Source organism: Pseudomonas sp. BW7P1, assembly GCF_024981055.1.
Taxonomy (GTDB): domain Bacteria; phylum Pseudomonadota; class Gammaproteobacteria; order Pseudomonadales; family Pseudomonadaceae; genus Aquipseudomonas; species Aquipseudomonas bananamidigenes.
The window spans coordinates 512530-567739 of record NZ_CP103374.1; the positions used below are offsets into that span (position 1 = coordinate 512530).

At 60.3% G+C, this 55210-nt stretch carries 55 protein-coding genes, 2 tRNA genes and 1 pseudogene (2 of these 58 running past the window's edge); 25 read left to right on the forward strand and 33 right to left on the reverse strand.

Features of this window, described 5'->3' with window-relative positions:
* The 3 genes in view from rimK to NWV16_RS02290 are tightly spaced (at most 49 nt apart) and all read right to left on the reverse strand, a layout consistent with a single transcriptional unit that may run on beyond the window.
* Window positions 1-896 carry the 5' portion of a 30S ribosomal protein S6--L-glutamate ligase gene (gene rimK, locus NWV16_RS02280; RefSeq protein ID WP_065257794.1) on the reverse strand. 10 nt of this gene lie to the left of the window's left edge, so only the first 896 of its 906 coding nucleotides appear in the window; its start codon is at window positions 894-896; the stop codon falls past the left edge of the window.
* Window positions 893-1339 carry an ATP-dependent zinc protease gene (locus tag NWV16_RS02285; RefSeq protein WP_169432582.1) on the reverse strand — a complete coding sequence of 149 codons (447 nt, stop codon included), beginning with the start codon at window positions 1337-1339 and terminating at the stop codon, window positions 893-895. The genes rimK and NWV16_RS02285 overlap by 4 nt, the downstream gene beginning before the upstream one ends.
* A 49-nt stretch (window positions 1340-1388) precedes the next feature.
* Window positions 1389-2168, reverse strand: coding sequence for an EAL domain-containing protein (locus NWV16_RS02290; protein WP_260523472.1), 780 nt, complete (start codon window positions 2166-2168; stop codon window positions 1389-1391).
* Window positions 2169-2284: 116 nt separating this feature from the next.
* Between NWV16_RS02290 and NWV16_RS02295 the strand changes: the two genes are divergently transcribed.
* The gene (locus NWV16_RS02295) at window positions 2285-2692 is read left to right on the forward strand and encodes an RNA-binding S4 domain-containing protein (protein WP_085702734.1); all 408 of its coding nucleotides are present in this window, start codon (window positions 2285-2287) and stop codon (window positions 2690-2692) included.
* A gap of 65 nt (window positions 2693-2757) precedes the next feature.
* Here the strand turns inward: NWV16_RS02295 and NWV16_RS02300 are convergent, their stop codons facing one another.
* Complete coding sequence (locus tag NWV16_RS02300) at window positions 2758-3558, reverse strand: phosphatase PAP2 family protein (RefSeq protein WP_260521815.1); 801 nt, start codon at window positions 3556-3558, stop codon at window positions 2758-2760.
* A gap of 103 nt (window positions 3559-3661) precedes the next feature.
* Here NWV16_RS02300 and hslO point away from each other — a divergent pair, with 103 nt between their 5' ends.
* Complete coding sequence (hslO, locus tag NWV16_RS02305; protein ID WP_260521816.1) at window positions 3662-4564, forward strand: Hsp33 family molecular chaperone HslO; 903 nt, start codon at window positions 3662-3664, stop codon at window positions 4562-4564.
* 181 nt (window positions 4565-4745) lie between these two features.
* Window positions 4746-6287, forward strand: coding sequence for a phosphoenolpyruvate carboxykinase (locus NWV16_RS02310; protein ID WP_260521817.1), 1542 nt, complete (start codon window positions 4746-4748; stop codon window positions 6285-6287).
* Between the two features lie 172 nt (window positions 6288-6459).
* Here NWV16_RS02310 and NWV16_RS02315 read toward each other — a convergent pair whose 3' ends face one another.
* Both NWV16_RS02315 and NWV16_RS02320 read right to left on the reverse strand, forming a co-directional pair.
* Window positions 6460-6708, reverse strand: coding sequence for a type II toxin-antitoxin system RelE/ParE family toxin (locus NWV16_RS02315; protein WP_312846928.1), 249 nt, complete (start codon window positions 6706-6708; stop codon window positions 6460-6462).
* On the reverse strand, window positions 6709-7026 hold the full coding sequence (locus NWV16_RS02320) for a hypothetical protein (RefSeq protein ID WP_260521818.1): 318 nt from the start codon (window positions 7024-7026) through the stop codon (window positions 6709-6711).
* 296 nt (window positions 7027-7322) lie between these two features.
* Here NWV16_RS02320 and NWV16_RS02325 point away from each other — a divergent pair, with 296 nt between their 5' ends.
* The 4 genes from NWV16_RS02325 (at window position 7323) to NWV16_RS02340 (ending at window position 11935) form a co-directional block, all read left to right on the forward strand.
* Window positions 7323-7826, forward strand: coding sequence for a polysaccharide deacetylase (locus NWV16_RS02325; protein WP_260521819.1), 504 nt, complete (start codon window positions 7323-7325; stop codon window positions 7824-7826).
* Between the two features lie 384 nt (window positions 7827-8210).
* Window positions 8211-10160, forward strand: a complete 1950-nt coding sequence (locus tag NWV16_RS02330) for an ATP-dependent DNA helicase RecQ (RefSeq protein ID WP_260521820.1) — start codon at window positions 8211-8213, stop codon at window positions 10158-10160.
* A gap of 88 nt (window positions 10161-10248) precedes the next feature.
* Window positions 10249-11472 carry a 3-hydroxyacyl-CoA dehydrogenase gene (locus NWV16_RS02335; RefSeq protein ID WP_260521821.1) on the forward strand — a complete coding sequence of 408 codons (1224 nt, stop codon included), beginning with the start codon at window positions 10249-10251 and terminating at the stop codon, window positions 11470-11472.
* A 31-nt stretch (window positions 11473-11503) separates the two neighbouring features.
* Window positions 11504-11935 (forward strand): acyl-CoA thioesterase, encoded by a 432-nt coding sequence (locus NWV16_RS02340; RefSeq protein WP_065257784.1) that lies wholly within the window; start codon window positions 11504-11506, stop codon window positions 11933-11935.
* Window positions 11936-11999: 64 nt separating this feature from the next.
* Here the strand turns inward: NWV16_RS02340 and NWV16_RS02345 are convergent, their stop codons facing one another.
* From NWV16_RS02345 to NWV16_RS02360, 4 genes are all read right to left on the reverse strand, one after another.
* Window positions 12000-12479, reverse strand: coding sequence for a glycine zipper domain-containing protein (locus tag NWV16_RS02345; RefSeq protein ID WP_260521822.1), 480 nt, complete (start codon window positions 12477-12479; stop codon window positions 12000-12002).
* Between the two features lie 210 nt (window positions 12480-12689).
* Window positions 12690-15038: an FdhF/YdeP family oxidoreductase gene (locus tag NWV16_RS02350; protein ID WP_260521823.1), complete on the reverse strand. Its 2349-nt coding sequence runs from the start codon at window positions 15036-15038 to the stop codon at window positions 12690-12692.
* Window positions 15035-15874 (reverse strand): formate dehydrogenase accessory sulfurtransferase FdhD, encoded by an 840-nt coding sequence (gene fdhD / locus NWV16_RS02355; RefSeq protein ID WP_260521824.1) that lies wholly within the window; start codon window positions 15872-15874, stop codon window positions 15035-15037. The genes NWV16_RS02350 and fdhD overlap by 4 nt, the downstream gene beginning before the upstream one ends.
* A 92-nt stretch (window positions 15875-15966) precedes the next feature.
* On the reverse strand, window positions 15967-16854 hold the full coding sequence (locus NWV16_RS02360; RefSeq protein ID WP_260521825.1) for a LysR family transcriptional regulator: 888 nt from the start codon (window positions 16852-16854) through the stop codon (window positions 15967-15969).
* Between the two features lie 137 nt (window positions 16855-16991).
* Between NWV16_RS02360 and lysM the strand changes: the two genes are divergently transcribed.
* The gene (gene lysM, locus NWV16_RS02365; RefSeq protein ID WP_260521826.1) at window positions 16992-17432 is read left to right on the forward strand and encodes a peptidoglycan-binding protein LysM; all 441 of its coding nucleotides are present in this window, start codon (window positions 16992-16994) and stop codon (window positions 17430-17432) included.
* Between the two features lie 93 nt (window positions 17433-17525).
* Here the strand turns inward: lysM and yrfG are convergent, their stop codons facing one another.
* Window positions 17526-18188, reverse strand: a complete 663-nt coding sequence (gene yrfG / locus NWV16_RS02370; RefSeq protein ID WP_260521827.1) for a GMP/IMP nucleotidase — start codon at window positions 18186-18188, stop codon at window positions 17526-17528.
* An 88-nt stretch (window positions 18189-18276) separates the two neighbouring features.
* Here yrfG and nudE point away from each other — a divergent pair, with 88 nt between their 5' ends.
* Both nudE and cysQ read left to right on the forward strand, forming a co-directional pair.
* Complete coding sequence (gene nudE / locus NWV16_RS02375; protein WP_065257777.1) at window positions 18277-18843, forward strand: ADP compounds hydrolase NudE; 567 nt, start codon at window positions 18277-18279, stop codon at window positions 18841-18843.
* An 11-nt stretch (window positions 18844-18854) separates the two neighbouring features.
* A complete protein-coding gene (gene cysQ, locus NWV16_RS02380; RefSeq protein ID WP_409519318.1) occupies window positions 18855-19682 on the forward strand; it encodes a 3'(2'),5'-bisphosphate nucleotidase CysQ in 828 nt (275 codons plus the stop codon).
* 15 nt (window positions 19683-19697) lie between these two features.
* On the opposite strand, the gene NWV16_RS02385 is transcribed toward cysQ, so the two are convergent.
* Genes NWV16_RS02385 through rfbC form a run of 4 tightly spaced genes read right to left on the reverse strand, consistent with a single transcriptional unit; the run spans window position 19698 to window position 23938 of the window.
* Window positions 19698-20153 carry a thioesterase domain-containing protein gene (locus tag NWV16_RS02385; RefSeq protein ID WP_260521828.1) on the reverse strand — a complete coding sequence of 152 codons (456 nt, stop codon included), beginning with the start codon at window positions 20151-20153 and terminating at the stop codon, window positions 19698-19700.
* On the reverse strand, window positions 20150-21535 hold the full coding sequence (locus tag NWV16_RS02390) for a sigma-54-dependent transcriptional regulator (RefSeq protein WP_260521829.1): 1386 nt from the start codon (window positions 21533-21535) through the stop codon (window positions 20150-20152). The genes NWV16_RS02385 and NWV16_RS02390 overlap by 4 nt, the downstream gene beginning before the upstream one ends.
* Window positions 21532-23340 carry an ATP-binding protein gene (locus tag NWV16_RS02395; RefSeq protein ID WP_260521830.1) on the reverse strand — a complete coding sequence of 603 codons (1809 nt, stop codon included), beginning with the start codon at window positions 23338-23340 and terminating at the stop codon, window positions 21532-21534. The genes NWV16_RS02390 and NWV16_RS02395 overlap by 4 nt, the downstream gene beginning before the upstream one ends.
* 52 nt (window positions 23341-23392) lie before the next feature.
* The gene (gene rfbC, locus NWV16_RS02400) at window positions 23393-23938 is read right to left on the reverse strand and encodes a dTDP-4-dehydrorhamnose 3,5-epimerase (RefSeq protein WP_260521831.1); all 546 of its coding nucleotides are present in this window, start codon (window positions 23936-23938) and stop codon (window positions 23393-23395) included.
* Window positions 23939-24117: 179 nt separating this feature from the next.
* Here rfbC and NWV16_RS02405 point away from each other — a divergent pair, with 179 nt between their 5' ends.
* The 3 genes from NWV16_RS02405 to NWV16_RS02415 all read left to right on the forward strand — a co-directional run bounded on the left by NWV16_RS02405 (window position 24118) and on the right by NWV16_RS02415 (window position 28775).
* Complete coding sequence (locus NWV16_RS02405; protein WP_260521832.1) at window positions 24118-27030, forward strand: aminotransferase; 2913 nt, start codon at window positions 24118-24120, stop codon at window positions 27028-27030.
* Between the two features lie 178 nt (window positions 27031-27208).
* Window positions 27209-28315 carry an agmatine deiminase gene (gene aguA / locus NWV16_RS02410; RefSeq protein ID WP_260521833.1) on the forward strand — a complete coding sequence of 369 codons (1107 nt, stop codon included), beginning with the start codon at window positions 27209-27211 and terminating at the stop codon, window positions 28313-28315.
* Between the two features lie 247 nt (window positions 28316-28562).
* Window positions 28563-28775, forward strand: a complete 213-nt coding sequence (locus NWV16_RS02415; protein WP_065257771.1) for a hypothetical protein — start codon at window positions 28563-28565, stop codon at window positions 28773-28775.
* A gap of 64 nt (window positions 28776-28839) precedes the next feature.
* Here NWV16_RS02415 and NWV16_RS02420 read toward each other — a convergent pair whose 3' ends face one another.
* On the reverse strand, window positions 28840-30927 hold the full coding sequence (locus NWV16_RS02420) for a TonB-dependent siderophore receptor (RefSeq protein WP_260521834.1): 2088 nt from the start codon (window positions 30925-30927) through the stop codon (window positions 28840-28842).
* A 255-nt stretch (window positions 30928-31182) separates the two neighbouring features.
* Here NWV16_RS02420 and NWV16_RS02425 point away from each other — a divergent pair, with 255 nt between their 5' ends.
* The 6 genes from NWV16_RS02425 (at window position 31183) to NWV16_RS02450 (ending at window position 35881) form a co-directional block, all read left to right on the forward strand.
* Entirely contained in the window at window positions 31183-31851 is a 669-nt protein-coding gene (locus NWV16_RS02425; protein WP_260521835.1) for a DsbA family protein, read from the forward strand.
* A 299-nt stretch (window positions 31852-32150) separates the two neighbouring features.
* Window positions 32151-33437, forward strand: a complete 1287-nt coding sequence (locus NWV16_RS02430) for an OprD family porin (RefSeq protein WP_260521836.1) — start codon at window positions 32151-32153, stop codon at window positions 33435-33437.
* A 231-nt stretch (window positions 33438-33668) separates the two neighbouring features.
* The gene (locus NWV16_RS02435; protein ID WP_065257767.1) at window positions 33669-34415 is read left to right on the forward strand and encodes a 2OG-Fe dioxygenase family protein; all 747 of its coding nucleotides are present in this window, start codon (window positions 33669-33671) and stop codon (window positions 34413-34415) included.
* Window positions 34416-34494: 79 nt separating this feature from the next.
* Entirely contained in the window at window positions 34495-34872 is a 378-nt protein-coding gene (locus tag NWV16_RS02440; protein ID WP_065257799.1) for a GNAT family N-acetyltransferase, read from the forward strand.
* Window positions 34869-35585, forward strand: a complete 717-nt coding sequence (locus NWV16_RS02445; RefSeq protein WP_260521837.1) for an AzlC family ABC transporter permease — start codon at window positions 34869-34871, stop codon at window positions 35583-35585. The genes NWV16_RS02440 and NWV16_RS02445 overlap by 4 nt, the downstream gene beginning before the upstream one ends.
* Window positions 35564-35881, forward strand: coding sequence for an AzlD domain-containing protein (locus tag NWV16_RS02450; protein WP_007952614.1), 318 nt, complete (start codon window positions 35564-35566; stop codon window positions 35879-35881). The genes NWV16_RS02445 and NWV16_RS02450 overlap by 22 nt, the downstream gene beginning before the upstream one ends.
* On the opposite strand, the gene NWV16_RS02455 is transcribed toward NWV16_RS02450, so the two are convergent.
* Entirely contained in the window at window positions 35798-36724 is a 927-nt protein-coding gene (locus NWV16_RS02455) for a LysR family transcriptional regulator (RefSeq protein ID WP_065257765.1), read from the reverse strand. The genes NWV16_RS02450 and NWV16_RS02455 overlap by 84 nt on opposite strands.
* Window positions 36725-37070: 346 nt before the next feature.
* On the opposite strand from NWV16_RS02455, the gene NWV16_RS02460 reads away from it, so the two are divergent.
* Both NWV16_RS02460 and NWV16_RS02465 read left to right on the forward strand, forming a co-directional pair.
* A complete protein-coding gene (locus NWV16_RS02460; protein WP_065257763.1) occupies window positions 37071-37289 on the forward strand; it encodes a tautomerase family protein in 219 nt (72 codons plus the stop codon).
* Between the two features lie 49 nt (window positions 37290-37338).
* A complete protein-coding gene (locus tag NWV16_RS02465; protein WP_260521838.1) occupies window positions 37339-38049 on the forward strand; it encodes an SDR family NAD(P)-dependent oxidoreductase in 711 nt (236 codons plus the stop codon).
* 99 nt (window positions 38050-38148) lie between these two features.
* On the opposite strand, the gene NWV16_RS02470 is transcribed toward NWV16_RS02465, so the two are convergent.
* From NWV16_RS02470 to NWV16_RS02500, 7 genes are all read right to left on the reverse strand, one after another.
* Window positions 38149-38224 (reverse strand) — tRNA-Thr (locus NWV16_RS02470).
* Window positions 38225-38300: 76 nt separating this feature from the next.
* Complete coding sequence (locus tag NWV16_RS02475; protein WP_260521839.1) at window positions 38301-39116, reverse strand: FkbM family methyltransferase; 816 nt, start codon at window positions 39114-39116, stop codon at window positions 38301-38303.
* A gap of 344 nt (window positions 39117-39460) precedes the next feature.
* Complete coding sequence (locus tag NWV16_RS02480) at window positions 39461-40696, reverse strand: SAM-dependent methyltransferase (protein WP_260521840.1); 1236 nt, start codon at window positions 40694-40696, stop codon at window positions 39461-39463.
* Window positions 40677-41366 carry an ABC transporter permease gene (locus NWV16_RS02485; RefSeq protein ID WP_065257724.1) on the reverse strand — a complete coding sequence of 230 codons (690 nt, stop codon included), beginning with the start codon at window positions 41364-41366 and terminating at the stop codon, window positions 40677-40679. The genes NWV16_RS02480 and NWV16_RS02485 overlap by 20 nt, the downstream gene beginning before the upstream one ends.
* Window positions 41363-42058, reverse strand: a complete 696-nt coding sequence (locus NWV16_RS02490; RefSeq protein ID WP_260521841.1) for an ABC transporter permease — start codon at window positions 42056-42058, stop codon at window positions 41363-41365. Before NWV16_RS02490 ends, NWV16_RS02485 begins: the two co-directional genes overlap by 4 nt.
* A gap of 78 nt (window positions 42059-42136) precedes the next feature.
* Window positions 42137-42886, reverse strand: coding sequence for an ABC transporter substrate-binding protein (locus NWV16_RS02495; protein WP_260521842.1), 750 nt, complete (start codon window positions 42884-42886; stop codon window positions 42137-42139).
* Between the two features lie 13 nt (window positions 42887-42899).
* On the reverse strand, window positions 42900-43673 hold the full coding sequence (locus NWV16_RS02500) for an ABC transporter ATP-binding protein (protein ID WP_065257721.1): 774 nt from the start codon (window positions 43671-43673) through the stop codon (window positions 42900-42902).
* Between the two features lie 552 nt (window positions 43674-44225).
* On the opposite strand from NWV16_RS02500, the gene gabP reads away from it, so the two are divergent.
* On the forward strand, window positions 44226-45617 hold the full coding sequence (gene gabP / locus NWV16_RS02505; RefSeq protein ID WP_065257720.1) for a GABA permease: 1392 nt from the start codon (window positions 44226-44228) through the stop codon (window positions 45615-45617).
* Window positions 45618-45687: 70 nt separating this feature from the next.
* Here the strand turns inward: gabP and NWV16_RS02510 are convergent, their stop codons facing one another.
* From NWV16_RS02510 to NWV16_RS02525, 4 genes and pseudogenes are all read right to left on the reverse strand, one after another.
* On the reverse strand, window positions 45688-46140 hold the full coding sequence (locus tag NWV16_RS02510) for a hypothetical protein (RefSeq protein WP_260521843.1): 453 nt from the start codon (window positions 46138-46140) through the stop codon (window positions 45688-45690).
* A 6-nt stretch (window positions 46141-46146) separates the two neighbouring features.
* Window positions 46147-46560: a hypothetical protein gene (locus tag NWV16_RS02515; protein ID WP_260521844.1), complete on the reverse strand. Its 414-nt coding sequence runs from the start codon at window positions 46558-46560 to the stop codon at window positions 46147-46149.
* 31 nt (window positions 46561-46591) lie between these two features.
* A complete protein-coding gene (locus NWV16_RS02520) occupies window positions 46592-47566 on the reverse strand; it encodes an alpha/beta fold hydrolase (protein ID WP_260521845.1) in 975 nt (324 codons plus the stop codon).
* Window positions 47567-47700: 134 nt separating this feature from the next.
* Window positions 47701-47928 (reverse strand): annotated as a pseudogene (locus NWV16_RS02525) (DUF1016 N-terminal domain-containing protein); the annotation flags it as partial.
* A 156-nt stretch (window positions 47929-48084) separates the two neighbouring features.
* Between NWV16_RS02525 and NWV16_RS02530 the strand changes: the two are divergent.
* Window positions 48085-48534 (forward strand): carboxypeptidase regulatory-like domain-containing protein, encoded by a 450-nt coding sequence (locus NWV16_RS02530; RefSeq protein ID WP_260521846.1) that lies wholly within the window; start codon window positions 48085-48087, stop codon window positions 48532-48534.
* A 37-nt stretch (window positions 48535-48571) separates the two neighbouring features.
* Here the strand turns inward: NWV16_RS02530 and NWV16_RS02535 are convergent, their stop codons facing one another.
* From NWV16_RS02535 to NWV16_RS02555, 5 genes are all read right to left on the reverse strand, one after another.
* Window positions 48572-48889, reverse strand: a complete 318-nt coding sequence (locus NWV16_RS02535) for a hypothetical protein (protein WP_260521847.1) — start codon at window positions 48887-48889, stop codon at window positions 48572-48574.
* Window positions 48890-49024: 135 nt separating this feature from the next.
* Window positions 49025-49100 (reverse strand) — tRNA-Phe (locus NWV16_RS02540).
* Between the two features lie 91 nt (window positions 49101-49191).
* Entirely contained in the window at window positions 49192-49464 is a 273-nt protein-coding gene (locus NWV16_RS02545; protein ID WP_085712761.1) for an oxidative damage protection protein, read from the reverse strand.
* Complete coding sequence (mutY, locus tag NWV16_RS02550) at window positions 49461-50528, reverse strand: A/G-specific adenine glycosylase (protein WP_260521848.1); 1068 nt, start codon at window positions 50526-50528, stop codon at window positions 49461-49463. Before mutY ends, NWV16_RS02545 begins: the two co-directional genes overlap by 4 nt.
* Complete coding sequence (locus NWV16_RS02555) at window positions 50525-52756, reverse strand: AsmA family protein (protein ID WP_260521849.1); 2232 nt, start codon at window positions 52754-52756, stop codon at window positions 50525-50527. The genes mutY and NWV16_RS02555 overlap by 4 nt, the downstream gene beginning before the upstream one ends.
* Before the next feature lie 353 nt (window positions 52757-53109).
* Here NWV16_RS02555 and NWV16_RS02560 point away from each other — a divergent pair, with 353 nt between their 5' ends.
* Both NWV16_RS02560 and hisB read left to right on the forward strand, forming a co-directional pair.
* Window positions 53110-54774, forward strand: coding sequence for an OFA family MFS transporter (locus tag NWV16_RS02560; RefSeq protein WP_065257711.1), 1665 nt, complete (start codon window positions 53110-53112; stop codon window positions 54772-54774).
* A gap of 291 nt (window positions 54775-55065) precedes the next feature.
* Window positions 55066-55210, forward strand: the 5' end (the start) of a protein-coding gene (gene hisB / locus NWV16_RS02565) for an imidazoleglycerol-phosphate dehydratase HisB (protein WP_039764670.1). It continues 449 nt past the right edge of the window; 145 of the gene's 594 nt are visible here — the first part of the coding sequence; the start codon lies at window positions 55066-55068; its stop codon lies off the right edge, out of view.

The window sequence follows — 55210 nt, forward strand, 5'->3', positions numbered from 1 at the left end:
CCCTTGGTGCGGGTCATGTTCGGGCCACCGTTCTTTTCGAGGTGCTCGATGATGATCCCTGCCACGTTTTTGCCGGTGGTGGTTTCGATGCCTTCCAGACCCGGCGATGAGTTCACTTCCATGACCAGCGGTCCGTGATTGGAGCGCAGGATATCCACGCCTGCCACCGTCAGGCCCATCACCTTGGCGGCGCGCAGCGCGGTCATGCGCTCTTCCGGGGTGATCTTGATCAGGCTGGCACTGCCCCCCCGGTGCAGGTTGGAGCGGAATTCCCCCGGCTTGGCCTGGCGTTTCATCGCCGCAATCACCTTGTCGCCGACCACGAAGCAGCGGATGTCCGCACCGCCCGCTTCCTTGATGTATTCCTGCACCATGATGTTCTGCTTCAGGCCCATGAACGCCTCGATCACCGACTCCGCCGCCGTCGCGGTTTCGCACAGAACCACGCCGATGCCCTGGGTACCCTCGAGCACCTTGATCACCAGCGGCGCGCCGTTGACCATGTCGATCAGGTCGGGAATGTCGTCGGGCGAGTGGGCGAAGCCGGTCACCGGCAGGCCGATCCCGCGACGTGACAACAGTTGCAGCGAACGCAGCTTGTCCCGGGAGCGGGCGATGGCCACCGATTCATTGAGGGGGAAAACCCCCATCATTTCGAACTGACGCAGCACCGCGCAGCCATAGAACGTGACCGATGCACCGATCCGCGGAATCACCGCATCGAAACCTTCCAGCGGCTTGCCGCGATAGTGGATCTGCGGCTTGTGGCTGGCAATGTTCATATAGGCGCGCAAGGTGTCGATCACCACCATTTCATGCCCGCGTTCGGTTCCGGCTTCGACCAGACGGCGGGTGGAATACAGACGCGGATTTCGCGACAGCACAGCGATCTTCATGCAACACCTGTGGAGGAGGTAGATACCGGGAACACCGGCTTGTCTTGTACATATTTGATGCCCGGATTGACCACCAGTTGGCCGTCGATCAGGGCTTTGGAACCGAGCAACAGGCGATAGCGCATGGACTTGCGGCAGGCGAGGGTGAACTCCACCGGCCATACCCGGTCACCGAGGGCCAGTGTGGTGCTGATCACGTAGCGCACCTGGGCCTGGCCGTTGGAGCTCTTGATAGTCTTGCGGGTCACCAGCGGCGCTTCGCAACGCCGGTGACGCAACTGCACCACCGTGCCCAGATGCGCGGTGAAACGCACCCACTTCTCGCCGTCCCGTTCGAACGGTTCGATGTCGGTGGCATGCAGGCTGGAGGTGCTGGCGCCGGTGTCGATTTTTGCCCGAAGGCCTGCGACTCCCAGATCCGGGAGCGCCACCCACTCGCGCAGACCGACAACGGTCAAATGGTCAAATGTCTTCAAAGGAAAAAACCAACGATTAACGCGTCCACGCTTCAGGGGACACCTGGGCCAACGCTTTGAATGCGGGCCTGGCGAACCAGAAACCCTGCATCAGAAATATTCCGCAGTCCGCCAGGAAATCCCGTTCCCCCGCACTCTCTATGCCTTCGGCGATGACTGTAACGTTCAACTCAGCACAGATTGTGACAATCCCCCGAACGATAGCCTGACGAACACGGTCACGGTCGATATCGCGGATCAGCGACATGTCGAGTTTGATCAGATCCGGTTGGAAATCGGCCAGCAGATTGAGCCCCGAATAACCGGCACCGAAATCGTCGATGGCCGTCTTGAAGCCGAATTCGCGGTATTCACGCAGAATATTGGTCAAATGGCGATAGTTATCTACGTGCTCGCTTTCCAGGGTTTCGAAAATCAGCCGGTCGATCGGGAAATTGTGTTTCCTGGCAGCCTCCAGGGTGCTGCGAATGCATAACTCTGGACGATAGACGGCGTTGGGCATGAAGTTGATCGACAAGTGTGTCTGCATATTTAGTTCGGCTGCGCCTTCGATGGCGCGAGTCCGGCAGAGTTGGTCGAAACGGTAGCGATTATCTTCCGTAACCTGATCCAGCACGGTTAAAGCGCCTTCACCGGTCACACCACGAACCAGTGCCTCGTAGGCGTACACCGACTCGTCACGCAGATCCACGATGGGCTGATAGGCGAAGGAAAAATCGAAGCCCAGCGGTTCGCTTTGCTGGCAACCCGCGCACCCGGATTTGGGTGAGGTCAATGAAGACGGAAATTTGGTCACTCGATCACTCCAAGCCGTTGAACCGGCGAAGATCACAGTTTATCTGGAGGGCCGGATTCTTGCGCCCGACAGAATCGGTAGTACAGTTCCGACTACTGGCTGAACGAGGAATTCATATGGCGCAAAAACAGGAAGAGGACGACAAGGTCCGTCTCGACAAGTGGCTGTGGGCTGCGCGTTTTTTCAAGACCCGCGCGTTGGCCAAGGCTGCCATCGAGAGCGGCAAAGTGCATTGTCGGGGAGAGCGCTGCAAACCTGGCAAAGAACCACGCATTGGCGATGAATTCGAGATTCGTACCGGCTTCGACGAGAAGACCGTTGTGGTTCAGGCCTTGTCGATCGTGCGTCGCGGCGCACCTGAGGCGCAGACGCTGTATGCCGAGACCGAGGCGAGTATTGCCAAACGTGAATCGGCTGCTGCGATGCGCAAGGCCGGCGCCCTGGGCGTGACCACTGACGGTAAACCGAGCAAGAAGCAGCGTCGGGATCTGTTTAAATTTCGTGGGAACAGTAGCGGCGAATAAAAAAACGCAGCCTGCCGGACTGGGTTCAAGACCCGCCGGCGGCTGCGTTTTTTTCAGCCATTTGATTACTGCGCGGACACTACACTCATCCGCGAAATCACCGGCAGTTTGCCCAACAGCCGGAAAACCGGCGACGTGACCTTCAACCAGAAGTTCGCCGCGTGGTACGCAAACGGTGTGTAGTAACCCCAGCCCAGTGCCCATACGGCCAGCAGCATGCCGCCGATGTAATCGTCCTGGCCCCAATGCGCACCGGCCACCAGACGCGGCAGCATGAATAGCAGCGCCAGGCCCCAGACTGTCAGGAACTGTCCGGCCGAGCGACTGAACACACCCATGAACAACGCCCAGATCAGCAACACCGAAGCATGGTCACCGGGAAAGCTCTGACTCGAGCGATCTTTCAGCTCTAAGGTCTTTTCCAGATGCGGGAAGTAGTCACTCATATGGATGGCGCCTTCGAGCACCATGGAGGGACTGTTGTGCTGCCAGCCCATGTGGTCGGCGAACTTGGAAAACAGCGCGCGAATCACCACCATCAGCAGCAGGATGGAGAAAAAGCCGAAGAAGGCGCGGCGTACGTCAATCGCCTTGAAGACCCAGTCGCCCTTGATCAGCAGCGTCAGCAGAATCAGCCCGACGACAATGTCGAACGGACGCAGACTTGCAATTGCCCATATGTGGAGCCATATGGGGTTGCTGGCCAGCGGAGTGTTGAGTGAGCGGAACAGCCACTCGTCGAAAATCACACACAGCATCTGACCTGTAGGCCATAACCAGAAAGCCAGAAGTGCCAATGGCACCGCATTGCACAGAACCAGCCGGCCGAGGTTCCACCTTGTTTGGAACAAACCCGGATTGTTCATAAAATGCCTCCCGTGGCTGAACGCAAGCATCAAAATCGACGCCGGAAGCGCGGAATTTTCATTCTTTGTAACCTTTTTGTCATTAAATTCAGAACCTAGACCTATGACCGATTTCCTCGATACCGATTACACCCAACGCTTCATCTTCGATGACAGCGACACACGCGGCGAACTGGTGTCGCTGGAGCGCAGCTATGCCGAGGTGCTCGCCAAGCACCCGTATCCCGAGCCGGTTGCGCAACTGCTGGGTGAACTGATGGCTGCCGCAGCGCTTCTGGTGGGCACCCTGAAATTCGATGGCTTGCTGATTCTCCAGGCGCGTTCCGAAGGCCCGATTCCCCTGCTGATGATCGAATGCTCCAGCGAGCGTGAAATCCGTGGCCTGGCGCGGTACGAGGCTGATCTGATCGGCCCGGATGCGACCCTGGCCGACCTGATGCCCAACGGTGTCCTGGCCCTGACGATCGACCCGGCGGTCGGCCAGCGTTATCAGGGCATCGTCGACCTGGACGGCGAAACCCTGTCCGATTGCTTCACCAACTACTTCGTCATGTCCCAGCAGGTCGGCACCCGATTCAAGCTGTGCGCCGATGGTCGTCGCGCGCGTGGCCTCATGCTGCAACAACTGCCGGCCGATCGCCTGAAAGATGAAGAAGAACGCGCCGCCAGCTGGCAGCACATCACCGCACTGGGCAATACCCTGACCGCCGATGAATTGTTGAGCCTGGACAACGAAACGATTCTGCATCGTCTCTACCATGAAGAGCAGGTACGGCTGTTCGATGCGCAGAAACTGCGCTTCCACTGCAGTTGCTCCCGTGAGCGTTCGGGCAACGCGTTGGTCAGCCTGGGTCTGGAGGATGCGCAGCAATTGGTGGCCGAGCAGGGTGGCCGTGTGGAGATCGATTGCCAGTTCTGCAACCAGCGCTACGTGTTCGATGCAGCGGATATCGCTCAATTGTTCGCGGGTGCGGGTGTCGAGACGCCGTCAGATACCCGGCACTAAAACGGTTCAGCGCAGGTAAATTCACTGCTCAACGACGGAATAACGCCGTTACGACGGGAGGGCCCTACTCTTTTTGGGCTTTTCTGGCATAATCCGGCCCACTTTTTTCGCGGTAGTAGTGCATGACTTTCTACTACAAAACGTTTGGAGCACACTCGGCCACTGGCCGACGGGGAACCTCATGACGCAAGCCAATAACGCCGTGTACACCGATCTGAGTGTTGATGATCTGGTAAAAGAAGCCCTGCAGCGCGGTGAAGGCGTGCTTGCCGATACCGGCGCTCTGGTCGTTCGCACCGGTCACCGCACCGGCCGTTCGCCAGTCGACCGTTTCATCGTTGAAGAGCCTTCCACCCAGGACGCCATCGCCTGGGGCCCGATCAACCGCAAGTTCCCGGCCGACAAGTTCGACGCGCTGTGGGCTCGTGTTGAAGCATTCAACAACGCGCAAGAGCATTTCGTTTCCCACGTGCATGTAGGCGCGGCCGAAGATCACTACCTGGCCGTGAAGATGACCACGCAGACTGCCTGGCAGAACCTGTTCGGTCGTTGCCTGTTCATCAACCCGGCCCGGTACAACCCGGCCGGTCGCGAAGAGTGGCAAGTGCTGAACGTGGCCAACTTCGAGTGCGTGCCCGAGCGTGACGGCACCAACTCCGACGGTTGCGTGATCATCAACTTCGCCCAGAAGAAAGTGCTGATCGCCGGCATGCGTTACGCCGGTGAAATGAAGAAAGCCATGTTCTCGGTGCAGAATTTCCTGCTGCCGGCCGCTGACGTGCTGCCAATGCACTGCGCTGCCAACATTGGCGAAGAAGGCGACGTGACCCTGTTCTTCGGTCTGTCGGGCACCGGCAAGACCACCCTGTCCGCCGACGAAAGCCGTTACCTGATCGGTGACGACGAACACGGCTGGGGCGAAGGTGTTGTGTTCAACATCGAGGGCGGCTGCTACGCCAAGTGCATCGACCTGTCCGAGAAGAACGAGCCGGTCATCTGGAAAGCCATCAAGCACGGCGCCGTGCTGGAAAACGTCGTGATCGACGATGCCAAGCACGCCGACTACGCCGATGTCAGCCTGACCCAGAACAGCCGCGCGGCCTACCCGCTGGAGCACGTTGCCAAGCGTTCCGCGAAGAACCTGGGCGGCGAGCCAAACGCTGTGATCTTCCTGACCTGCGACCTGACCGGCGTACTGCCGCCAGTGTCGATCCTGAACAACGAGCAGGCGGCCTACCACTTCCTGTCCGGCTACACCGCACTGGTGGGCTCGACCGAAATGGGTTCGGGCAGCGGCATCAAGTCGACTTTCTCCACCTGCTTCGGGGCACCGTTCTTCCCGCGCCCGGCTGGCGAATACGCTGAACTGCTGATCAAGCGCATCAAGGGCTTCGGCTCCAAGGTCTACCTGGTCAACACCGGCTGGACCGGTGGTGGCTACGGCGTCGGCAAACGCTTCAACATCCCGACCACCCGCGCCGTGATCGCTGCGATCCAGAGCGGTGCTCTGGTCGGTGCCGAAACCGAACACCTGGACACCATCAACCTGGACGTGCCGCTGGCCGTACCGGGCGTCGAAACCAACCTGCTCAACCCGCGCAACACCTGGGCTGACAAGGCTGCGTACGACGAAGCTGCCAAAGCTCTGGCCGGTCTGTTCATCGAGAATTTCAAGAAGTTCGACGTGAGCGACGCGATCAAGGCTGCCGGGCCCAAGTTGTAAGACCTGGTTCTGGTGAATGAAAAAGCCGCCTCTCAGGGGCGGCTTTTTTGTGGGTGACTGGTTGGACTTCGTTGTCAGATCAACTGCCATTATTCCCGCGGAGTCCGCGCTAAGCAGCCAGAATAATGCTGCTTGAGGAGCCGCGAACTCCCAAGCATTTTTTCTCCAGCCATCATGGCCATTGCCGTCTGGTATGCAGCACTCGCAGCACCTCCACACCATCAACTTTGATTGCGTAGATGATGACGTAGTTTGGGGAGACGACGATTTCGCGGGTGCCTTGCGCGATACCTTTTCGGTATATGGCTGGGGGCTTGCGGGGAACCCGGTGCAGGAAGCCACGGTGTGGTTTCGCAGATCGATTTCGGTGAGGTCGAGGTTGTTGATGTGAGTGCAGACAGAGAGATTCTGAGCATTGCAGTCATTGTTGCGAGCTTTGGGAGCTCGTCTGATGGCGCTGGTTGCCTGTCCGATGCCTGGCAACTTCCAGCAAGTCACAGCCGTCCTGAGTCAGCAGATAGAGCGCACTGACGATATTGGGGATGTCCTTTACATCGGCCTGTTTGAAACACAGGCAGTAAAGCGTTTCCAGCAGGTTGTTGGCTGCACGCAGTCGCTGATCGGCGGCATCGAGGAGATCGCGGTGGCTCGCTTCGGTATCAATGACCAGCACGGGCGTGTCGCTATAGCTGGTTGTGAGTGCGCGGTATCGGGTGTTTAGCGGTTTGAACATGTTCATGATCGGGTGTGTCCTTACGAAGTCGCGGGCCGACACAGTGTTTTCAGCCGCGCCGGCCACTATAGAAGGGCGCCCTCGACCGGGACAAGACAGCCACGATGGACAGAGTTCGTAGGGGTTTTTCCGGCGTTCGGGTATTTGCCCTACGCGTTTTTGCAGTCTTTGCACAGCAAAACCCTGAGCAGGGAAATTTCCGACGTTTTTGTCGGGCGATTCCCGTTAAACCTCTGTATGGTGCGCGCCAGAATCCGTAGGGCGTTTCCAGGCGTCCGACACACGCTTAAAGGGAATTGGGTATGCAGTGGCTACGAATGGCCTCGATCATTTTGCTGTGGGCCAGTGGTTGTCGTTTGACGATGGCCTCCGATGCGGGCAACGGATTGGCACTGGCCAATCTGGAGCGCAGTGGCTGGCCGGAGGCCCTCACCACTCAGGACAGCATCGACACAGCCTCCCGCGCGCAAGTGCTGATCTTCGGCAAGGCCCTTCTGGCCAGCGAAGCGTTGGACGAAACGGGACTCAAACAACGATTGGGCGTGCAGCAGATGCAGCTCAAGTCGATCCGGCAGGTGCGCGACGGCCTGTGGGATCGCTTGCTCAACACTTATCACGACGCCAGCCAGAGTTGCGACGAACAAGCGTTTTGCCCACGGGTACGCAGTGTCGCGGACTTGCGTCAGTTGGCGGCGGCATTCACGGGCGATATCAGCCCGGCTCATGCACAGTGGGCAAGCAAGAGCCTGAACGTGCATGAGCGGGTGCTGGATGAGCAACTGCGGGTGGCCGTGTTGCACCCATGACGCTGCGTCTGCGGGTGTCAGACCGAAGCGGTTGCACTCGCGGTCATGGCGGATGCCCAAGGCGGTGGAAAGTTGTCGGGAGAAGGCGTGCATCCGCCCAGCAACAGGGATGCAAGGATCAGGGCGAGGGGGCGTTTCAAAAGATTCGGCATGTTCATTCCTTGATAAAAGTGACAGGCATCGGCCTTCCTGGCTCGAAGCGTGACGGACATTACCCTCGGGTCGACTCACATGGCGATGAACAAAGTGTTTCATTTGTTTGATCCGGTGACAGGGCTGCCGACGCTGTATCATCCCGTATCGATTTGCCCCCGGCCTTTTCTCGACTCGCTGCGATCGCCCGCTAGGCTGTTGGCATCACAGCGGTCAACGGAGTGACAGCGCATGCACAGCACCCTGGAACAGGTTTTCGGTTATCCACAGTTTCGACCCGGTCAGGAAGCGGCGATCAGTGCCGTTCTGGCCGGGCGTTCGGCGGCGGCGATCTTTCCCACGGGCTCCGGCAAATCCCTTTGCTACCAGGTGCCGGCTCTCCTGCTGCCACACCTGACGCTGGTGGTCTCGCCGTTGCTGGCGCTGATGCAGGACCAGCTCGCATTCCTGCAACGACACGGTATTTCGGCAGGCAGCATCGACTCTGCACAGAGTCGCGAAGATGCCAATGATGTGATGGCCCGTGCCCGTTCCGGTGAGCTGAAGATCCTGATGATTTCCGTCGAGCGTTTGAAGAACGAGCGCTTCCGCAATTTTTTGCAGCAGGTGCCGATCTCGCTGCTGGTGGTGGATGAGGCGCACTGCATCTCCGAATGGGGCCACAACTTTCGGCCCGACTACCTCAAGCTGCCGGACTATCAGCGCCAGTTCTACATCCCGCAGACCCTGCTGCTGACTGCAACGGCAACGCCGAAAGTCATCGCCGACATGCAGGCGAAATTTGCCATCGCCGCCGAGGATGTGGTCACCACCGGTTTCTATCGGCCCAATCTCAATCTGCTGGTGGAACCGGTGCGCGGCGAGGACAAACGTCGACGGCTGGTGGAGTGGATGGCCGGGCGGGTAGGCCAGCCGAGCATCGTCTACGTCACCCTGCAGAAAACAGCCGAGCACATTGCCGAGCATCTGAATCGCAATGGCATTCAGGCCGAGGCTTATCATGCCGGTCTGCCCCACGAACAACGGGAAGTGATCCAGAAGCGCTTCATGGACGGGCAGTCCAATTGCATTGTCGCGACCATCGCATTCGGTATGGGCATCGACAAGAGCGACATCCGCAACGTGGTGCATTTCGATCTTCCCAAGTCCATCGAAAACTACAGCCAGGAAATCGGCCGCGCCGGGCGGGACGGGCAACCTTCCGACTGCCTGGTGCTGGCCAACCGCGACAGCCTCAATGTGCTGGAAAACTTCGTCTACGGCGACACGCCGGAGCGCGATGGCATTCGCCATGTGCTGGAGGAGTTGCAGGCCGCTGCGCCTGAAGGCCAATGGGAATTTCTGCTCGGGCCGCTGGCGGATCAGAGCAACATCCGCGCGCTGCCATTGAAGACGTTGCTGGTGCAACTGGAGCTGCGGGGGCTGATTGCCCCGCGCTACGCGTATTACGCCGAATATCGTTTCAAGTACCTGCTGGAACCCGAGGCGTTGCTTGAGCGGTTTGAGGGTGAGCGCAGGGATTTCGTCGCGGCGATCATCCAGACCTCAAGCCGCGCGCGGACCTGGGCCACGGTGAGTTTCGAGGCGATGTATACGCAGTACTCGGCTGAGCGCAATCGTGTGGTGAAGGCCCTGGATTACTTCCAGGAAAAGGGCTGGATCGAGCTGGAAAGCAAACAGATTACCGAGGTCTACAACGTCCTGGACGACTCGTTCGACAGCCATGCCCTGAGTGGCGAGTTGCATGATTATTTTGCCCGTCACGAACAGGCGGAAGTGGCGCGGATTCACGGGATGCTCGAACTTTTCGCCACCGAACGCTGCCTGGGCCATCGACTGGCGGAGTATTTCGGCGATCACAATGCCCCGGCACATTGTGGTCATTGCTCGGTGTGTCACGGGCAGGTTGCCCGGCTGCCGGCGCCTCCCGACTTGCCGGCGCTTGTGGATAAGAGTTTCCCGACACTGTGTGGCGACTTTATCCACAGGCACGAGCAACAGACCGGGTGTGTTCCTTCGGCGGAACGTCTGGCGCGGTTTCTGTGCGGGATCAGTGTGCCGCTGTTCACCAGGCTCAAGGTGCGGACCCTCTCCGGATATGCAGCGCTGGAGGACTATCCTTACGCGGATGTGCGGGCGTGGGCTCAGGCACATTTGCGAACCGGCGAATCCATCTGCTGAATGCCGGTCATCACGGTAGTGAACTTCAAAAATGCCCGATGGCTGACTATGGTGAAGGCTGTCTCCGGGTCTTCAACAAGAGAACAACATGAGCCAGACATCCTTCGAAATCCGCCAGGCCGCCGTGATCGGCGCCGGCACCATGGGTCGCGGCATTGTCATGTGCCTGGCCAACGCCGGTGTGTCAGTGCAATGGGTCGACAACAATCCGCAAATGCTCGAGCAGGCGCTGAAGGCGGTGGCTGATACCTGTGCGCACAACGTGCGTCAGGGGCGGATCGATCAGGCGGAGGCCGACAGGCGAATCGCCCGAGTCAGTACCGCAACCGATTACGTGTCGATCCGAAATGTCGATCTGGTGATTGAAGCGGTGTACGAGAATCTCGAGCTCAAGCAAAAGATCTTTCGTGAACTCGATGGTGTGTTGAAGCCAGAGGCCCTGATGGCGAGCAACACCTCGGCGCTGGACATCGATGCGATCGCCGCTGCGACGCGCCGTCCGACTCAAGTGCTGGGCCTGCATTTTTTCAGCCCGGCGCACATCATGAAACTGCTGGAAATCGTCCGTGGTGCGCAAACCTCGCCGGCCGTGCTGGAAGCTGCGCTTGAACTGGGCAAACGCATGGGCAAGGTCAGTGTGGTGTCGGGCAACTGTCACGGCTTCATCGGTAATCGCATGCTTCATCCTTATGTGCTGGAGGCGCGCAAGATGCTGCTCGAAGGGGCCTGGCCGCAGCAGATCGATGCGACGTTGCAGGGCTTCGGCTTTGCGATGGGACCGTTTCGCATGTACGACGTGGTCGGCATCGATCTGGAGTGGCGTGCCAGGGAGCTGGCCGGCAAAGGCCAGGATGCGCCGGAGGTTCAAGTGGATAACCGTCTGTGCGAGCTGGGGCGGTTCGGACAGAAATCCGGTAACGGTTACTACCACTACGAGCCGGGCAGTCGTCAGGCCGAGCACGATCCCGAGGTGGATGCACTGGTATTGAGTGTCAGCGAAGGTCTGGGGTTTCATCGCCGTGAGATCGGCTCCGAGGAAATCCTCGAACGCTGCCTTCTGGCCCTGGTCAACGAGGGGGCGAAAATCCTGCAGGAAGGGATTGCCGAATCGGCCCACGACATCGATCAGGTGTACCTGAACGGCTATGGTTTCCCGGCGCAGAGGGGCGGACCGATGGCCTGGGCGGACGACCAGGGGCTGGCAGACATTCACAAGCGGTTGCTGGCGCTGGAGACCCGCCAGGGGGATCAGTGGCGACCGGCGCAATTGATTGGCGAGCTGGCGGCGCGAGGCAAGGGTTTTTACCTTTAGACTGGGCCGATCACTCAAGGAATCGACACTGATGTCCAACCCGATGCCGCAACGCACCGATTATCCGCATTTCCAGCCGATCACCACTCGCTGGCACGACAACGATGCCTATGGCCACGTCAACAATGTCACGTACTACAGCTTTTTCGATACCGCCGTTAACACCTACCTGATCCAGGTTGGTGGACTGGATATTCACGACGGCGAAGTGGTGGGGTTTGTCGTGAGTTCGTCTTGCGATTACTTCGCCTCGATTGCATTCCCGGACTTGATCGAAGTCGGTTTGCGGGTCGGCAAACTGGGCAACAGTTCAGTGCAATATGAGTTGGCCGTGTTCAAGGCTGGCGAACATGAAGCGTGTGCGGCGGGGCGCTTCGTGCATGTGTTCGTTGATCGGGCGTCGAACCAGCCGGTGGCCATTCCGGCCGGTTTGCGTCAGGCATTGGAGCGTCTGGCAGTTTGACAGGCAAAAAAAATCGCAGCTCGGGGGAGCTGCGATCCGGCTTTGCCTGCAACGAGGTCCGGCCTCAGTCGCGGTAGTAGCGGTGATGTTTGCGATGACCGTAGGCATGGCCGCGACCCGGGTGATGGTCACGGTAGTAGCGGCGATCATCACGACCGCGATCGTAATAACGGTCTTCGCGATTGCTCTCGTTGCCCATGTAGTTGCCCAGCGCGCCGCCGGCGCCGCCACCGGCTGCGGCGCCGATCAGGCTGCCGGTGGTGCCGCCCATGCTGCGGCCGATCACGTTACCGCCGGCTGCGCCCAATGCACCGCCAATGGCGGCTTCGCCACGGCTGTGTTTGTTGGCGCCAACCGCGCTGCCACCCGCGCCGCCCAGGGCCGCGCCAATGGTTGAACCTGTGCTGCCGCCCAAGGATTGACCGACGACCGAGCCAAGAACCCCGCCCAATGCGCCGCCCACACCGGCTTCGGTGGTGCCTCCGGCAGAGGCGAAGCCACTGACCAGGCCCAGGGACAACAAGAGAATCTGGGAGAACTTCATAGAGGAGCCTCAAAGGGATGACGGCGCGATCCTGAGGCTGTGTAACAAGGCTGACAACCGAAATCCGACGAATAGCACGACTTGTATACAATTATGCAAGTTACTGATTTATGGACGGAACTTAACTGATTTTGGCCGGTCTCTAGCTACTTCACAAAGGCCGCTTTTATGCAAAAGCGGCCTTTTTTTTGGGCGCTGACAAAGTTGCCGTCAGGCCGATCTGGCCATGATCAGTCCGGCCTCACTCGCCGCTTCCAGACGGATCGCGATGAACTTCGACGTTGGCGTATGGCTGCCATCTCCGATGCTTTCCAGTGGCACCAGCGGGTTCACCTCAGGGTAATAGGCCGCTGCCTGTCCCGCCGGAATGTCGAACGCCAGCAACGTGAAGCCATTCACCCGACGCTCGCGGCCATCTTCCCACAGCGACACGATGTCGGCTTTCTGGCCAGGCTTGAAGCCGAGCCGGATGATGTCCGCTTCGTTGGCGAACAACACATCGCGCTGTCCCTTGACTCCGCGATAACGGTCGTCGAGACCGTAGATCGTGGTGTTGTACTGATCGTGGGAGCGCATCGATTGCAGGATCAGATCCGGCAGCTTGCCGGTGGCGCGGGTGCGTTCGTGGATCAGGTCCTTGGGCAGCATGTTCGGTTTGAAATTGGCCCGGCCCGATGTGGTGTTCCACTTGCGTGCGCCAGCGCTGTTGCCCAGGTAGAAACCGCCCGGGTTCTTGACCTTCTCGTTGAAATCCTTGAAACCCGGGATGGTATCGGCGATCAGTTCGCGGATGCGCCGGTAGTCGGCCACCAGCCAGTTCCAGTCCACCGGTTTGCTGCCCAGGGTCGCCGCAGCGATACCGGCGATGATCGACGGCTCCGAGCGCATCTGGTTCGACAGAGGCTGCAACTGCCCGTTGGAGGCGTGCACCATGCTGAACGAATCTTCCACGGTGACGGCCTGTGGGCCTTCGGCCTGGATGTCGATGTCGGTACGACCCAGACACGGCAGGATCAGTGCATCCTTGCCATGGGCCAGGTGGCTGCGGTTGAGCTTGGTGCTGATCTGCACCGTCAGGTCGCAGTTGCGCAGGGCCTGGAAGGTGCGCGGGCTGTCCGGTGTGGCCTGGGCGAAGTTGCCGCCCAGACCGATGAACACCTTGGCGCGGCCTTCGGCCATCGCGTGAATCGCTTCGACCACGTTGTGCCCGTTGTGGCGCGGCACCTTGAACTGGAAGCGGCGCTCAAGGGCGTCGAGGAACGCCACCGGCGGACGTTCGTTGATGCCCATGGTGCGGTCGCCCTGTACGTTACTGTGGCCGCGCACCGGGCACAGACCGGCGCCGGGTTTGCCGATGTTGCCGCGCAGCAGCATCAGGTTGGCGATTTCCTGGATGGTCGGTACCGAGTGGCGGTGCTGGGTGATGCCCATCGCCCAGCACATGATCACGTTCTTGCCTTTGGCGTACATGCGCGCCGCCTGCTCGATTTCCACCAGGGTCAGGCCGGACTGCGCGACGATCTGTTCCCACGGTGTGTCGTCGACGACACCGAGATACTCCAGCACGTTGACGCTGTGTTCATTGAGGAAGTCGTGATCGAACACGGCCGGCGCACCGGCCTTCTGCGCATCGCGTTCCCATTGCAGCAGGAACTTGGCCATGCCACGCAGCACCGCCATGTCGCCACCCAGCGCCGGGCGGAAATACGCGGTGTTGGTGGGTTTGTCACCGTTGGTGAGCATTTCGATCGGGTGCTGCGGATGCTGGAAGCGCTCCAGACCGCGTTCTTTCAACGGGTTGATGCAGACCACCTGAGCGCCGCGTTTCACCGCTTCACGCAGCGGTTCGAGCATGCGCGGGTGATTGGTGCCGGGGTTCTGACCCCAGACGAAAATCGCGTCGGCGTGTTCGAAGTCGTCAAAGGTCACCGTGCCTTTGCCGACACCGACGCTTTGCGCCAGCGCTACGCCGCTGGCCTCGTGGCACATGTTCGAGCAGTCGGGGAAATTGTTGGTGCCGAAAGCACGCACGAACAATTGATACAGATAAGCCGCTTCATTGCTGGCGCGGCCCGAGGTGTAGAACTCGGCCTGATCCGGGCTCGACAGGGCTCGCAGATGCTTGCCGATCAGGGCGTAGGCATCGTCCCAGCTGATCGGTTTGTAGCGATCGGTTTCGGCGTCGTACACCACCGGCTCGGTCAGGCGACCCTGGTACTCGAGCCAGTAGTCACTCTGTTCCAGCAAAGCGGTGACGCTGTGTTTGGCGAAGAACTTGCCGTCCACCCGGCGCTTGGTCGCCTCCCAGTTCACCGCTTTGGCGCCGTTCTCGCAGAATTTGACCATGCCGCTTTCCGGTGAATCGCCCCAGGCGCAGCCCGGGCAGTCAAAGCCACCGTTCTGGTTGGTCTTGAGCATCATGCGCAGGTTTTTCAGCGCGTTATCGCTGGTCAACCACGCCTGGGCCACGCTGATCAGTGCGCCCCAGCCACCGGCAGGGCCCTTGTAAGGCTTGTAGCGCGGGACGGGTTTCTGGTCGGCTTGATGGTGTTGGCTCACGGGTGTTTCTCCATTTCTGGGCTATACACCCGCGGCGCGTTCTTCTGCGGCAGGTGGATGAGATTGAGGTTATGGCGCCGGGCCCACTGCACGGCGAGGCCGGTAGGGGCGGACAGGCTGACGAGGGTCTGGATCCCGGCGCGCAGGACTTTCTGGATCAATTCGAGGCTGCAGCGGCTGGTGACAATCGCCAGGCCGCCGGTTGTGGATATCTTTTGCCGGACCAGGCCGCCGATCAGTTTGTCGAGAGCGTTGTGCCGGCCGATGTCTTCACGGCCCAGCAGCAATTCACCGCTGGCATTCATGAACACCGCCGCATGCACCGCACCGCAATGCTGGCCCAGTGGCTGGTAGGCGCCGATGCGCTGGCGCAGACCTTCGAGCCATTCGACCGGCGGCAAAGGGGCGCCAGGCAGGACCTTGAGATCGGGCAGCGCCTGCTCCACCGCTTCCACGCCGCACAAGCCGCAACCGCTGGTGCCGGCCAGTTGTCGACGCTGTTGCTTGAGATTCCAGAACGCGCGGTTGGCGATGGTCACCTGGGCGTATTGCGCCGAGCCCGACCCGGTCAGTTGCAGGTCGTAGATGTCGGTGGCGTCTTCGATGATGCCGCTGCCGAGGCTGAAGCCGACGATAAAGTCTTCGAGGTCGGTCGGCGTCACCAGCATCACGGCCTGGCTGATGCCGTTGTAGGCAATCGCCAATGCAACTTCCTCGGCCAGCGCAGTGCTGGCCGACTCCGCCAGAGGCAGGTCGCTGTAGCTGTAGGTCTGACTGGCGGCGGGCGCGGGCGTTTCGAGTGCAGGCGCCGCGCAGGCCGGGCGCTTGGCGTTCATGGCATCACCGACGGATTGATCAACGTTAAGACTAGGCGCGGCAACTTGTCGCGTCTAATCGCTAGTGTCGATCTATCGATAGATGCCGTCGATCAAGCGGCCGCCGGCGATTTCTGATACAGCGCGAAACAGGCCTCGGCCAGTGCCGAACGCGGGGCGCCGCGGCGCATGATCAGGCCCAGTCGGGCGAGGGTCTGGGCGTTTTCGATCGGTTGCAAACGCAGGTGATCGGTGAGGCTGTCGAGGCCGCCGTCCAGCGGCATGATCGCGCAGCAGAATCCTCCATGCACGGCTTGTAACAATTGGTGCACGGCGTCGGTCTGCAACAGCGGCCGCGGTGTCAGGCCCCGACTGTGGAAGTTGTGGTCGATGGACTGGCGAAAATGCATGCCGCTGGTGAGCATGCCCAGCGGCAGTTCGATCAGCGCCTGCCAGCTCAGGGGCGCCTCGCCGAAGCTGAAGGAGCGCTGGTCATACAACAGCCCCATGCGGGTTTCGTCGAACGCCAGTGATTCGAAACGTTCGTTGTCGAGACGATCCAGATACGACACCCCGAGGTCGATGCGGTTGTCCGCCAGTTGTTCGAGGATCTGTTCGGAACTCAGCGCCGACAGTTCAAAGCGCAGCTCCGGGTGTGCAGCGTGCAGGCGTTGCATCAGCGGCAGTGGATCGAAACTCGACAGCGGGACCACCCCCAGGCGCAAGGTGCCGATCAGGTTGCCGCGACAGGCCGCCGCTTCCGCCTGCAGGCCGTCATAGGCTGCCAGTACCGTGCGCGCCCAGGCCAGCACCCGCTCGCCCGGTGCGGTGAAACCTTCGAAGCGCTGACCACGATTGACCAGCGGCAGATCGAGCTCTTCTTCAAGGCTGCGCAGGCGCATCGACAAGGTCGGTTGGGTGATGTGGCAGCGGGCGGCGGCCTGGCCGAAATGGCGGGTTTCGTCGAGGGCGATGAGGAATTTCAGCTGCTTGATGTCCATCTTCGCTCCGGGGCGCTGGCAAGGGTGGGCGATTCTACCGCTTGCGCGGGGGCAGGGTCATTGGTCGGGCCGGAACCGGGTGGGTTCACGGTGGTCTAGGCTTGGGCGTCTGGAACTTAAATCAAGGAGTGTGCGCCATGAGTCTTTTGAGCTTTGTAAAAGAAGCAGGTGAGAAACTGATCGATCTGCTGACCCCCGGCAACGCCAATGCCAGCGAGCAGTTGAAGGAACACATCAGCAAGGTCGGGTTGGGTAACCCGAACGTCCAGGCCACTGTGGATGGCGACAAGGTGACAGTCACCGGCGAGGTGGCGAGCCAGGAAGAGAAAGAAAAGATTCTGTTGGCTGTCGGCAATATCGAGGGCGTGGGCAGTGTCGATGACCAGATCACCGTGACCGGGCCGGTCGTGGCTGCCGCACGTTTTGTGGTGGTGAAAAAGGGCGACACCCTCAGCGCGATTTCCCAGGCGGTGTACGGCAATGCCAACCAGTACAACAAGATCTTCGAGGCCAACAAGCCAATGCTCAAGGATGTGAACAAGATCTATCCGGGGCAGACGCTGCGTATTCCTGATTAATCTTCGAAACCGCAATCGCGAGCAGGCTCGCTCCCACACAGGAATGTATTTCCTTTGTGGGAGCGAGCCTGCTCGCGATGAAGTCCGCGCGGTCTAAAGCCCTTTGAGCAAATCCCGATAATCCCCGACCGCCGCGAATTCCGCCGTGTCCTTCGGCCCTTTGCGGCTGTCCGGTTCCTTCACGGCCAACAGATGCGCCACCCCGAAATCCCGCGCACTGCGCAGGATCGGCAAGGTGTCGTCGATGAACAGGCTGCGTGCCGGATCGAAACCGATGTCGGCCTGCAACGCATCCCAGAACTGCGGGTTCTCCTTGGGAAAACCGTAATCGTGAGAACTGATCAACCGCTCGAAGTACGGCGCCAGTTCAACCCGCTCCAGCTTCAGCGACAGCGAATCGCGGTGCGCGTTGGTGATCATCACCACGCGTTTGCCGGCACGCTTGATCGCCGCGAGAAAGGTGTCGGCATCGGGGCGCAGGGCAATCAGATGGGCGGTTTCCAGCTTCAGTTCACGTACTGACAGCTTCAACTCCGCGCTCCAGAAATCCAGGCAATACCACTGCAACTGACCGGCATGGCGTTCGAACAACGGCTGCAACTCCATCTCCGCCATGGCCCGGCTCACACCGTGCAGTTCGGCGTAGCGCTGTGGCAGGTGTTCCAGCCAGAAGTGGTTGTCGAAGTGCAGATCCAGCAACGTACCGTCCATGTCCAGCAGAACGGTATCGATGTCGGACCACGGTAATGAAGGCATGGCAACGTCTCGAACGGTAGAAAGATATCCGACGCAAACTATCGGAAAAGCCGCGTTATAGTAGCGCGTTCACGCCAAGGAGCTTTGCATGCGCCAGAAACCTACCGTACTCGCCCGGGAAATCGTCGCCACCAGCCGTCTGTTCTGTGTCGAAGAGCTGAAGCTGCGCTTTTCCAACGGCGTGGAGCGCACCTACGAGCGGCTGGTGGGCAAAGGCGCCGGTTATGGCGCGGTGATGATCGTGGCCATGCTCGATGCCGAACACGCGGTGCTGGTCGAGGAATACTGCGGTGGTACCGACGAATATGAACTGTCCCTGCCCAAAGGGTTGATCGAACCGGGCGAGGATGTGCTGGCGGCGGCCGAGCGTGAGCTCAAGGAAGAGGCAGGCTTTGGTGCGCGGCAACTGGAGCACCTGACAGAGTTATCGTTGTCCCCCGGCTATATGAGCCAGAAAATCCAGGTGGTGCTGGCCAGCGATCTGTACGAAGAGCGACTGGAAGGCGATGAACCGGAGCCGATGCGGGTGGACAAGGTCAACCTGCGGGATCTCTCTTCATTGGCACAAAATCCGCAATTTTCCGAAGGCCGTGCCCTGGCGGCGTTGTACCTGGCCCGCGATCTGCTGACCCAGCGCGGCTTTTTCCAGTCATGAGTGAGATATCAATGAATTTCCCCCATCCGATGATGGCACCGGTGGTTGAACTGGCGTTGCGGGCCGGCGAGGCGATCCTGCCGTTCTGGCGCGCCGATGTGGCAGTCACCGCCAAGTCCGATGATTCGCCGGTGACCGCGGCGGACATCGCCGCGCACCATGTGATTGTCGCCGGCCTGACGGCCCTGGACCCGAGCATCCCGGTGTTGTCCGAAGAGGACGCCGGCATCCCGCAAAGCGTGCGCGCCGGCTGGCAGCGCTGGTGGCTGGTGGATCCGCTGGATGGCACCAAGGAGTTCATCAGCGGTAGCGAAGAGTTCACCGTCAACATCGCCTTGATCGAAAATGGCCGCGTGGTGTTCGGGGTGGTTTCGATGCCGACCAATGGACGCTTCTACGTCGGCGGTGCCGGGCTGGGTGCCTGGCGGGGCGATACGGGCGGCACGCCGGTGGCGATTCAGGTGCGTGACGTGCCAGGCCCTGGCGAAGCATTTACTGTGGTCGCCAGCCGCCGTCATTCCAGCCCGCAACAGGAGCGCTTGCTGGCCGGCTTGAGTGCAAGCCTTGGCGAGTTGCAACTGGCCAACATCGGCAGTTCGCTGAAGTTCTGTCTGTTGGCCGAAGGCGCGGCGGATTGTTATCCGCGACTGGCGCCGACATCCCAGTGGGACACAGCCGCGGCGCAAGGCGTGCTGGAAGGCGCGGGTGGCGAGGTGCTGGGTTTGAACGGTGAAGCGTTCTGCTACCCGGCGCGGGAATCACTGCTGAACGAGTTCTTCCTGGCGCTGCCGGCAAAAGCCGCATGGCGCGCGAAACTGCTGGAACTGGCCCGTTCCTGAGCACATTTCCATACCTCAGCGGTGCAGCACGTACTGCCCGCTGAAGGTCACCGCCTCCTCATCGCTGCCCGCATTGACGATCCGTGTCTGCAGGGTCAATCGAGCCCGCCCGTAACGCTGATACATCGCCAGGAATTTCTTCCACACCGCCGCATCCGGCGCCGGGCAGATCGCGATGGCATCGCCGGTCACCGGCAGCGGATAACTGATCTGTCCTTCCTGAATGACGATGTGTCCGTCGTCGATGCCTTCTTCCTTCAAACGCAGGTGCAGCCAGCCCCAGCCGGCCAGCACCGCGCCGCAATACAGACTGCCGCCGAACATGGTGCTCTTGTGATTGACGTTGGCCTCAAGCGGCAAGTGCAGGCGCAGTTGCTGTTCCTGCCAGTCGAGCACCTTGAGGCCCATGTCCCGGGTCAGCGGGATGTCGTGATGGAGGACGGATTCAAGATATTGGCTGTCGTGCTTCATTCGGATTCGTCTCCATGGTTGCTGCTGTCGGCGAAGTTCAGACCGTGCTTGCGCAGTTTGTCGTGCAGGGTCTTGCGTGGAATGCCCAGGGCTTCGGCGAGGCTGCGCACCGAGCTGTGCGAGCGGGCCAGCTCGGCGGCGATCAAGGACTTCTCGAATTGTTCCACTTGTTCACTGAGGCCTGCGCTGGTGACTTCGACGGTCGCGCTGCCGCCGTCAGGTCGAGAGTTGTCCAGCGCCAGTTCCAGGCCGAGGGCGAAACGCTCCGCCGCGTTCTGCAATTCCCGCACATTGCCCGGCCATGAGTGACGCAGCAGCAACGCCCGTTGTGCCGGTTGCAGTTCATGGGGCGGCAAACCGTGGCGGGCACTGGCTTCGTCGGCATAGTGCTGGAACAGCACCAGAACGTCCTCACCCCGTTCGCGCAGCGGCGGAATACGCAGCGGTGCCACGTTGAGCCGGTAATACAGGTCCGCACGGAAGCGGCCTTGATCGGCGGCCTGGCGCAGGTCTTCCTTGGTCGCAGCGATGACGCGTATATCCAGCGGAATCAGCTGATTGCCGCCGAGGCGTTCGACGACCCGCTCCTGCAGCATGCGCAGCAATTTGACCTGCACGTCCATGCTCATGCTCTCGATTTCATCGAGAAACAGCGTGCCGCCATTGGCGAATTCGAACTTGCCGATCCGGCGTTTCTGCGCGCCGGTGAAGGCGCCGGGCTCGTGGCCGAACAGCTCGCTTTCCACCACCGACTCGGCCAGTGCCCCGGCATTGATCGCCACGAACGGGCCGTTACGCCGACCCGACAGGTCGTGCAGGGCGCGGGCCACGACTTCTTTGCCGGCACCGGTTTCGCCGAGGATCAGGACGTCAGCCTTGGTCGCGGCCAGCGCACCGATCTGCTCGCGCAGGCGCGCCATCGGGGCCGACTGGCCGACCAGTCGCGCGCTCAGTTCATTGCGGTCGCTCAGGGCCATGCGCAGGCTGCGGTTATCCAGCACCAGGCGCCGCAGGGCCAGTGCGCGGCGCACGCTGTCGAGCAGGGCATCGCTGGCGAAGGGCTTTTCGAGGAAATCGTAGGCGCCGGCGCGCATGGCCTGCACGGCCAACGGTACATCGCCATGTCCGGTGATCAACAGCACGGGGAGTTCGGGATCCTGAGCATGCAGTTCGCTCAATAACTCAAGACCGTCCATGCCGGGCATGCGGATGTCGCTGACCACCACCCCGGGCCAGTCACGTTCCAGTTGCGCGGCCAGCCCCTTGGCTTCGGACAGCGGAAGGATTTTCAGACCGGCCAGATCCAGCGTCTGGCCGAGGGCCTGGCGCAGATGCGGATCGTCGTCGATCAGCACCACCTGAATGCGGTTGTCGATGGTCATGCACTTCGATCCTCGGACGGTTGCAGGCTGACTCCGGGCGCGCCGGCGCGCAGCCGCAGGGTAATCAAGGCGCCGCCTTGCTTGTGGTTGGCGAACGACAGTTCACCGCCGAAGGCGCGCATCAGGGTTTCGCAAATGGCCAGGCCCAGCCCCAGGCCCTGAGTGCGGGTCTTGGTGGTGTAAAACGGCTCGCTGGCGCGGCCCAGCGCTTCCATGCAGAAGCCAGGGCCGTTGTCGCGAATGTACAGATTGACGCCTTCGCCGGTGGATTCGGCACTCAGCCACAATTTGCGCGGCGGACCTTTCTCGGTCAGGGCATCGAGGGCGTTGGCCAACAGATTGCCAAGGACCTGACGCAATCGGGTTTCTCCGGCCTCGACCCACAGCGTCGCGGCGGGCAGGTCGCGGATCAGCTCGACGTCCATGCTCCGGCGTCGTTTGGCCAGCAATGCCAGGGCATCGTCCAGCGCCGGCTGCAAGGCCACACTTTCCGGGGCATGGCGATCACGGCGGGCGAAGGCGCGCAGGTGAGCGATGATCGAGGCCATGCGCCCGGTCAGTTCGCTGATCAGTTTGAGGTTGCCGCGAGCATCATCGATGCGCTGATGATCGAGCAGCACTTCGGCGTTTTCCGCGTAACTGCGGATTGCCGCCAGCGGCTGATTGAGCTCGTGGCTGATACTCGCCGACATCGTTCCGAGCGCCGACAGTTTGCCGGCCTGTACCAGATCGTCCTGGGCACGCACCAGTTCCTGCTGGGCCTGTTCACGCTCCAGCACTTCCTGTTTCAGACGCCGGTTGAGTCCTTCCAGGTCGCTGGTGCGTTCGGCGACCCGGCCTTCGAGCTCTCGTCGCGCCTTGGCCTCGAAGGCGATCCGTTCCAGATAATGACGACGGCGTTGCATCATCAAACCCAGCAACAGCATGACCACCAGCAGCGTGGCGCCGCCGACGGCGACAACGGTGCGCACCGGACGGTCGATCAGCGTGCGCGGAGCGAGAATACTGACGCTCCAGCCGGTTTCTTCGATTTCCCGGGTCTGGGTCAGCCAGGCGGTCGGGCTGAGATTCAGCGGGCGCGGCGAACGGGTCGGATAAGGCTGTATGGCGGTGATCGCCGAGCGTTCGTCGTCGTTCAACGGGCGAGTCGAGCGGAATCGCCATTCCGGGCGCGACGTAAGGATGACCACGCCATTGTGATCGGTCACCAGCAATTGTTCCGGGGTTTTGCCCCACAGGCTTTCGGTGTGGTCCAGATCGACCTTGATGACCAGTACGCCAATGATTTTTTCGCCATTGCGCACGGCCGCCGCAAAGAAGTAGCCGCGCTTGGCGGACGTCGTGCCAAGGCCGAAAAAGCGCCCCAGCCGCCCGGCCATCGCCTCGTTGAAGTAGGGCCGGAACGAGAAGTTGCGCCCGACGAAACTGTCATGTTTGTCCCAGTTAGAGGCTGCCAGTGTCTTGCCGCTGGTATCCATCAGGTACATGACTTCGGCGCCGGTCTGGGCGGCAATGTTTTTCAGCAGGCGATTGGCGTTGCCCTGTGTGACACCATCGTCCGGTGCACCGATGACCGCCCGCAGGGCCGGCAGGTCGCCGAGGATCTGTGGCAGCACTTCGTAGCGATGCAGGGTGCCCAGCAGGTTGGCGACGTAGAGGTCGAGGGTCTGGCGATTCTGACCGATCAATTCGCTGCGGTAGTAGCGCTCGGCCAGATGCTGCAGCGGCCACAGCAACGGCGCCAGACAAAGGGCCAACAAGGCGAGACTGCGCCAGCGGGGGCGGCGGGGGACGGTTGGAGTCATGAGCATCGGGCGCCTGGGAGTACAGGCGCATTATGCCTAGGCCTGAAGCACTTCAGGAAAAGACGTCGGCATCCTTGAGCAGCGCCGCAGCCTGATCCTTGGCCGACAGTTTCGGGGCTTCGTCCAGTTGCCAGTCGATACCCAGGTCCGGGTCGTCCCAGCGAATGCTCCGCTCGGCGGATGGGGTGTAGTAATCGGTGGTCTTGTAGAGGAATTCGGCGAATTCGCTGAGGACCACGAAACCGTGTGCGAAACCTTCCGGTATCCACAGTTGGCGATGGTTTTCTGCCGACAGCCGTACCGCGACCCACTTGCCGAAATGAGGCGAGCTGCGACGGATGTCGACCGCTACGTCGAGCACTTCACCGGCCGTGACGCGGACCAGTTTGCCCTGGGTGTTTTCCAGTTGGTAATGCAAACCGCGCAGGACGCCTTTCTGCGAGCGGGAATGGTTGTCCTGGACAAACTGCGTGTCCAGACCGGTCGCTTCCTGAAAAGCCCTGGCGTTGAAGCTTTCATAAAAGAAGCCGCGCTCGTCACCAAATACCTTGGGTTCGATGATCAGAACACCGGGCAAGTCGGTGGTGATTACATTCATGAATATTTTCCGGTGGCAGGTTGGATGGGCGACATTCTTGCGCAAAGTGCCGATGGGCGCGAGTGCCGACTTGCAAATACGTCGTGCGCGCGAGGCCGAAAGGGACGGATGGCAGGGGGTTGCTTATCGCCTGAAGCGATGGCGATATAGGCGCCTAATAAAATTTCAGGGGTCGTTCCATGTCGTTCGCCACGTTGATTCATCGCGCCAGTCTTCCCGGTCCACAGGTCACCGCCGAGCAGGCGTTGCATGTGCTGGAGCAGCATTACGGGTTGAACGGCAGGCTGCAGGCGCTGGGCAGCCAGCAGGACCTCAACTATCGCGTGGACAGTGAGCGTGGGCGGTTCGTGCTGAAGATCTGCCGGGGCGACTATTCACTGGTGGAGCTGCAGGCCCAGCACGCCGGCCTGAAGTATCTGGCCGAACATTGCGATGTCCACGTTCCCCGGGTCATCCCGACCAATGACGGCCAGGACCTGTTATCGCTGGAGATCGACGGTGAAGCGGTGCATGTGCGGCTGCTCGATTACATCGAGGGTCAGCCGCTGACGGCGCTCGATCATCTCGGCCACGAAGTCGTTGCCGGATTCGGTCGGCTCTGCGGCGAAATGGACCTGGCCCTGGCCGGGTTCGACCATCCGGGACTTGAGCGCACCTTGCAGTGGGACGCACGCCACGCCGGTGCCTTGATCGAGCATCTGCTGCCGGTGATCGAGGATCAGCGCCAGCGCGCCTTGATCACCGAGGCCGCGGAAGCGGCCGGGCACCGTCTGCAGCCGTTGCTGGACAAGTTGCCGGTGCAGGCGATCCACATGGACATCACCGATGACAATGTGGTCTGGCAGCGTGATGCCCGGCGGCACTGGCAGTTGCAGGGCGTCATCGATTTCGGTGACCTGGTGCGTACATGGCGCATCACCGATCTGTCCGTCACCTGTGCCGCGCTGCTGCATCACGCCGCAGGCGATCCGTTTGTGATTCTGCCGGCGGTACAGGCTTATCACGCGGTGAATCCGCTGCGAAACGAGGAATTGCAGGCATTGTGGCCGCTGATCGTGATGCGGGCGGCGGTGCTGGTGCTCAGTGGCGAGCAGCAAGTCGCCATCGACCCGGGCAACACTTACAGCCGCGACAACCTGATCCATGAGTGGGAGATTTTTCGGGTTGCCATGTCGGTGCCATTGGCACTGATGGAAGCGGCGATTCTCTCGGCGGTCGGGCAGACGATGCCGGCCATCGACAGTGAAGGTTTCGCACCGTTGCTGCCGGATCTGGTCGGGCGCGAATTCGCATTGATCGATCTTGGTGTGTTGAGTGCGCACTTCGAGGCGGGCAATTGGGAACAACCCGGGATCGATCAGCGGTTGCTGGACGAGGCTGCCGTGGTTCATGGTCTTGCCGCCAGTCGCTATGGGCAATACCGGTTGTCCCGCACCCGGCCTGACAGCGCCGTGGAGCCCGAGACGTTCCCCTTGCACGTGGAGTTGCGAGTACCTCGGGGGACGGCTGTGCAAGCGCCGTTCGCCGGTGCGCTGCATCTTTCGGATGACGGTACGCTGCGGCTGGATGGACCGCGGTTGAGCATACGCCTGCGGGGTGTGATGCCGTCGCTGCACAGCGGCGCAGCACTGGTCAAAGGCCAGGTGCTGGGTTCGGTTGACGGTGCGTTGATCGTGCAACTGGTTCGCGATGCCCACCTCGAGGCCCCGCTGTTCTGTACACCGACGCGTGCGTTGGCGTGGCAAACACTGGCACCATCGCCGGCAGCACTGCTGGGCCTGGCCTGCGACGCTGAGCCGGAGCTGGACGCGAAAACCCTGCTGGCCCGCCGTGACGCCAGTTTCGCCCGTACTCAAAAACACTATTACGTCGACCCGCCCCGTATCGAACGCGGCTGGCGCAATCACCTGATCGACATGCAGGGCCGCTCCTACCTCGACATGCTTAATAACGTCGCGGTGCTGGGCCATGGTCATCCGCGCATGGCGGCAGTCGCGAGCCGACAGTGGTCACTGCTCAATACCAACTCGCGATTCAACTATGCGGCGGTCGCGGAGTTTTCCGAGCGCTTGCTGAAACTGGCGCCGCAAGGCATGGACCGGGTCTTTCTGGTCAACAGCGGCAGCGAAGCCAACGACCTGGCCATTCGCCTGGCGTGGGCCTACAGCGGTGGGCGCGACATGCTCAGCGTGCTCGAGGCCTATCACGGCTGGACGGTCGGCGCGGATGCGGTGTCGACTTCGATCGCCGACAACCCGCAGGCCCTGAGCAGCCGCCCGGACTGGGTGCACCCGGTGACTGCACCGAATATCTATCGGGGTGAATTCCGCGGGCTCGATTCTGCGCCGGACTATGTGCGCAGCGTCGAGCATCATCTGGCGAAAATCGACGCACAGAAACGCCAGTTGGCCGGGTTCATCTGCGAGCCGGTCTATGGCAACGCGGGCGGGATCTCGCTGCCGCCGGGCTATCTGAAGAAAGTTTATGAACTGGTGCGTGCCCGGGGCGGCGTGTGCATCGCCGACGAGGTGCAGGTCGGTTACGGGCGCATGGGCCGCTTCTTCTGGGGCTTCGAAGAGCAGGGCGTGGTGCCGGACATCATCACCATGGCCAAAGGCATGGGTAACGGCCAGCCGCTGGGCGCGGTGATCACCCGCCGGGAGATCGCCGAAGCGCTGGAGGCCGAGGGTTATTTCTTCTCGTCTGCCGGTGGCAGCCCGGTGAGCTGCCAGATCGGCATGGCGGTGCTGGATGTCATGGAAGAAGAAAAGCTCTGGGAAAACGCCCAGGTCGTCGGCGGGCACTTCAAGCAGCGACTGGAGGCGTTGATCGATAAACATCCGCTGGTCGGCGCGGTTCACGGTTCGGGGTTCTATCTGGGGGTCGAACTGATCCGCAATCGGCAGACCCTGGAGCCGGCGACCGAAGAAACCACGTTGCTGTGCGATCGTCTGAGAGAGTTGGGAATCTTCATGCAGCCGACCGGCGATGATTTGAACATTCTCAAGATCAAGCCGCCGATGGTCACTTCCCGGCAGAGCGTGGATTTCTTTGTCGACATGCTGTCGAAGGTGCTGGAAGAAGGCCTCTGAGCCTGCGAGGGCCGATTAATGCCGATTTCTATCGGTATTAATCGGTAAAAACAAAAACTGACATTTGTTTTTAGCTTTTAAAGTCGATATTTATCGTTTATAAAGTCGCCATCGTCCGTCGTCCAAACCTGTTCGGCGCATTGAACAACCTCGACCGTTCCCTGGAGTCCTGATCGACATGACCACCTTGAAAAGTACCCCACGCGCCGATGGCTTCTACATGCCGGCCGAGTGGGCGCCGCACACCCAGACCTGGATGATCTGGCCCGAGCGTCCGGACAACTGGCGTCTGGGCGGCAAGCCGGCGCAGGCCGCCCACGCTGCGGTGGCCAAGGCTATTGCACGTTTCGAACCGGTGACCGTAGCGGTGTCCGCCGGCCAGTACGAAAACGCTCGTGCACGCCTCGATGTGCCGAATATCCGCGTGGTCGAGATGTCCAGCGATGACGCCTGGGTTCGCGACAGCGGCCCGACGTTCGTGATCAACCACAGCGGCGAAGTGCGCGGTGTGAACTGGGATTTCAACGCCTGGGGCGGGTTCGACGGTGGTCTGTATTCGCCGTGGAACCGCGACTCCCAGGTTGGCGGCAAGATTCTCGAGATCGAACGCAGCCCGCGTTATCGCACCGAAGGCTTCGTGCTGGAGGGCGGTTCGATTCATGTCGATGGTGAAGGTACTGTGATCACCACCGAGGAATGCCTGCTCAACCGCAATCGCAACCCGCACCTGAACCGCGAACAAATCGAGGCGGTACTGCGTGACAACCTGTCGGTGGACAAGATCATCTGGCTGCCGGATGGCCTGTTCAACGACGAAACCGATGGTCATGTGGACAACTTCTGCTGCTACGTGCGTCCGGGTGAAGTGCTCCTGGCGTGGACCGACGATCCGCAGGATCCGAACTACCCGCGCTGCCAGGCTGCGATGAAGGTGCTGGAAAGCAGCACCGACGCCAAGGGCCGCCCGTTCATAGTGCACAAGATGCCGATTCCGGGGCCGCTGTTTGCCACCGAAGAGGAGTGCGCAGGCGTGGATCCGGTGGACGGCACTCAGGAGCGCAACCCGAACGTGCGTCTGGCCGGTTCCTACGTGAACTTTTTGATCGTCAATGGCGGCATCATCGCGCCAAGCTTCGACGACCCGATGGACGCTCCGGCCCGGGAGATCCTGCAGAAGCTGTTCCCGCAGCACGAAGTGGTGATGGTGCCAGGCCGCGAACTGTTACTGGGCGGCGGCAACATTCACTGCCTTACCCAACAGCAACCCGCTGCGCACAAAGAGTGAGTGCGGATGTAACAGCTTGAGTTGATTGGAAAAAGCGACCAGGCAGTCATTTGTTGTCCGCGCTTTGGCAGAAACCCGCAGCCCGTCAGGACTGCGGGTTTCTTTATGTCCGCTGGTCGACAATTGGCAGACATTGGCATAGCTCTTGTATCGCTCATGACGCACTAGGGAGGGGGGGAGAACTTCAACAGTTCTGTCATAAACCTTGGATAACTTAGCCGCTCACGAACGGGGAGAGAGCGCTGACATGAACGCCGAAGTGAACGTAATCAGCGAGCGGACGTTGCATCCCATGGCTGTAAATAGTGAGTCGCTCCAGATTGTCGCGCACTGGTTGAAGTCCAATGGAACGCGTCAGATCAGGGAACCTGATCCGCGCCGGATGATGATCGAGCGTTACCCCGCTGGCCTGTTCAGCGAGGCCGAACTGGACGCACTTTGGGATGTGATGGAAGGATAAGAAGAACAGACAGGGATTGTAAAAAGCGCTGCCGGGATGGCAGCGCTTTTTTTATGGGCGCGAATCAAAAGCTGTAAGTGCCCGTCATGACCAGGCTGCGCGGCGCGCCCGGCTGGATCTGAAAGGCGCTGGTGGCCGAGGCGTAATACTCGCGGTCGGTGATGTTGTTCAGCGCCGCACGCAGGTCCCAGTCCTTGTGGCGGTAACCGACCAGCGCGTCCCAGCGACCGTAACCCGGTAACACCGTGGTGTTGGCGTTGTCGGCGTAACGCTGGCCGACCAGGGTCAGGCCGGTTTCGCCGTACCAGCCCATCTCCGGTTTCCAGGTCAGGAACAGGCTGCCATTGTGCTTGGCCACGTTGTTGACGCGTTTGCCCTCCAGACCGTTGTTGTCCTTCTCGATGGTCGCGTCCTGTACGCCGACGCCACCGCGCACGTACCAGTTGCCGACGATCTTGCCGGTGCCGGTCAGTTCGATCCCGCGCGAACGTTGCAGGCCATTGAGTACGGTCAGGGTCGGGTCGTTCGGATCGGTGGTGCGACGGTTGTAAAGCTCCAGCTCGTAGATCGCCAGAGTGGTGCTCAGACGATCGTCGAGCCAGTCGCTCTTGACCCCGATTTCTTTCTGTTTGGTCAGCTCCGGGCTCAGGTCGTTGGTGTTGCCCGTCGCACCGGGGGTGATGCCGATCAGACCGCCACCGACCGGCGAGAAGGTCTTGGTCCACGACGCGTAAAACGAATGGTTCTGCAGTGGCGTCCAGACCACGCCGAAACGCGGGCTGGTGCTGTGGCTGTCACGGTCTTCGGAAATGTTGCGCAGCTTGTTGGTCGACTCGATGTCGAAGGTGTCGTAGCGCAAACCGGCCAGCAGTTGCCATTGATCATTCAGGCGCAGTTGATCCTGAACGTAGATCGCACGACTTTCGACTTCGGTGTGGCTGCTGCTCGACACCTGCATGCGCCCGGTGTGGCGCTGGCTGCGATCCGGATTGTATAGATCAAGCGACGGCACCGGCTGAGTGCCCCGGCCGGTGGCCGCGTTGTACAGCGTCGGGTCGCGGCGCTGGCTGCCGGTTTCGATCCCGGTCAGCAGACGGTGCTCAAGGCCGAAGGTGTCGAATCCGCCTTCCAGCTCGACGTTGTTGTAGACGTTACGGGTGGTCAGGTCCTGTTGCCAGTGCTGGCGGGTGACCTTGTTGGTCTTCGCGTCGAAGCCGGTGAGGTAGGTATTGTCGAAATCGCTGTCGAGCTTGAACACGCCGAGGGTGTGACGCAGCTGCCAATTGTCATTGAGTTCATAACTGAGTCGCGAGCGCAGGGATTGCGTCTTGTCGTCGATGAAGTCTTGATCGTTGCCGTAAGTCGTGTCCCGACCGACGTCGCCCGGGCGCCCGCCAATTCCGGGAATGCCGCGATCCGGGGTGCGGTTGTAGCGGCTGTATTCGTATTGCACCAGCCAGTTCAGGTCAGGGGTCAGTTGCCAGCTCATCGACGGTGCGAACAGTTTGCGGTTGCCGCTGACGCCGTCGCGGAAGCTGTTCTCGTCCATGTTGCCCATGTTCAGGCGCAGGCTGATGTTCTCGCTAGGGTCGGCGCTGAGGTCGGCGTACAGACTGCGCAGGTCTTCGCTGCCGCCCTGGGCCTCGATGGTCGAGCGGCGACCGGCCTCGGGTGCCTTGCTGACACGGTTGACGATCCCGCCCTGGCTGCCGCGGCCATACAGCACGGCCGCGGGGCCCTTGAGCACTTCTACGCGTTCGATGTTGTGCAGATCGCGCTTGTACTGGCTGTCGTCGCGAATGCCGTCCAGATAAAAGTCATTGCTGGCGTCGAAACCACGGATGCGCAGGCTGTCGAAGCGTGTGTCGCCTCCGCCGCTGACGTTGGGAATCCCGCTCAGGGCGTCTTCGATGTCATTGATGCCGTAATCCGCGACGTTGGCGGTCTTGATCGAATCAATCGCCTGGGGCACATAGCGTACCGGAGTGGAGGTGCGGGTCGCGGTGCTGCTGACCTTCACACGCGGATCATCGATCTGCGACTCGACGCTGATCGAAGTGGCGGGAAGCTCGGTCGCGGAGTAAGCGAAACCGGAGGACAAAAAGGCAGAAAGCCCAAGCGTGACGGGCGTGAGACGGAACGGGGCAGGCATTGAAAAGCGCATCCGAAAGGGTGGAAGAATTCGAGCGCGCGAATGGTAATGCTTTGCATTTGCTTCCGTTAATTGTTCTGGAAAAGTTCCGCGGTTTGATTGTGTCAATTTGTTTCTAGTCTGTTTCAAGGCTGTCACGGGACTCACAACAAACGCATTCGACCGATTGCCGAAACAGACTGAAAGCCATTCCGGCGTTTTTCCGCAACGGCCGAGGGATTAACGTGGCAGCCATCGATTTCCCGGAGTTTTCAAATGATCCTTCACTACATTTACGACCCTCTGTGCGGCTGGTGCTACGGCGCCAAACCGCTCGTTCAAGCCGCACAGCATGTGCTGCCGGTTATCACCCATGCGGGCGGCATGATGACCGGTGCCAACCGTCAGAGCGTTTCACCGCAACTGCGCAATTACGTGATGCCCCACGACCGGCGCATTGCCGAGTACACCGGACAGCCATTTGGCGAAGCCTATTTCGAAGGCCTGTTGCGTGATCACACGGCGGTATTTGATTCCGCGCCACCGACTGCCGCAGTCATGGCAGCAGAAAGCATCGATGGACGTGGCCTGGAAATGCTGGGCCGTTTGCAAACCGCACACTATTTAGAAGGCCGGCGGATTGCCGATGAGGCCGTGCTGGTGGAATGCGCGGTCGAACTTGGCTACGAGGCGGAAGTTTTCCTCAAAACACTGCAAGCGACCGACACCGATCAACACATAAAGAGCAGCCGCGCATTGCTGGCGAAACTCGGTGGCCAAGGCTTCCCGACCTTCGCGCTGGAACAGGATGGTCAGTTCACCCTGATCGATATCGGCCCGTGGCTCGGCAAACCGCAGGCGTTTGCACAATGGTTGAGCGAGTCGATCCCGTCGGCACCCGACACGCAAGCCTTGCCGGTCTGTGGCCTCGACGGTTGCGCGTGACAGGGCATCAAAATCACTTATTACTGGCGTTTCCCTGCACGAAGCCATCGGAAAATTTACTTTTATTAGACGATTTTTGCCTATTTAAAGACGATTCTTGAAATTGACACATTGTTCAGGGCGCGGCTACGATTCGGCCCAACGCCTGTGGCTAACCGCCATGACACAAAATCAGGAGCAGGCCCGCCATGACAATGTCCTGGGCGGGTCTTTTTGTTTCGGGGTGAATAAAAGAGTGCATCAAGCGCCGTTTCAGCCGTTCGACACAGCGCGTTTCAACCCGTAATAAGGAAAACAAAATGTTGAACAAGCGAATCAGTCTGATCGCATTGGGGATGTTGAGCGCCACTCAGGCCATGGCTAACGACCAGGCCGAGTCCAAGGGTTTTGTTGAAGACAGCAGCCTCAAAGTGCTGTTGCGCAATGCCTACATCAATCGTGACTACAAAGACGGCAACAAGGACAAATCCGAGTGGGGCCAGGCGGCCATCGGTACGTTCTCCTCCGGCTTCACCCAGGGCACCGTCGGTGTGGGTGTGGACGCATTCGGTCTGTACGCACTGAACCTGGAACGCAGCGAAGATCGCAGCGGTGCAGGTGGTATCGACTTTTTCAAGAAGGGCGACAGTGGCAAACCGGCGGACGACCTGTCCAAGGGCGGCGCAGCGGTCAAATTCCGTCTGTCCAGCACTACCCTGACATACGGCGACCAGATGCCGTCCCTGCCGGTGCTGAACTACGACAACTCGCGTCTGCTGCCGGAAAGCTACACCGGTACCCTGATAACTTCCAAAGAGATTAAAGGTCTGCAACTGGATGCCGGTCGTTTCACCGCCGAATCGCGCAAAAGCGCTGAAGGCCGTGACAGCGGTGGTCTGAAGTCGATCAACGTGTTGGGCGGCAGCTACCAGTTCACCGAGCAGTTCAAGGCTGCGCTGTACGCTTCCGACGTTGAAGACGTGCTGAAGAAGCAATATGTGAACGCCAATTACGTGTTCCCGATCGACAAGGATCAATCTCTGACCCTGGACTTCAACGGTTACCGCACCAAGCTGGACGACTCCTACGTCCGCGAAAACGGTGTGACCGGCGACGACAACAAGATCTGGAGCCTGGCAGCGACCTTCGCCACCGGCCCGCACTCCTTCACCGTGGCGCACCAGCGTTCCACCGGCGACAGCAACCTGGGTTATGCCTACGGCGGCTACCAGAAAGGTCAGGGTCGCGTAGGTGACGGTGGCAACACCATCTATCTGGCCAACTCCTACTGGTCGGACTTCAACGCTGAAGACGAGCGCAGCTGGCAACTGGGCTACGGCCTGGACTTCGGCGCATTCGGCGTACCGGGTCTGAGCTACAACTTCGCTTACGTGCGTGGCGACAACATCACCACGTCCACCAGCGAAGGCGGCACCGAGCGCGAGATCTTCAACCAGTTCAAGTACGTCGTGCAGAGCGGCCCGGCCAAAGACCTGAGCGTGAAACTGCGCAGCTCGATCCTGCGTGTATCGCAGAAATCCAGCGAGTACAACGTCAGCGGCAACGAACTGCGAGTATTCGTGGATTACCCGATCAACATCTTCTGATGATCGGTTGAACCCGCGAAACGCGATAAAAACCCCGACTGGTTCGGGGTTTTTTTTTGACAGTTTTTCTGAAAAAAGTATAAAAACCCGTGTTTTTGTCATTTGAAATGCACTTTCAGGCCGTTTCAAATCGCGCTTCAAACAGCGCTTTAAATGCCTGAAATTCTTTCTCATGGACGCAAATTCTCCACCTAATAGATTAGGCCGCTCAATGCAGCGGAGAATTTGGTAATGATCGTTTTAACCAGAGAAGTGGGCGAATCGCTACGGCGCGACAAGTACGCCAATGTGCAGGGTGCTGACTTCAATCTCTACGGTCATTTCGCCGACTTCGTCAGACTGACCAAAAGTTGGGAAAACATGGAGCCTGACAGCTACTACGGTCAGGCCGATGCCGGTATGCGTTACCGTCGCTACAGCGACTTCGAATACAACCCCAAGACTCGCGAACTCAAACAGCTGGAACATCGCGCGTACGTGCAGTCCAAGGCCAACAACAGCTATGTGGGCGGCGTGGTGCGGCACTTCCAGGACTTCTCGGACGAAGTCATCGGCTCGCCGGTGATGCGCAGCCTGATCGACACCGATTTCGAAGTGTACAAAAACGTGCTGCCGGAAGAGTTGCACGATGAAATCTGGCAATGCCAGATCCACCAGATCCGCATCGAGATCAAGCCCGGCAAACAACTGGAAATCACGCCGGAGGGCATTCACTGCGACGGTTACCCGTTCAGCGGTGTGCACTTCTGGGGCCGCAACAACGTCGAAGGTGCTGAAAGCCGCCTGTACGACATTCACGAGCAGCAACTGGCGTCGACCACCTACCAGGAAATCCTCGACACCACTTACTTTCTCGACCGCGACATGCGCCACTACGTGACACCGGCGCGCAACACCCATTCCCATGCCATGGCGTACCGGCAGATTCTGGCGATTTCCTTCTCGCGGCCCGGGACCGCTTTCGACATTGTTCGCTAATCAGATCACTCAAATCGACGGCGTCGAATGCTCGACGCCGGTGGTGCTGCGGCGCGCGACGGCCAAGGACGCGCAGCGCATGGAGCGTTTTTTCCGCCAGTTCGACGAAGTGTCATTCTGTGAATGGCAGGACGCCAAATGCCTGCGCGGGGTGCTCATCCAGAAAACCACCACGGCCTATCTCGCCCTCGATGTCGAAGGCGAGATCGTCGGTGCGGTACTGGGCGGCATGCTCGGCAGTCGCGGGACCATCAACCATCTGGCGGTCAGCTTGCGCTTTCGCAGTCAGGGCGTGGGTCAGCGTCTTGTGGAAGCGGCGTCGGCCGACATGAAGCGGGTCGGTGTGCTGCGGATGTTCCTGTTCGTCGATGATGCTAACCTCGCGGGCAAGCGTTTCTGGGCTGCCCAGGGTTTTTGCGAGCCTCACGGCGAACGGACATTTGAGAGGGATCTATGAATGAAACGTCCGGCAGTGCGCCGCTGATGGTCGACCGTCAGCCGTCGCGCACGTTTGCCGAAGCCAGCCCGGTGGTGGCCGGTTATTTCACCGTGTCGTTCGTGTTCGGACTGATGGCGGTCAACGCTGGGCTGCCGCTGTGGCTGCCGGTGGCCATGTGTCTGTTCGTGTATGCCGGGGCTTCGCAATTCGCCGCGCTGGCGCTGATCAGCAGCGGGGCGTCGCTGACCACCATCGTGCTGACCACGTTTCTGATCAACGCGCGGCACATGCTGATGTCCGTCTACATGGCCAAGGCCCTGCGGGCACTGGGCTTGAGCCGCATGGAGCGCTGGTGCTACGCCGGCGGCCTGACCGATGAATCGTTCGCCTTCCACAGCGTCAAGCTGGGCACTGGCGCACCGGTGAATATCCGTTATCTGATCGGCTTCAACCTGTTCTGCCACACCTCCTGGGTGATCGGCGGATTGCTCGGGGCCCTGTGTGCGCAGTACGCGTCGCACCTGATCAAATACCAGCTCGACTATGCGCTGACCGCGATGATGCTTTATGTGCTGGTCTCGCTGTGCAACACCCGCAAAAAACTCATCGCCGCCCTGGCCGCTGTGGTCTGCATGGGGGCTCTGAGCCTGGTTGGCAGCTCGCCCTTCAACGTTTTCATCGCCACGTTTGTGGGCTGCGGAGTGGGTGTATGCCTGACCAGACGTTCCTGATCCTGGTGGTCGCGCTGATGATGGCCGTGACCTTTCTGCCCCGGGCGCTGCCGCTGCAGGTCAACACCGAGCACTGGCCGCCCTTCGTCGCCCGGGCGCTGGAATACCTGCCGGTGGCGATCGTTGCTGCGATCAGCCTGACACCCTTGTTGATCAAGGATCAGCACATACAGCTCGATCGCCCGGAATTCTATGCAGCGATTCCGACGCTGTTATGTGCGTATTTCAGCAAAAACCTCTTTCTCAGTGTGGCGGTTGGGACGGCCGCGTACATTGCGCTCGGCTCGTTCATGTAACGGCAGATCGACAACGTCGTTCAGGGCCTGACCGGACAGATCCGGATTGTTCACCGCCAGGCGAACTTCGAGGAAATCCTCGAACCCGGGAAAAATCGTCAGGCCGTTCTTCTGCGCGGCTTCGCGGGAAACCATGCCGATAGCGTCCATCTGCGTGATGAGCGACAGGGTCAGTGTTTCGCTGCAGGAATAAATCGTCCGTTGACTGTTTTCGTGATTGCCCAGCCCGGCGTCGAGAAAACGCAAAAAGCTATGGGAATACGGACAATCTTCTGCCGGACGCACCTGAAACTTGTTGCCGAGCAACGTCAGCGGATCGTTCTCCTGACCACAGTGCGCGCCGACCACCTGCACCTGCACCTCCGGCAGGACAATGCTCGGCAGACCTGGACGCTGCGGACCGATCAGCACCGCGAGGTCGAAGTCTTCGTTCTTCAGCTTGCTGAGATTTTCCATCGACTCGGCGTAGCTGAATTCCATCTGGTAGTCGGGGAACACATCGATCAGGCGCCCGATCAATCGCCGGTTGAAATCCGGGTCCAGTGTGGTGTTCAACGCCACTTTCAACGTGCGCTGTCCCGGCACCTTCAACGCCTCGACTTTCTCTTCCATCTGCCGCGTGGCTATCAGCACCCGATCCATGTAAGGCGTCAGCTCTGTGCCTTGCGGCGTCAGCGTCAGGCCTTTGTTGGAACGGCGAAACAAGCGGAAACCGAACTGTTCTTCGACCTTGTTCAACTGTGCGGCCAGGGCCTGCACAGTCAGGCACGAATGCTCGGCTGCGGCCGACAACGAGCCGGTCTGCACGATGCGCATGAGGTTGCGTAAGGTTCTGCTATCCATGGGTAATGCCCTCTGAAGTGGGCTGGGTATTGTTGTGTACGTGACGGCCCGAACGGCTCCATTTGCCGGCTATATTCCTGTACCTGAGCATAGTTGTCGCGCAATTAGTAGCGAATTGATGCCCCTGCCGATGGCTGGAGGCTGACACAGAATCGGGATTTTTGGTGACGCGGGGGTGATTGGGGTCAAAAAAAGTGCACGGTTTGGGTACTTCAGCGAGCCGATTCATTACACCACCTCACAAATGAAGTACTCCTCCCCTACTTTTTCCCCGCCCGACACATACCTAAATTGAGCTCCAACACCTGACCCTCATTCCCGAGGGCAGGTCACTGGAGTAGTCGTCATGCCATTTGTCAGCGTACGCATCACCCGCGACGGTGTTACCCGTGAGCAGAAAGCTCAGGTGATCGCCGAAATCACTGAAACCCTGGAGCGCGTCCTCAACAAACGCCCGGACCTGACCCACATCGTGATCGAAGAAGTCGACACCGATAACTGGGGCTACGCCGGCATCACCACCACCGAATACCGCCGGCAGCTGGCGGAGCGAAATCAGTCCTGACCGCGCCCGCTGTCTTGTCGATCACCATCAATCTGTTGAGGATTTCATCATGAGCCACTCGAAAAAAACCGTCGTTATCACCGGTGCTTCCCAAGGTCTGGGCGAAGGCATGCTCAAGGCCTTCCGTGAATTGGGTTACAACATCGTCGCCACCTCGCGCTCGATCAAACCGTCGAACGACCCGCAGATCCTGACCATCGCCGGCGATATCGGCGACCCGGCCACCGCTCAACGTGTGATCAGCGAAGGCGTGGCGCGTTTCGGCCGCATCGACACCCTGGTCAACAACGCCGGCATCTTCGTCGCCAAACCGTTCACCGCCTACACTCCGGAAGACTACGCGGCGGTGCTGTCGGTCAACCTCAACGGCTTCTTCTACATCACCCAACTGGCCATCGCCGAGATGGAGAAACAGGGCAAGGGCCACGTGGTCAATATCACCACCAGCCTGGTCGACCACGCCATCGACGGCGTGCCCTCGGTCCTCGCTTCACTGACCAAGGGTGGCCTCAATGCCGCCACCAAATCCCTGGCCATTGAATACGCAAAACGCGGGATCCGGGTGAACGCGGTCTCGCCAGGCATCATCAAGACGCCGATGCATGGCGAAGAGACCCACGCGGCACTGGGTGCGCTGCATCCGGTCGGACATATGGGCGAGGTCGACGATATTGCGCAGGCGGTGGTGTATCTCGATCACGCGAACTTTGTGACTGGCGAGATTCTGCATGTGGATGGTGGGCAGAGTGCCGGGCACTGATTGATGCTATTGAACAGCGCTTTGCGAGATGGGGGCTCTTGAAATCGAGCCTGCAGAAACAACGAAGCCCCTGCATTTCTGCAGGGGCTTCGTCTTGTATGGTGCCGGCACCAGGAATCGAACCCGGGACCTACTGATTACAAGTCAGTTGCTCTACCATCTGAGCTATACCGGCGTGTGGGCGACGATTATAGCGACTGCGCGGGTTCTGTAAACCCCTGAATTCTGACTATTTTTGCGCCCTCTGCGAATCAGGCCCGGCGCAGGACGTTGCGCAGCTTTTGCACAGCTCGCCAGGCTCGGCTGTTTTGCATGGCGCGCAGTCGGGCTTCGGCGTCTTCGGCGCGTTGCAGGGCGGCCTCCAGTTCAGATTCTACCGGGTGCGCGAGGTTGTGGCCTTTGCACAGCCGGAAGTTGTCGAGGTTGCACGGTGGCAGGTCGAATGCGGGTTTGAGATCCATGTGCTCGCTGGCGAGGAAGAAGCTGTTGAGGCCGTCGAACAGAACGTTGGTGTAGCCGGCGTCGGTCACCAGGTGTTCCCAGGTATGGTCACGCTGCCAAGGGGTTTCGATGAGGATGATCCATGGGCGGAAGCGGCTGAAGTCCATGCCGCGCAGCACGGTTTCTTCGTGACCTTCAACGTCGATTTTCAAGAAGTGGATGGGGCGGTCGCCGGCGTGCTCCTCGCAGATCGAGGTCAGCGTGCGAGCGCTGACGGTAAGGCTTCTTACATCCATGCCGAGGTCTTTGCGTTCCCGAGCGACGACCGGGTCGGCGGTCGAAAGGCCTGTACCGGGGATGCCATAGAACGTCATTTCGCCCGGATGGTCGCTGGCCACGCATTGCAGAGTCGTGTCGCGGGGACGTTGCTGGCGCAGGGCGTCGTGGTAGTTCTGCATCGGCTCGACGTTGATGCCGCTCCAGCCGTGATCGTAGAACGCCTTGGTGACCGAATCGTGTGTCGGGTCGTTGGCGCCGACGTCGATGTAGAAGCCGTTCTCAAAGCACTTGAGGGCGCGCCACAGGCGGATATCTTCGAAATTCTGTGCATAAGAGATGAACGTCACGGTCGCTCCCTGTCGATCGGTTTCTTTTTGTTATTCCGTGCCCCGCCGGCACGGTGTGAGCCTGTATAGCAAGGGTGGAAGGCGGGTGCAATTTTCCGTTCCCTGCGTCCGCGATTCGGCGGTTATGTCCTTTTGCTTGGAGGCTTATGCACAACGGGCTTTTAAGCAGGCCGGCTCAGGCTGGATTCTGTGGACGGGTTCTCATTTGAATCGCAAATCCCTGTTTTACCGGTTCTTTATTTATGTGAACAAAAAATGACCAGCACAGCTGATGGCTTGAAACTACCGTGGATATTGGATCCATGAGAAATCCATCAACAGAGTTATCCACAGGCTGTAAAGAATCAAGCGTGTTCGGCCAGCAGCAGGAAATTACGCGGTGTGAGCGGCGCCTCGCAGAAGGTGCCGAGGCGTACGACGTATCCCTGCTCGGTGAGAAAAAGTGCCCGATCAAGATTCAGCCAAAGCTCCAGTGGTCGTCGGAACAATCCGCGCAGCAATTCCAGGTTGCGAACTTCGGCCAATCTCTTCCAACCGGCGATTTCCAGTGCCGGCCAATCCTGCCCGCCGATTGTGGATAACTCTTTCAGTGCCGCCAGATCGCGGCAGAAGTCGGCGAACGGTTTTTCCAGCCATGCACTTGGCAAGGAAGGTGTCGGCAGGTATTCGTCGATGCCGCGCACTTGCCGTTGCAACAGATCGAAAGCCAGCCGGCGGGCCATTGACGTGTCACGCTGGCGTCGGACGCGGGCACCGGCGGTGACGGTTTCGCTCATTGGCAGCGACAGATCTTCCAGCGAAAGCTGCAGGGTTGATCGCGAACCGGCGCAGGACAACGGCTGATATTCCGAGCGACTGATCCGGTTATAGCAACAGGGTGCGATGGCCAATTGTTTGCAGCCGGCGGCGCTGGCCAGTTGCATCAACCGCACATGCAAGTCACCGCAAGCGTGCAAGGCGATGGCTGTGTGTTCGCTGTTCAGTGATAAAGCCGTGTCCGCCGCAAGCACATCCTGCTCGACATGCCGCGCCTGCAGGTGATGACGCTGACTCAGCGCCTGCCCGCTGGCGACCAGCGCCGGGTCATATTCCAGACAAGTGAGTCGCTGGCCGGCGCCGAGCAGGCGTCGCCCCAGATGGCCTTTGCCCGAACACCAATCCAGCCAGTGCTTCGGTTGCGAGGCAAACGACAGGCGGCTGGCGAAAGCCTCGATCTGCTGCCATTTGCGTCCCGGCACATCGACATTCAGGCGATGGCCGGCGGCTTCCAGTGAATGTGCGGGCAATTCACCCACCGCACTCAGTTCAAGCGACAACGCCGCCAATGAAGCAAACGGCTCCGGCGCACTCAAGAGTCCGGCAGGGTTGTTGTGGGCGTTTTCCGCATCCTCCAGCGAGCGTCCACGTAGCCACGAAGCCAGCTCCGGACAGGACGTTTCCCAAGGCAAATGCAGATGAGTGAACGGACGGGGTTTCCACAGCGCCTGATGCGCTGTGAGAAATGTATCCAGCGCCGTGAAGCGGGCGAGTAAGGCCTCGCCCGTCAGCACGTCAGAAGCGTCAGCGTCCCTGGCATGCATCGACGCGCAGCCAGCGTTCCAGGAGTTTGAAAGCGCGAACCAGCACGTAGGACATCACCAGGTAGAACAAGCCGGCCGCGAAGAAGATCTCCACCGGCAGGTAAGTGCGGGCAATGATCGTGCGGGCCATGCCGGTCAGTTCCAGCAGCGTCACCGTGCTGGCCAGGGCGCTGGCCTTGAGCATCAGGATTACTTCGTTGCTGTAGGCCGGCAGGCCGATGCGCGCAGCTCTCGGCAGGATGATGTAGAACAGCGCTTTCGGTCGGGACATGCCCAGTGCTCGCGCCGCCTCGATTTCACCCGGCGGAATCGCCTGGATCGCGCCACGCAGGATCTCGGCAATATAGGCGGCGGTGTGCAGGGTCATGGTCGCGGTCGCGCACCAGAACGGATCGCGCAGGTACGGCCACAACGAGCTGTTACGCACCGCGTCGAACTGTGCCAGGCCGTAATAGACCAGGAACAGCTGAACCAGCAGCGGCGTACCACGGAAAAAGAAGATGTAGGCATAGGGCAACGCGCGCACATACCACAGCTTCGAAGAGCGGGCGATGCCCAGCGGGATAGCCAGCAGCAGACCGGCGATGACGGCGATGGCCACCAGTTCCAGGGTCAGGGTCGCGCCCTGAGCCAGCTTGGGCAGCCACTTGATGATCACTTCCCAGTTCATTGAGCGCTCCTCGCGAAACCACGTGCGGCGCGTTTTTCCAGCAAGTGCATGCCGGTCATCGCCAGCACCGTCAGGCACAGGTACATGAGGGCGGCGACCATATAAAAAGTGAACGGCTGTTTGGAGACGGTCACGCCGATCTGCGCGTGACGCATGATTTCTTCCAGGCCGATGACCGACACCAGCGCGGTGTCCTTCATCAGGATCATGAACAGGTTACCCAGACCGGGCAGGGCGATGCGCCACATCTGCGGCATGATCAGCCTGGTGAAGATCCGCCATTTCGACAGGCCCAGGGCCACGCCGGCCTCACGATGCCCTTTGGGAATGGCGAGGATCGCGCCACGGAACACTTCCGTGGCATAGGCGCCGAAGCACAGGCCCAGCGCGATGACGCCGGCGGCGAAGGCGCTGAGTTCCAGGCCGGGGTTGCCGAAGAACTCTCCGAGCGCGCGCATGGCATTGACCGTACCGAAGTAGATCAACAGTACCCAGAGCAATTCCGGGACGCCGCGTACCAGGGTCGAATACGTGCCGCCGAGCCATTGCAGAGGCTTGTACGGGGAAGTCTTGGCCAGGGCGCCGAGCAGGCCGAGCACCAGCCCGAGGCACAGAGCCGTGAGTGCCAGTTTGACGGTCATCAGCGCGCCGGCGGCGAGCGCCGGGCCGAATCCGTAGAGGTCGATAATCATGGATTTCTTTTCAAATCGCGGCAGGCAAGGCCGGGAGCCCGCGCCGTCGGATCACGGCGCAGGTCCCGCACGTCAGGATCAGTAGATGCTGAACGGGAAATACTTGTCGTTGATTTTCTTGTAGGTACCGTCGGCGACGATTTCCTTCAATGCGGCATTCAGTTTCTCGCGCAGCGGGTCACCCTTGCGCACGGCGATGCCGATCTTGTCGCTTTCCACGACCGGGTCGCCCTTGAACTCGTAGTTCTTGCCGGCGTCGGTTTTCAGCCAGTCATAGTTGGCGTACTTGTCGGCGAGGATGGCATCGACGCGACCGGAGGTCAGGTCCAGGTAGGCGTTTTCCTGGGTGTCATACAGTTTGACTTCGATATCGCTACCGTAAGTGTCTTCAAGCCAGGTGCCGGCCAGGGTCGCGCGTTGCGTACCGATGATCTTGCCTTTGAGCGCGTCCTTGTCGGTCTTGAAGTCGACGTTTTTCGGCGCGATGAACTGCAGTTTGTTCGAGTAGTACGGGTCGGTGAAGTCCACCGCGCCCTTGCGCTCCTCGGTGATCGACAGCGAGGAAATCAGGAAGTCGAACTTCTTGGCGTTCAGGGCCGGGATGATGCCGTCCCAATCGGAGGTCACGACACTGCATTCGACTTTCATCTTGGCGCACAGGGCATCGCCGATGTCTTTGTCGAACCCGACAACCTGGCCGCTGGCATCTTTGTTGTTGAACGGCGGGTAAGCCGCCTCGATACCCATCTTCAGGGTCTCGGCCATGGCACCGGCGCTGAACGCCAGGGAGACGGCGGCGGCCAGGAAGACCTTTTTGTAATTCTGCATGCGGGTAGCTCCGTTAGCGGTTGCTGGACATGAATTGTTTGCAGCGCGCCGAAAGCGGGTTTTCGAACACCTGCTGTGGCGATCCTTGCTCTTCGACCAGGCCCTGGTGGAGAAACACCACTTCACTGGACACCTGACGGGCAAACCCCATTTCGTGGGTCACGAGCAGCATGGTGCGGCCTTCTTCGGCCAATGCGCGGATGACATTAAGTACTTCCTGGACCATTTCCGGGTCAAGGGCGGAGGTGGGCTCGTCGAACAGGATCACCTTGGGCTGCATCGCCAGTGTGCGGGCAATCGCCGCACGCTGTTGCTGGCCGCCCGACAGCTCGGCCGGATAGGCGTGGCGCTTGTCGGCGATGCCGACCTTGGCCAGCAGGGCCTCGGCGACTTCGATGGCTTCGGCCTTGCTCTGGCCCAGCACGCGGCGTGGGGCTTCGATGATGTTGTCGAGCACACTCATGTGCGGCCAAAGATTAAAGTTTTGAAACACAAAACCAATCTCGGAACGCAGGCGGTTGATCTGCTTGCCATCGGCGGCAACCAGTTCGCCGTTCTTGGCGGCCTTGAGCTTGAGTTCTTCGCCGGCGACCAGGATCTGGCCCTGATGCGGGTTTTCCAAGAGATTGATGCAGCGCAGGAACGTGGACTTGCCGGAACCGGAGGAACCGAGGATCGAGATCACATCGCCGTCGCGGGCGGTCAGCGAGATGCCTTTGAGCACCTCCAGCTGTCCGTAGCGTTTGTGCAGGTTGCGGATTTCAAGCGCGGGCGTGGCCTCAGCCATGTGCGTTCCTCATATATGTTGCGCTCCAGCTGTCGGGTGGCCTTCCTGGCGAGGCGGCCAAGCTAGCATAGCGTTTCAATGGCAGCCAACAGCGCTACGGGCGGTAAACGGATGGCGTGTGGCAGGTTGTCGCATCGGCGCAGCAGACTGTCGCCCCGTCAACAACCGAACGGGTGTTTGAACGTTGATACCCGTGGGTGTCGCGTAAAAAAAGGCGCGATGTTGCCACCTTTGGCGGGGTCTTGGAAGCGCTATCCGGCCGAACGTTCCTTATTCGCCCTTTTATTGTGCGTCCGGTAATTTTTCAGTGTGTTTCTGGTGCGCTCATTCGTCTGAAAAGTGGGTCGCAGGGTAACGCTTTGGCGAAAGGCCAGTATTCTCAATGACTTGCGATGACTGTCCGGTCGCGCTGAAAACCGCAGGCCAGAAGAGTTTGAAACATTTTGGCGCAATTATTGCGTGCAGAATCCGGAACGCCCCGTTGGATTCTTTTTACGAGAAGGAACGCCAGACGGGCCGGACGCAATCGCTTTCCTTGCAAAGGTAGTTTCAATGAGCAGTACCCCAAGCTCCAATGGCCTCGAACAGGGCCTCAAATCGCGTCATGTGACCATGTTGTCGATCGCCGGGGTGATCGGTGCAGGTCTGTTCGTCGGCTCCGGCCACGCCATCGCTGCCGCCGGCCCGGCCGTGCTTCTGGCCTACGCCGCTGCAGGCATGCTGGTTGTGCTGGTCATGCGCATGCTCGGCGAAATGGCTGTCGCTTCGCCGGATACCGGCTCCTTCTCGACTTACGCCGACCGCGCCATCGGCCATTGGGCCGGCTTCACCATCGGCTGGTTGTACTGGTGGTTCTGGGTGCTGGTGATCCCGCTGGAGGCCAACGCCGCCGCGACCATCCTGCACGCCTGGTTCCCGGGTGTGGAAATCTGGGCCTTCGCCTTGGTGATCACCCTGCTGCTGACCGTGACCAACCTGTTCAGCGTGAAAAACTACGGTGAGTTCGAATTCTGGTTCGCCCTGCTCAAAGTCGTGGCGATCATCGGCTTCATCATCCTCGGCATCGCGGCCATTTTCGGTTTCCTGCCGAACAGCCAGGTCAGCGGTGTTTCGCACATCTTCGACACTCAGGGGTTCCTGCCAAACGGCTTGGGCGCCGTGCTGGGCGCGATCCTGACCACCATGTTCTCCTTCATGGGTACCGAGATCGTGACCATTGCGGCTGCGGAATCGAAGAACCCTGGCAAGCAGATTTCCAAGGCCACCAACTCGGTGATCTGGCGGATCGGTCTGTTCTACCTCGTGTCGATTTTCATCGTCGTGGCCCTGGTGCCCTGGAACGATCCTGCACTGGCCAACCTCGGTTCCTACCAGACCGTGCTGGAGCGCATGGGCATCCCTAATGCCAAGATGATCGTCGATATCGTGGTTCTTGTAGCGGTGACCAGCTGCCTGAACTCGGCGCTCTACACCTCTTCGCGCATGCTGTTCTCCCTCGGCAAGCGTGGCGATGCGCCGGCCATGTCGACCCGCACCAACAAGAGCGGCACCCCTTACTGGGCGGTGATGCTGTCCACCGGCGCGGCGTTCCTGTGCACCTTCGCCAACTACGTGGCCCCGGCTGCGGTGTTCGAGTTCCTGCTGGCCAGCTCTGGCGCCATCGCGCTGCTGGTGTACCTGGTGATCGCGATTTCGCAACTGCGCATGCGTAAGCAACGCATGGCTCGCGGCGAGAAAATCGTCTTCAGCATGTGGCTGTTCCCGGGCCTGACCTATGCGGTGATCGTTTTCATCGTGGCTGCCCTGACCATCATGCTGTTCCAGGAAGCCCATCGTGTGGAAATCCTCGCGACCGGCCTGCTGAGCCTGCTGGTTGTCGCGACCGGCCTGCTCGTGGCGCGTCGTCGAAAAGCTGAAAACCGTGGTGCCGTGGTGCTGAACTGATTCGTATCGCGTCATGCAAAACGGCCGCTGTCAGCGATGACAAGCGGCCGTTTTTGTTAATGAGCGAGGTTTATTCGCTCTTTTCTTCCTGTTCTTCTCGCGACTGGCCATAGGTGTCCAGAGCATTGCCGAAATCAGTGATGAACTGCGGCTCGCTCAGCCAGGCCTGGGCGGTCTCGCGATCCATGCCGTCGGCCCACATGCGGTAGTCGATCAGCATGTCGGCAGCCAGGTGAGTGGCGGCCATGCCTTCGTCTTCGGCGTTTTCCATGTCCAGCAGTTCTGGGTGATCAACGATGATGAACGCCAGCTCCCGCAGCAGCGTCAGCAGCATGTCGTTGCGGCTGACGGCTTCGGCGTCGCGCATCTTGCTGAACATCGCCAGGGTGTATTCCGGAATCGGTTCGGCCAGATGACCGAGATCGTCGTCCTGGGGCAGCGGTCTGCGGCCGGCGATGCGGATGTGCTTGGCCTTGGCCTTGGCGCGTTTGGCGCGTTTCTGTTGCTTGTTCAGGGATGCCATGGGAACTCAGTTTTTCTGTTGGGTTTGTGCAGCGATCGCGTCGGACGCGGCCACATAGTCTTTCTGGAAGTCAGGTGATTCGATCCACGCCAGGGCGCCGGCTTCGTCGGTTTCGGTGGACCACTGGCGGTACTCGATCAGGGCCGCGAGGATGAAATCCATGGCGCCTTCCTCGCCTTCCTGTTCGACGACCAGCTCCAGCAGCGGGTCTTCGAGGAACGCCGTGCACATGGCCTGCTGGCTGATCTTTGCGGCGTCGATCATTTTCTTGAACAGTTCGGTCAGGTCCACCGCCTCGAAATCGATGCGCTCGTCGTTCGGATCCAGCTCGACCGGTGCCTCGGCGCGTTTGGTGCGGTTCTGTTTGGCCTTGGTCTTGGCCCTTGCGGCGCGTTTTTGCTGCTTGTTGGCAGAAGCCATGGTGTGTGTTCCGTGATGCGTTGGAGGGGACTCAGCTGCGCGGTATCTGCCGCCCGGGTGTGTCGCAGGTCAGTGCGCCGGTCTGCAGCCAGGTCAGCGCGATGGGCCATAGTGTGGCTTGGTATGCGCTGCGAAAAAAGGCGAAATGTCCGACTTCCTGTTCGCCGATGTCCCGTGGTTCGAGTCGCAGATGGGTCTTTGGTGCGTTGTGGAAGTAATCGAGCAGGCGTTCGGTCGCCGGAATGGTCCCGTAGGGATCGTCACTGATGCTGATCGCCAGGGTGTCTGCACGAACGTTGGCGAAGGGCAGGTGGCCATTTTTCACCAGTAGCGCCCGACCGCTCGGACGTCGCTCATAGCTTGCGGCAGGCGTGCTCCAGTCGCGTACGACGCCGGCAGGGGTATCTTCCAGCCAGCCGAGTCGCTTGCCGGGAAAGTAACCGCAGAACAGTGTCAGCAGCGGCATCAGCAGGTGCCATTTGCCGAACATCCGCCAACGGTGTTCCGGGGCGTAATCGCGCCAGTAAGCGAACTGTGCACCGACAGTTACCAGTCGTCGGATTGCCTGCCCGGAAGCCCCCAGTCCTGCCGCACAGCCGCCGAAACTGTGGCCGATTACATCGATCGGCTGACCGGGGAACTCACGCTGTGCGCGTTTGAGCATCGCCTCGAAATCCATCGCGCCCCAGTCCGTCCATGACGCCTGCAGCCGCTTCATCGACTTGGGGCGAGACTCGCCGATGCCCCGGTAGTCATAAATCATCACGTCGAAGCCATTGGCGAACAGGTACGCCGCAAAACGTGAATAGTGACGGCAGCGCACCGAGGTAGCGGCGTTAATGACGACCACTGAACGAAGCGGGTCGGGCAATGCATGGCGCCAGCTGAAGCCGCCAAGGGGATAACCATCGGCGGCGGGCTCGTGGAACGGTTCGTCCTGAACGTCGCTTGTGAGGGCGACTCTGTTCTGAGCATTTTCCAGTGCGTGCGTCTCTTGAAAACCCATGGCTCTCGACCTTCGCGAAGTAGCTGCCAACGATAGTCTCGGCAGCTCTGGTGAACAATCCGTCGGTGTTTATTCACTCGACCGATTACGCAGGCGCTCTTCGAGCTGAAGCTGTTCACGATTCAGTTCCGCGCGATGTTGCTCGCTGCCTCTTCAAAAACTTCAGCCTTGTCTTGACTCAGCAGCAGCCGCTCGTAGTAGAGAGTGTTGATCTGTCGATCCAGAGCGCGGCTGGACCAGTTTTGCGAGGCGGAGTCGTTCATGTACCACTCGCGAGCCGTTTCGCTTTCCACCTGTATCAAGCGGCCATAATGGGGCCAGCTCAATTCGTGACGCAGTGCGTCACGAATTGGAAATGCTTGAGCGGGATCTGACCCAGGACTGCAATGATTGGCGAATACAACGCGTAGGCCTTTTCGCATTCAAGACAACTCCCAAACAATCTAAAACCTGCCCCGCATCGCAAAATCTAAACAGGAGTAACGATTGGGTTCTGCGAGAGCCCGGGAGTTCTAGTCATGAAACGCGTCACTTCATTCATGTTGCCCGTCGCCGCTGTGGCGATTCTGATATTTCCGCTCATGGCGCAGGCCAGCAGTGTCGAGCCGATCGACAGTGCCGGTGTGCAAGTCCAGCAGCAACAGCAAAACGGGATCAATTACCTCTCCGGCGGGATCGGCCTGGACGAGTCGCGGGCCATTCAGCAGTCCGCCGGTTACAACTTGCACATGACCTTCGCTGTCGGTGCGCAAAATCTGTACACCTCGGACGTCGATCTGGTTGTCCAGAAGGCGACGGGACAACCGGTGCTGAACCTGAGCCAGATCGGGCCTCTGGTTTATGCACAGTTGCCACCGGGCAAGTACACCGTGGTCGCTACCCGCAACGGCGAGGTGCGCCGGGACGTTGCCAATGTCGGCAGCGGCGGGGCCAGCAATCTGGTGTTTCACTGGGACTGGCATCAATAGCGTCGACAAGGGCGGGATTCGCCCTGAGTCCCGTCCTTCACGATGACTTGCGTACCTTCAGGTAAACCCGTAACCCGAACAGCGAAATCGCCAACAGGAACAGAGTGCCGAGGCTTTGCCATATCACTTCGAACCAGTATTTGTGCGGTTGCAGGTCCCGCAGCCAGGTTTTGCGCGGGCCTCGATTGTTCGTCGTGATCGAGCCTGTGATCAGACTCTCGACCATCATGTAGAGGGATGCGCCAATGGCGAACATCAGCAACAGGCCGACGAGAACAGTCAGCCAGAATGAAATCCAGCTCTGGCGGCGGGGTGGCGGATGGGGCAGGGGGACGCGGGTTCTTTTCTGGTTCATCGCGGGGATGACCCTCTTCCGTAAGGGCTGGGCAAAGTATCGCGAATGGCGGCCTGCGCAAAGCACGGCATCCGGCCGTGATCAAATCGCAGGCATAAAAAAACCCTGAATCTTGCGATTCAGGGTTTCGGTATTTGGTGCCCAGAGACGGAATCGAACCGCCGACACGGGGATTTTCAATCCCCTGCTCTACCGACTGAGCTATCTGGGCAACGGGGCGCATTAAAAGGGTTTTTCGGATTTACGTCAACGACTTTTTTAAAATTTCTTAAATTAATTCCGTCGCTTACGAAAACCGGGGGTTATTCGGCCGGCGGAACGTAGCCTTCGGCCTGGGCGTATTCCTCGCCGGAGAAGTACTTGTCCATTTCGCCCTGCAGATATTTGCGGTCTTCGGCGTTCATCATGTTCAAACGTTTTTCGTTGATCAGCAGGGTCTGGTGTTTCTGCCAGTCGGCCCAGGCCTTTGCCGAAACGTGTTCGAAGATGTCCTGGCCCTTGGCGCCCGGGTACGGTGGACGCTCCAGGCCTTCGAGTTGTTCTTTGTACTTGCGGCACATTACGGTGCGGGTCATGTCGACTCTCCTGCATTCAAGACGGCGGCCGCGCGTTCGAGCAATGTCTTGACCGGGGCGGCGAGGCCCAGGCGCGGCGGGGTGGCGAGGTTATACCAGAGCCAGTCGGCCTCGGCCACGTGACCGCCGGCCTCTTGCACCTGAACCAGCCAGGGTTCGATGGACAGCTGAAAGTGGCTGAAGGTGTGGACAAGGTTCGGCAGCGCCTGCTGCTCGCCCAGTTCCAGCGAGTGCTGCGCGGCGAGGTGCTGCAGGTCGTCGAGGTCGTCGAGTTCCGGCAGGCTCCACAACCCGCCCCACAATCCGCTGGATGGGCGGCGATAAAGCAGAATCGCGCCATCGTCGTTGGCCAGCAGCGGCATCAGCGTGCGTTTTTGCGGAATGGCCTTGCGCGGCTTGGGGACCGGATAGCGGGTCTCCAGGCCGAGCAGGTGCGCTTCGCAACCCTTTTTCAGCGGACACAGCAGGCAGCTTGGCTTGCTGCGGGTGCAGAGCGTGGCGCCAAGATCCATCATCGCCTGGGTGTAGGCGTTGACCCGATCCTGCGGTGTGAAACGTTCTGCAGTGGCCCACAATTGTTTGGCGACCTTCGGCTCACCGGGATAGCCCTCCTGCGCGGTAAACCGCGCCAGCACCCGTTTGACGTTGCCGTCGAGGATCGGCGCCCGCAGGCCCATGCTGATGCTGGCAATCGCGCCGGCGGTGGAGAGGCCGATGCCCGGCAAGTCCGTTAGCTTCTCGACATCGCGGGGAAACTCGCCGCCGTACTGGCTGACGATGATCTTCGCAGTCTTCTGCAAATTGCGCGCGCGGGTGTAATAACCCAGGCCCGTCCACAGGTGCAGCACTTCGTCCTCGGGTGCTGCGGCCAGGGCCTCGACCGTCGGCAACGCGGCCATGAAGCGGTCGAAGTAATTGAGCACGGTGCTGACCTGGGTCTGCTGCAGCATGATTTCAGAGACCCATACCCGGTACGGATTGATGTTCTGTTGCCAGGGCAAATCATGGCGGCCGTGGCGGTCGAACCATTCCAGCACCGCCGTGGAAAACTGCTCCGCTCTCATCGCTTGAACAGCCCCTTCAATGCGTTTTTCAGTTCCGGGCTGACTTTGTCGCCCAGTTTCTCGTCGATTTTTTCGCTGAGCCTGTCGCCGGCCATTTTGGTCGCGACCTGGCCCAGGCGCTCGTTGTCCACGCGGCAGGCCTTGGCGCCGAGTTCCAGAGGGCCGCGGCAGCGCAGCGGCCATTCGATGCCGACGAATTTCTCACCGACCTGACAGGCCGGGTCCGGCATGGCGCTGGTGTCGCCTTCGACGATGATGCCGACGCGATAGTCCATGCCCAGCACTTTCAGGTCGATGTCGCCGTCGCCGTTGACGGTCATGCCCGGGATGCGCACTTTCAGGTCCGGGTTGTTGGCCACGCCGTTGTGAAACGTCAGGTTGCCCTTGAGTTCCTGGAACGGCGTGTCCTTGCCCCGCGGCTCGCCGTTCAGGGTTTTGCGGTTGAGGGTGGCGATGCCCTTGCACAACTGCTGTTCGAGGTTGGCATTGAGCAACACGCCGTTGTTGATCACTAAACTGGCGTTGCCGTTGAGGGTGTCGATCAGCGCCTGCTGGCTGTTGCCGCTACCGGTGACGGTGCTGGTGAGGTTCACCAGGCCCTTGACCGGTGGATTCTTGCCCTGGCTTTCGAGGATTTTTTCCACCGGCACGCGGTTGATCCGGGTTTGCAGATTCAACAGCGGTGCACTCGGGCGCACATCGAGGGTGCCCTTGGCTTCGAAGTCGCCGTTGTAGAGTTCGCCGCGCAGGTTCTCCAGAGTCAGCAGGCCGCCCTGGCCGGTGGCTTTCAATGCGGCGTTCTGGATCGGCAGTTTGTCGAGGGTCAACTGGCCGAAGGTCAGGTCGGCGTTCACGTCCAGTTTGCTCAGGCGCTCCACCGGGAACAGGCGTTCGGTGCTCCAGGCGCTTTTGCTCGGCTTGTCCGGCAGCGGGGTGCTGCCGGCGCCGGCCATGGCATCGGCTTCGGTGTTGGCGACTTCGCTCTGACGCGCCTGGGTGGCGCTGGCGGCTTTTTCCGATTTCGGCGGCAGGTAGCGGTCGACGTTGAAGGTGTCGGCCTTGAGGATCGCCCGCAACGATTGCTTGGCGAAATCTTCGACGGCGATGCGGCCGCTGAAGCTGCTGTCGTCGAGTTTCAGGTTGATGTTGTCCAGCGCCAGACTGGTCGGTGTGGCAGCGACACGGCTGACCAGCTCGACTTTGCTCAAGCTGCCTTCGGCCATGGCCGGCAGGGTCTGGCCGATGCTGTCGACAAACTTCGCCAGATCGAACTGGGCGATGGAAATCGCGCCAGTGATTTGCGGGGTCTTGTCCAGATCGTTGGCCTTCAGCTCACCCAGAGCGCGCAACTGGTTCGCTGAGATCTTGATCCCGGTCCATTCGGCGACGTTGGCGGCCTTGTCGAGCAACATCTGCCCCTGGGCGGAGAACGTCATGGCTTTGCCTTGCAGCGGATCGCCGGTCAGTTCGCCCGACAGCTTCAGGTCTTCGAACTTGTAGCGTTGCAGGGCGCGCTCGATGCGCAGCTCGCCGTTCAGCTCGGTGCGCACTCGCAGCACGGGCTGATTGGTGCTGAGGAACGCCGTGGCTTTCAGAGGAATGTTGGTCGAATCGTGGACGGCACCGGTACTCAACTGGATGCTTTCGGCGCTGAACTGCTTGCCGGTCTGCTCGTCGTGGTATTCAACCCGGGCGTTGTTGACGGTCAGGCTGTCGATGTCGAGGCGGATCGGCTGTGGCGGTTTTTCCGGCTGGGCGGGTGTTTCGACGACCGGTTCGCCGGCGGCGCCTGGCGGGGTACTGCCCGGCGCAGGAGCGGCAGTCGGCAGCTTGCCGATGTCTTCCCAGTTGCCGTGGCCGTTCTTGTCACGGTTCAGGCGCAGGTTCAGGCCTTCAACGCGCACGTCGCTCATCTGCACTTCGCGGCGCAGCAGCGGCAGCACGCGTACGGACAGGCCAAGCATCTGCAGATCGGCATACGGTTCGTCAGGTTTGATCAGCGTGGCGACGCTGGCCTCGTGCAATTCCAGGCCGAGCCACGGGAACAGGCTCCAGCCGATATCGCCATTGAGCGTCAGCTCGATGTGGGCCTTGTCGCGGGCTATCTGGCGGATCTCGTTTTTGTAGTCGTTGGGATCGAAGAAGTGGGTCAGGGCGAAGCCCGCCGCCACAATGATCAGCAACAGCCCGAGAATTACCAGACCCAGGATTTTGCCGAACGCTTTCATGGGCGAGTCCTTGTAGTTAGTCGAATTCGTAATTTAGCCGGGGAGTATAGCGCTGCCTGACCCCGTACTGCGCGGTATCCCGAGGAGCCCGGCGAGCCGCGGCGTGCAGCGCTTCGACAACGGTCGACAGGAGGGTTCCCCCGCCGGATGAGATCAGATGACTCGAAAAAGGTGATATCAGTTTGGTTTTTCTGTCACCTGCAGATGGTAACCTTCGCCCGTTCGTCCGTCCCTCTGCGACTTTTGGTCGCGCTTCAAGGAGCTCCACCCACCAACACGGTCATGCCTGCGTGCATAAAGGCCGGGGGTGAGCAGTGGCTGACGAACACATACTAATAATTGGGGGATACACAATGAGCACGAGCATCACGGCGGACGGCCTCAGCGCCGCCCAGCCTGCGTTCCTGTCCAAGGAACGCATCATCGCCAGGCCCGGTTTCAACCGCTGGCTGGTTCCACCGGCCGCTCTGGCCATTCACCTGTGCATCGGCATGGCCTATGGCTTTTCGGTGTTCTGGCTGCCGCTGTCCAAGGCGCTGGGCGTTACGGCGCCGGTGGCTTGCGCGCCGGACATGAGCTTCATCGCACAGGTTTTCTCGTCGCAATGTGATTGGCCGATCTCCATGCTCGGCTGGATCTACACCCTGTTCTTCATCTTCCTCGGCTGCTCGGCAGCGATCTGGGGTGGCTGGCTCGAACACGCCGGGCCACGCAAGGCCGGTGTGGTATCGGCACTGTGCTGGTGCGGCGGTCTGCTGATTTCCGCGCTGGGTATTTATACCCACCAGATCTGGCTGATGTGGATCGGCTCCGGCGTGATCGGCGGCATCGGTCTGGGCCTGGGCTACATTTCGCCCGTATCGACTCTGATCAAGTGGTTCCCGGACAAGCGCGGCATGGCCACCGGCATGGCGATCATGGGCTTCGGTGGTGGCGCGATGGTCGGCGCTCCACTGGCGACCGCGCTGATGAGCCATTTCGCTTCGCCAACCGGTGTCGGCGTATGGCAGAGCTTCGTGGCCATGGCGGCGATCTACTTCGTGTTCATGATCGGTGGTGCACTGGCTTACCGCGTGCCGCCGACCGGCTGGAAGCCTGAAGGCTGGACCGCGCCGGCGAAGAAAGCCTCGAATGCGATGATCACTCATCGTCATGTTCACGTGAATGTGGCGTGGAAAACCCCGCAATTCCGTCTGGTGTGGCTGGTGCTGTGCCTGAACGTGTCCGCCGGTATCGGCATCCTCGGCATGGCTTCGCCACTGTTGCAGGAAGTGTTCGGCGGCAAGCTGCTGGGCAATGATCTGCCGTTCGGTCAGCTGGATGCCGGGCAACTGGCTTCGATCGCTGCAATTGCGGCGGGTTTCACGGGTCTGTTGAGCCTGTTCAACATCGGCGGTCGTTTCTTCTGGGCGTCGTTCTCGGACTATCTGGGTCGCAAAAACACTTACTTCGTGTTCTTCGCGCTGGGCTTTGCGCTGTACGCGCTGATCCCGAACCTCGGTCATCTGGGCAACGTGGCGCTGTTCGTGGCGGCGTTCTGCATCATCCTGTCGATGTACGGCGGTGGTTTTGCAACCGTTCCGGCCTATCTGGCCGACCTGTTCGGCACGCAAATGGTCGGTGCGATCCACGGTCGTCTGCTGACTGCCTGGGCTGCCGCTGGCGTGCTGGGTCCGGTGCTGGTGAACTACCTGCGTGAGTATCAGCTGAGCATCGGTGTCGAACGCGCCGCCGCTTACGACATCACCTTGTACATCCTCGCCGGCCTGCTGGTGCTGGGTTTCCTGTGCAACCTGCTGGTGCGCCCGGTGGCGGACAAGTACTTCATGACCGACGCTGAACTGGCGGCCGAGCAGGCACTGGGTCACGACAAGGGTGCCGACAGCAGCACCGTGCTCGAGTGGAAAGCCGCGCCGGGCAGCAAGCCGTTGGCGATCGCTGCGTGGCTGGTGGTAGGGATTCCGTTGGCGTGGGGTGTGTGGGTGACCCTGCAGAAGACGGCGGTTCTGTTTCACTAAGTAGCCAGGCACTGGCCTGACAATCTTCAGGTCAGCGCCAGATCCTGTGGGAGCGAGCTTGCTCGCGATAGCGGTCTGACAGTCGACAGTGATGTTGAAAGTATGGCCCTCATCGCGAGCAAGCTCGCTCTCACAGTTGTTTCGGGCTGTCCGAAATGTCTTGTATGGACATGTCTATCCCCGACAGTACGGGCTTCTATCCGTCTGCCATATCACGTCTCGTGTTTCTGTTTGCGCCCCGCACCCCTATAATGGCTGCCTTTTTCGCCCAATGATTTTGCGGAGCTGGTGATGGCCGAACGTAAGGCGTCTGTCGAGCGCGACACTCTGGAAACCCAGATCAAAGCCTCGATCAACCTTGATGGCACCGGAAAGGCCCGATTCGATATCGGTGTTCCTTTTCTTGAGCACATGCTGGATCAGATCGCCCGTCACG

Excerpts from the sequence above, each read along its gene's own strand:
- NWV16_RS02295 (WP_085702734.1), top strand. The coding sequence starts at position 2,285 with ATGGCGCAAAAACAGGAAGAGGACGACAAGGTCCGTCTCGACAAGTGG.
- NWV16_RS02300 (WP_260521815.1), bottom strand. The coding sequence starts at position 3,558 with ATGAACAATCCGGGTTTGTTCCAAACAAGGTGGAACCTCGGCCGGCTG.
- hslO (WP_260521816.1), top strand. The coding sequence starts at position 3,662 with ATGACCGATTTCCTCGATACCGATTACACCCAACGCTTCATCTTCGAT.
- NWV16_RS02310 (WP_260521817.1), top strand. The coding sequence starts at position 4,746 with ATGACGCAAGCCAATAACGCCGTGTACACCGATCTGAGTGTTGATGAT.
- NWV16_RS02320 (WP_260521818.1), bottom strand. The coding sequence starts at position 7,026 with ATGAACATGTTCAAACCGCTAAACACCCGATACCGCGCACTCACAACC.
- NWV16_RS02325 (WP_260521819.1), top strand. The coding sequence starts at position 7,323 with ATGCAGTGGCTACGAATGGCCTCGATCATTTTGCTGTGGGCCAGTGGT.
- NWV16_RS02330 (WP_260521820.1), top strand. The coding sequence starts at position 8,211 with ATGCACAGCACCCTGGAACAGGTTTTCGGTTATCCACAGTTTCGACCC.
- NWV16_RS02335 (WP_260521821.1), top strand. The coding sequence starts at position 10,249 with ATGAGCCAGACATCCTTCGAAATCCGCCAGGCCGCCGTGATCGGCGCC.
- NWV16_RS02340 (WP_065257784.1), top strand. The coding sequence starts at position 11,504 with ATGTCCAACCCGATGCCGCAACGCACCGATTATCCGCATTTCCAGCCG.
- NWV16_RS02345 (WP_260521822.1), bottom strand. The coding sequence starts at position 12,479 with ATGAAGTTCTCCCAGATTCTCTTGTTGTCCCTGGGCCTGGTCAGTGGC.
- fdhD (WP_260521824.1), bottom strand. The coding sequence starts at position 15,874 with ATGAACGCCAAGCGCCCGGCCTGCGCGGCGCCTGCACTCGAAACGCCC.
- NWV16_RS02360 (WP_260521825.1), bottom strand. The coding sequence starts at position 16,854 with ATGGACATCAAGCAGCTGAAATTCCTCATCGCCCTCGACGAAACCCGC.
- lysM (WP_260521826.1), top strand. The coding sequence starts at position 16,992 with ATGAGTCTTTTGAGCTTTGTAAAAGAAGCAGGTGAGAAACTGATCGAT.
- yrfG (WP_260521827.1), bottom strand. The coding sequence starts at position 18,188 with ATGCCTTCATTACCGTGGTCCGACATCGATACCGTTCTGCTGGACATG.
- nudE (WP_065257777.1), top strand. The coding sequence starts at position 18,277 with ATGCGCCAGAAACCTACCGTACTCGCCCGGGAAATCGTCGCCACCAGC.
- cysQ (WP_409519318.1), top strand. The coding sequence starts at position 18,855 with ATGAATTTCCCCCATCCGATGATGGCACCGGTGGTTGAACTGGCGTTG.
- NWV16_RS02385 (WP_260521828.1), bottom strand. The coding sequence starts at position 20,153 with ATGAAGCACGACAGCCAATATCTTGAATCCGTCCTCCATCACGACATC.
- NWV16_RS02390 (WP_260521829.1), bottom strand. The coding sequence starts at position 21,535 with ATGACCATCGACAACCGCATTCAGGTGGTGCTGATCGACGACGATCCG.
- NWV16_RS02395 (WP_260521830.1), bottom strand. The coding sequence starts at position 23,340 with ATGACTCCAACCGTCCCCCGCCGCCCCCGCTGGCGCAGTCTCGCCTTG.
- rfbC (WP_260521831.1), bottom strand. The coding sequence starts at position 23,938 with ATGAATGTAATCACCACCGACTTGCCCGGTGTTCTGATCATCGAACCC.
- NWV16_RS02405 (WP_260521832.1), top strand. The coding sequence starts at position 24,118 with ATGTCGTTCGCCACGTTGATTCATCGCGCCAGTCTTCCCGGTCCACAG.
- aguA (WP_260521833.1), top strand. The coding sequence starts at position 27,209 with ATGACCACCTTGAAAAGTACCCCACGCGCCGATGGCTTCTACATGCCG.
- NWV16_RS02415 (WP_065257771.1), top strand. The coding sequence starts at position 28,563 with ATGAACGCCGAAGTGAACGTAATCAGCGAGCGGACGTTGCATCCCATG.
- NWV16_RS02420 (WP_260521834.1), bottom strand. The coding sequence starts at position 30,927 with ATGCCTGCCCCGTTCCGTCTCACGCCCGTCACGCTTGGGCTTTCTGCC.
- NWV16_RS02425 (WP_260521835.1), top strand. The coding sequence starts at position 31,183 with ATGATCCTTCACTACATTTACGACCCTCTGTGCGGCTGGTGCTACGGC.
- NWV16_RS02430 (WP_260521836.1), top strand. The coding sequence starts at position 32,151 with ATGTTGAACAAGCGAATCAGTCTGATCGCATTGGGGATGTTGAGCGCC.
- NWV16_RS02435 (WP_065257767.1), top strand. The coding sequence starts at position 33,669 with ATGATCGTTTTAACCAGAGAAGTGGGCGAATCGCTACGGCGCGACAAG.
- NWV16_RS02440 (WP_065257799.1), top strand. The coding sequence starts at position 34,495 with ATGGAGCGTTTTTTCCGCCAGTTCGACGAAGTGTCATTCTGTGAATGG.
- NWV16_RS02445 (WP_260521837.1), top strand. The coding sequence starts at position 34,869 with ATGAATGAAACGTCCGGCAGTGCGCCGCTGATGGTCGACCGTCAGCCG.
- NWV16_RS02450 (WP_007952614.1), top strand. The coding sequence starts at position 35,564 with ATGCCTGACCAGACGTTCCTGATCCTGGTGGTCGCGCTGATGATGGCC.
- NWV16_RS02455 (WP_065257765.1), bottom strand. The coding sequence starts at position 36,724 with ATGGATAGCAGAACCTTACGCAACCTCATGCGCATCGTGCAGACCGGC.
- NWV16_RS02460 (WP_065257763.1), top strand. The coding sequence starts at position 37,071 with ATGCCATTTGTCAGCGTACGCATCACCCGCGACGGTGTTACCCGTGAG.
- NWV16_RS02465 (WP_260521838.1), top strand. The coding sequence starts at position 37,339 with ATGAGCCACTCGAAAAAAACCGTCGTTATCACCGGTGCTTCCCAAGGT.
- NWV16_RS02480 (WP_260521840.1), bottom strand. The coding sequence starts at position 40,696 with ATGCATGCCAGGGACGCTGACGCTTCTGACGTGCTGACGGGCGAGGCC.
- NWV16_RS02485 (WP_065257724.1), bottom strand. The coding sequence starts at position 41,366 with ATGAACTGGGAAGTGATCATCAAGTGGCTGCCCAAGCTGGCTCAGGGC.
- NWV16_RS02490 (WP_260521841.1), bottom strand. The coding sequence starts at position 42,058 with ATGATTATCGACCTCTACGGATTCGGCCCGGCGCTCGCCGCCGGCGCG.
- NWV16_RS02495 (WP_260521842.1), bottom strand. The coding sequence starts at position 42,886 with ATGCAGAATTACAAAAAGGTCTTCCTGGCCGCCGCCGTCTCCCTGGCG.
- NWV16_RS02500 (WP_065257721.1), bottom strand. The coding sequence starts at position 43,673 with ATGGCTGAGGCCACGCCCGCGCTTGAAATCCGCAACCTGCACAAACGC.
- gabP (WP_065257720.1), top strand. The coding sequence starts at position 44,226 with ATGAGCAGTACCCCAAGCTCCAATGGCCTCGAACAGGGCCTCAAATCG.
- NWV16_RS02510 (WP_260521843.1), bottom strand. The coding sequence starts at position 46,140 with ATGGCATCCCTGAACAAGCAACAGAAACGCGCCAAACGCGCCAAGGCC.
- NWV16_RS02515 (WP_260521844.1), bottom strand. The coding sequence starts at position 46,560 with ATGGCTTCTGCCAACAAGCAGCAAAAACGCGCCGCAAGGGCCAAGACC.
- NWV16_RS02520 (WP_260521845.1), bottom strand. The coding sequence starts at position 47,566 with ATGGGTTTTCAAGAGACGCACGCACTGGAAAATGCTCAGAACAGAGTC.
- NWV16_RS02530 (WP_260521846.1), top strand. The coding sequence starts at position 48,085 with ATGAAACGCGTCACTTCATTCATGTTGCCCGTCGCCGCTGTGGCGATT.
- NWV16_RS02535 (WP_260521847.1), bottom strand. The coding sequence starts at position 48,889 with ATGAACCAGAAAAGAACCCGCGTCCCCCTGCCCCATCCGCCACCCCGC.
- NWV16_RS02545 (WP_085712761.1), bottom strand. The coding sequence starts at position 49,464 with ATGACCCGCACCGTAATGTGCCGCAAGTACAAAGAACAACTCGAAGGC.
- mutY (WP_260521848.1), bottom strand. The coding sequence starts at position 50,528 with ATGAGAGCGGAGCAGTTTTCCACGGCGGTGCTGGAATGGTTCGACCGC.
- NWV16_RS02555 (WP_260521849.1), bottom strand. The coding sequence starts at position 52,756 with ATGAAAGCGTTCGGCAAAATCCTGGGTCTGGTAATTCTCGGGCTGTTG.
- NWV16_RS02560 (WP_065257711.1), top strand. The coding sequence starts at position 53,110 with ATGAGCACGAGCATCACGGCGGACGGCCTCAGCGCCGCCCAGCCTGCG.